Below are 57,671 nucleotides of genomic sequence, written 5' to 3'. Positions count from 1 at the left end.
ACCCAGCCTTCGTAGCGGTTGGTGAGTTGGTCAAAGCGCTGGTTGAACCAGCCGAAGAAACCACCCTTGGCATGGTGCTCGCCCTTGGCAATCGGCTTGAGCAAGGTGGCGCACAGGGCCGGGGTCAAGGTCAGGGCCAGGAACGCCGAGAACAGGATCGAGGTGGCCATCGACAGCGAGAACTGCTGGTAGATCACGCCCACGGAACCCGGCATGAAGGCCATCGGCAGGAACACCGCCACCAGCACCAGGGTGATACCGATGATGGCCCCGGTGATCTGGCCCATGGCTTTCTTCGTCGCGTCCTTGGGCGACAGGCCCTCGGTGGCCATGATCCGCTCGACGTTTTCCACCACCACGATGGCATCGTCCACCAGGATACCGATGGCCAATACCATGCCAAACATGGTCAGCACGTTGATCGAGAAACCCAGCAGCAACATGGTGGCGAAGGTGCCCATCAGCGCAATCGGCACTACCAGCGTAGGAATCAAGGTGTAGCGCACGTTCTGCAGGAACAGGAACATTACCGCAAACACCAGCGCCATCGCCTCCAGCAAGGTGTAGACCACCTTGGTGATCGAGACCTTGACGAAGGGCGAGGTGTCGTAGGGAATCTTGTATTCCACATTGGCCGGGAAGTAGCGCGACAACTCGTCCATTTTCGCCCGCACCAGCGTGGCGGTACTCAAGGCATTCGCGCCGGGAGACAGTTGCACGCTGACGGCGGTGGACGGCTTGCCGTTCAGGCGGGTGGAGAACTGGTACTCCTGGCTGCCGACTTCCACCCGCGCCACATCGCCGATGCGCACGGTGGAGCCGTCGGGGTTGGCTTTGAGCACGATGTCGGCGAATTCGGCCGGGGTGGAGAGTTGCCCCTTGACCAGCACCGCTGCGGTGATTTCCTGGGTGTGGGTACCCGGCAGGTCACCGATGCTGCCCGCAGAGACTTGGGCGTTCTGGGCGCTGATCGCGGCGTTGACGTCGGCCGGCGTGAGGTTGAAACCGATCAGCTTCTGCGGGTCAATCCAGATACGCATGGCGCGTTCGGCCCCGTACAACTGGGCCTTGCCGACGCCGTCCAGGCGCTTGAGCTCGTTCATCACGTTGCGCGCCAGGTAATCGCTGAGCGCTACGTCGTCGAGCTTGCCGTCGTTGGAGGTCAGGGTGACCAGCAGCAGGAAGCCGGCGGAGACTTTCTCCACCTGCAAGCCCTGCTGGGTCACCGCTTGCGGCAGGCGCGGCTCCACGGCCTTGAGGCGGTTTTGCACATCCACCTGGGCCATTTCCGGGTTGGTACCCGGCTGGAACGTGGCGGTAATGGTCGCTGAGCCCAGGCTGCTCTGGGATTCGAAATACAGCAGGTGATCGGCGCCGTTGAGCTCCTGCTCGATCAGGCTGACCACGCTCTCATCCAGGGTCTGGGCCGAGGCGCCAGGGTACACCGCGTAGATTTCCACCTTGGGCGGCGCGACGTTGGGGTACTGGGCCACCGGCAACTGCGGGATGGCCAGCGCACCGGCCAGCAAGATGAACAAAGCCACCACCCAGGCGAAGATCGGGCGGTCAATAAAGAACTGCGGCATGACGGGTTATTCCTTTACGAGCGGGCTGTCGTCCACTTCAACTTTTTCACCGGGGCGCGCATGTTGCAGGCCCTCGACGATGATGCGGTCGCCGGGCTTGAGGCCACTGGTGACGATCCAGCGATTGTCGACCACCGCGCCCAGTTCCACCGGTTGCTGGCTGACGGTCTGCTCGGCATCCAGCAGCAACACCATCGGGATACCGGCGCTGTCACGGGTAATGGCGCGTTGCGGCACGCTGAGGCCTTGCTTGTCGACGGCCTGTTCCACGCGCACCCGCACGAAGCTGCCCGGCAGCAGGTCGAGGTCCGGGTTGGGGAACTCGCTGCGCAGGATGATCTGCCCGGTGCCCGGGTCGACGCTGATGTCAGCGAAGAGCAATTTGCCTGGCAACGGGTACTGGCTGCCGTCGTCCTGGATCAAGGTAGCCTTGGCCTGGTCCTGGCCGACCTGCTTCAGGCTGCCGGCACGAAACGCACGGCGTAGGTCGTTCAGCTCACGGGTGGACTGGGTCAGGTCGGCGTGGATCGGGTCCAGTTGCTGAATAATCGCCAGCGGCGTGGCTTCGTTCTGGCCGACCAGTGCGCCTTCGGTCACCAGGGCGCGGCCGATGCGCCCCGAAATCGGCGCGGTTACGGTGGCATAGCCCAAATTCAGCTTGGCACGCTCGACGGCGGCCTTGTTGGCGGCGACTTCGGCGTTGGTTTGGCGCAAGGCGGCGCGGGCGTTGTCGTACTCCTGGCCGCTGATGGCATTGCCTTCCACCAGTTGGCTGTAGCGCTGTTCTTGCAGGCGCGCCTGGAACGCATTGGCCTCGGCCTTGCTCAGGTTGGCCTGGGCACTGTCCAGGTCGGCCTTGAACGGCGCCGGGTCAATACGGAACAACACGTCGCCTTGTTTTACATCGTGACCTTCGTTGAACACCCGCTGCATGACCACCCCGGCGACCCGCGCGCGGACTTCGGCGATACGCGGTGCGGCGATGCGCCCGCTCAGTTCGCTGGTAATAGAGAGGGGCTTGGCCTGCAGGGTTTCGATCCGCACTTTGGCCAGGGGCATTTGTGGCGCCTCGTCTGCCGACTGACCACACGCGCTCAGCGCCAGTGTGAGGGCCAACAGGCAAAACGGCGCAAATAGATTCTTCGACATGCTCTTATCCCAATATTGACTGGCGCATCCTAGGGGCACCTGCGCCGTGGTGCTGTGAAGCTGTGTAGCGGGTCTGTGAAGAAGTGTAAGGTACGGCGCGCAGGGCGCCGGGGGCGTATATCCTTGCACAATCCTGCAACACACCAACAAACCGCATTATTTGGAAACACCATGCCCAACATCCTCCTGGTGGAAGACGACGCCGCACTCTCCGAGCTGATTGCCAGCTACCTGGAACGCAACGGCTACCACGTCAGCGTGCTCAGCCGTGGCGATCATGTCCGTGAACGCGCACGCCTGAACCCACCGGTCCTGGTGATCCTCGACCTGATGCTGCCGGGCCTCGACGGCCTGCAGGTGTGCCGCTTGCTGCGCGCCGATTCGGCGGGCCTGCCGATCCTGATGCTGACCGCCCGCGATGACAGCCACGACCAGGTACTGGGCCTGGAGATGGGCGCCGACGACTACGTGACCAAACCCTGCGAGCCGCGCGTATTGCTGGCCCGGGTGCGCACATTGCTGCGGCGCAGCAGCCTGTCCGAACCCCAGGTGGCCAGCGACCAGATCGTCATGGGCAACCTCTGCATCGATTTGTCCGAGCGCACCGTGACCTGGCGCGAACAGGCGGTGGAGCTGTCCAGCGGTGAGTACAACCTGCTGGTGGTACTGGCCCGGCATGCCGGCGAAGTGCTCAGTCGCGATCAGATCCTGCAACGCCTGCGCGGTATCGAATTCAACGGCACCGACCGTTCGGTGGACGTGGCCATCTCCAAGCTGCGGCGCAAGTTCGACGACCATGCGGGCGAGGCGCGCAAGATCAAGACGGTGTGGGGCAAGGGGTATCTGTTCAGCCGTTCCGAGTGGGAATGCTGAAGCATGTTTCGCGTACTGCTGCGCCTCTACCTGATCACTATCGTCACTTACAGTGCGGCGATTTACCTGATTCCCAAGCTGGTGATCCAGCTGTTCGAACACCGCTACATGGACTACAACATCGAACAGTCCCGTGGCCTGCAAAAGCTCATGGTCAAGCAGTACCAGCGGGCGCCGGTGGAGCGCTGGTCCCAGGTGACCGACCAATTGAGCCACGATTTTGCACCGCTGAAGGTGCAATTGTTGCTGCGCCAGGATGCCCGCTATACCCCTGAGGAAGAACAGCTACTGGAGCAAGGCAAGCCAGTGATCCGCCTGGGCGAATGGGGCTGGATGGAAGAAATCAGCTCGCCGATCAACCAGCAGTTCGCAGTCAAGTTGACTGTGCCGCCAGACCCGCTGGACATGAACCTGCTGTACTGGTCGATGAACGTGCTGGTCGGCGCCGCCTTGCTGGCGTGTTTGCTGGTGTGGCTGCGTCCGCATTGGCGTGACCTGGAGCGTTTGAAAAGTACCGCCGCGCTATTGGGCAAGGGCCATCTGGAGGCGCGTACGGGGCTCGCACCCAGCTCCAGCATCGGCGGCCTGGCGGCGGTGTTCGACACCATGGCCGACGATATCGAACGTCTCTTGAACCAGCAGCGCGACTTGCTCAATGCGGTCTCTCATGAACTGCGCACACCGCTCACCCGCCTGGATTTCGGCCTGGCCCTGGCGCTTTCCGAAGACATGCCCGCAGCCAGCCGCGAGCGCTTGCAAAGCCTGGTGGCGCATATTCGGGAGCTGGATGAACTGGTGCTGGAATTGCTGTCTTACAGCCGCCTGCAAAACCCGGCGCAGTTGCCGGAGCGGGTAGAGGTGGCGCTCGATGAGTTTATCGACAGCGTGTTGGGCAGCGTCGACGATGAGCTGGAAAACCCCGACATCGTCATCGATGTGGTGCTCGATTGCGCCGTGGAGCGCTTCAGCCTTGACCCGCGCCTTACCGCCCGAGCCTTGCAGAACCTGCTGCGCAACGCGACGCGCTACTGCGACAAGCGCATCCAGGTGGGCGTGCGTGTATGCCCCAAAGGCTGTGAAATCTGGGTGGACGACGATGGCATCGGCATACCGGTGGACCAGCGCGAGCGCATCTTCGAGCCGTTCTACCGTCTGGACCGCAGCCGCGACCGCGCAACCGGCGGCTTTGGCCTGGGCCTGGCGATCAGCCGGCGCGCCCTGGAGGCCCAGGGCGGCACCTTGACGGCCCTGGCGTCGCCCCTGGGCGGGGCGCGGTTTCGTGTGTGGCTGCCTAACCTTTCGTGATCAAAGCACTTTGACTGCGCGGCCAATCCCGTGAATCGGCCCGGTGGGTTTGCCGGTAGGCGAGCCATTGGGCCCTTCCAGCGTCAGTTCAAACAACTGGTTCGGCGCCAGCGGCGGCAGCTTGTCCAGGGGTATCGACAAGGTCTGCCCCGGTTTTACCAGCCCCAATGAGACGGGGCCCTGCCAGCCATCGCCCTTGGTCCAGAACTCCAGGGCTTTGTCAGCGGGAATCTCCATCACCCCCAGTGGGATCAACTGGATCTGCTGATTATCACTGGCCTGTACCACCCAGCCCGGTGCCTGGCTTTGTGGCGCCATCAGCACCACCACGAAGCTGGGTGCGGGCAGGGGTGGGCGCGTCAGTAATAAAGCCGCCAACACCACGCTTGCCATCAGGCCAGCAGCGGAAAGCCCGCGCCAGAACGCCAGCAGGTTCCACCACGGCACGCTCGTTTCGGGGGCTTTGATGCGGCGTTCAATACGCCGCCACAGCTGTGCCGAAGGCGGCACCGGTTGTGCCAGCGCCACCAGAGGCAACAGACGCTGCTCCCAGGCATCCACCGCTGCGCGCAGCGGCGCATCATGGGCCAGGCGTTTTTGAACCTCAGCGCGCTGTTCGGCGGGCAGGGTCCCCAGCACGTATTCGCTGGCCAGTTCATCCAGGTTGTCGTTCATGCCATGCACTCGCGCAACGCGGCGAGGCTGCGTTTGATCCAGGCTTTGACCGTGCCCAGCGGGGTACTGAGTTTTTGCGCGATTTCGCTGTGGGAGTAACCGTCCACATAGGCGTGCAGGATGCAGGTGCGGCGCGTCGGGTCGAGGCGTTCCAGGCATTGGTGGATCTGCCCGGAGCGTGCGGCAAACTCGATGGCCTGGGCAGGCTCTGCCAGCGGTTCGTACTGATCGTCCAGCGGCACGTCACGCCCGGCGCTGCGTACAACGTCCAAGGCCAGGTGGCGAGTCACGCTGAACACCCAACCCCGTGCGGAGCCTCGCAGGGGGTCGAAACTGCGCGCGCCGTGCCAGATCTTGATAAAGGCGTCATGCACAATGTCCTCGGCCAGGGCCTTGTTGCGGGTAATGCGCAGGGCCACACCGAGCAAGCGGCTGCTGTCCTGCTCATAGAGCTGGTGCAGGGCGCGTTGATCGCCGCGGGCGCAGGCTAACAGGCACACTTCATAATCAAAGATGATTTCAGCCAAACCAGAATTCCTGCCACTGAGGAGACGTCTACGCGTGGTAGGCGCGAGGTTGCTCGCGCCTACCTGGCCAGCGTAGCTGAGTTTGCTCAGTTGGCGGCCCAGAAGAGGTAATCCGCCTGGTATTTCACCACTTCCTTGGCGCCTTTGTTCGCCGTGGTGCAGGGCGTAGCGGGAGCGACCCCGCCTTTGAGCGCAACCCGCTGGATATACGTCACGCCGCTCATCGCACCCTTGCCCTCGGCCGGGTTGGCCTTGACCAGTTGATAGGGCAGGTTACCCGGGCTCGACGGCGCCACGGCCAATTGCGTGCCGGTGATGGTCGAGCCGTCCTTGGCCTGCCAGGTGGCGGGTGGGCCGAAGTAGGTGCCGACCTGCTGGCCGTTACGGTCGTTCAACACGGCTTTGGGGCCGACGAAGGTCCACTCGGTCTGGCCGGCAGCGTTGGCCTTGTCGCGGCATTCATAGGTGATTTCGCCGACCCCGGTGGTTTGCATTGCCAGCTTGTGGCCATCCGGCACCTTGATGCTGTCTGGCAGGCCCGCCTGGGCAAACGCCGATGGCGCGGCGATGAGCAGGCCGGTCAAGCACAGCAGTGTTTTAGCGTTCATGGTGTTTCTCCATTGGGTAGAACAGCAGGGTTACGTTGATGACTACGGCCCAGCCCCGCCCATTGGATGCAGTGCTTTGCAAAAAAAGTGAAGATTTCCAAAAAAGCATAAACTCAGATCGCATCGGTATAAGTGGTTATAAGAAAAATCGCTATCCTGCGGCCAGAAATTTATAAGGCCGCGGGTAGCTGGAATGGATGTAGGTAATATTGGTTTCGTGGTTGCCGGCCTGATCGTGGGTTTTATCGTGGGCATGACGGGGGTGGGCGGCGGTTCGCTTATGACCCCGATCCTGCTGTGGTTTGGCATCAACCCAGCTACTGCGGTGGGCACCGACCTGCTGTACGCCGCGATTACCAAGTCCGGTGGTGTGCTGGTGCACAGCAAGAACAAGAATATCGACTGGACCATTACCGGCTGGCTTACCCTTGGCAGCGTGCCGGCGGTGTTGCTGACGTTATGGTTCCTGGCCAGCTTGCACACCGACCCCAGTGCGATGAATGCGGTGATCAAGCAGGCCCTGGGCGTGGTATTGCTGCTGACCGCCCTGGCGATCCTGTTCAAGAAAAGCTTGTTGGCTTTTGCCCAACGTCATGCTGGCGATTCCTATCATCTGCGCCCGCGCAATCTGAATATGCTCACTGTCGTGACAGGTGCGATCCTCGGCACCATGGTGGCGCTGACCTCGATCGGCGCTGGCGCTCTGGGCACGGTGGCGTTGTTTATTCTGTACCCGTTCCTGGCCACGCGGCGCCTGGTTGGCACTGAGATCGCCCATGCGGTGCCCCTGACCTTGGTGGCGGGCCTGGGCCATGCCAGCATGGGGAATATGGATTGGCATTTGCTGGGGTTTTTGCTGATGGGGTCGTTGCCGGGGATCTATGTTGGCAGCCATATGACGGGCAAGATTCCCGATGGGGTGTTGCGGCCGTGCCTGGCGGTGATGTTGATGGCGGTGGGGTACAAGTTGGCGTTCTGAGTGTTCGGCCTGACACCCCGCGCTCCAACTGTGGGAGCTGGCTTGCCTGCGATGACGGCCTCCCAGCCGACATCTATCTACCTGACACACCACGCTCTAACTGTGGGAGCTGGCTTGCCTGCGATGGCGGCCTGACAGTCAACACAGTTGGACCGGGTACATATCCGTTATTTAGGTAACGGCCGCTTAGGGTTCCGCCCTGACGGCGGCTCACTTTTGAACAGCGCAAAAGTAAGCAAAACGCTCTTGCCCCACCACTCGGCACCTCGCTTAGGCTCGGTGTGCCCGTAATCCGCCAGTGATTTGGGGGGCCGCCGCCACGCGCCATCCATGGCGCGGGGCGGCTAAACCGGCATCCCTGCCGGTTTACCCCCCAAATCCCTGTCGAATTCCGGCCAGCGTGGTTTGACGGGGCGCCTGAGATCAAAAGCAGATCAAGATCAAGAGCGGCTCGCTTCGCATCGTGGGTACGCTTGGCGCCGGTCGCCACTGTTGCTCCAGCAACAGCAGATCCACAAATCGCTGCGATCCCAGACATTGGCGAACCAACGCTTCAATCATCCTTTTTGCCCTGTAACCCCCAGGTTGTCGGCATTTGCCTGCCCCTGGCACGCTTGCTGCCTAAGCCCTTGTACATCCCTTGTGCGAGGTACCGTCCGATGAGTCAGCAAGCCGTGAAATTTGCCTATTGGGTACCCAACGTCAGCGGTGGGTTGGTCGTCAGTAAGATTGAACAGCGCACCCACTGGGGCATCGAGTACAACCGCAAGCTGGCGCAGTTGGCGGAGGCCGCGGGCTTTGAGTATGGCTTGACGCAGATTCGCTTTACCGCAGGCTATGGCGCCGAGAACCAGCATGAGTCCGTGGCGTTCAGCCATGCGTTGCTCGCGGCAACCACCACCCTCAAGGTCATCGCGGCGATTCTGCCCGGGCCGTGGCAACCGGCGTTGGCGGCCAAGCAATTGGCGACTATCGACCAACTCACCAATGGCCGTATTGCGGTGAATATCGTCAGTGGCTGGTTCAAGGGCGAGTTCCAGGCCATTGGCGAGCATTGGCTGGAGCATGATGAGCGCTATCGGCGTTCCGAAGAGTTTATTCGTGCCCTCAAAGGCATCTGGACCCAGGACGATTTTACCTTCAAGGGTGATTTCTATCGCTTCAACCATTACACCCTCAAGCCTAAGCCCCTGGGCCAGCCGGAGATTTTCCAGGGCGGCAGTTCGCGGGCGGCGCGGGATATGGCGGCGCGGGTGTCGGATTGGTATTTCACCAACGGCAACACGCCCGAAGGCGTCAAGGCCCAGGTCGATGATATCCGCGCCAAGGCCGCTGCCAACCACCATTCGGTGAAGGTGGGGGTGAACGCCTTTGTGATCGCCCGCGACACGGAGGAGGAGGCCCGGGCGGTGCTGGCGCAGATCATCGACCAAGCCGACCCGGAGGCGGTCAATGCCTTTGGTGACGCGGCCAGGCAAGCAGGCAAGGCGTCGCCGGAGGGCGAGGGCAACTGGGCCAAGTCCAGCTTTGAGGACCTGGTGCAATACAACGATGGCTTCAAGACCAACCTGATCGGCACACCGCAGCAGATCGCCGAGCGCATCGTCGCACTCAAGGCCGTGGGGGTGGACTTGGTGCTTGCAGGCTTTCTGCACTTTCAGGAAGAAGTGGAGTATTTCGGCCAGCGTGTATTGCCGCTGGTACGCGAGCTCGAAGCCAAGGCCACTGTAGGAGCGAGCTCGCTCGCGAAAAACGTCAACGAAAAAGTGGGGAGCCTGGTTTAACGCGTAGTCCTTGCGGCCTTCGCGAGCAAGCTCGCTCCTACAGGGTTTGAGGGGTGTGAAGGTTTTGAGGGGTTTGCAAGGTCAGCACTTCAAACCCATCCGCCGTCACCGCCACGGTATGTTCCCATTGCGCCGAGAGGCTGTTGTCCTTGGTGACCACCGTCCAGCCGTCTTTCAGGCTGCGAGTTTTGGCGCTGCCCTGGTTAAGCATCGGTTCGATGGTAAACACCATGCCTTGGCGCAGTTCCAGGCCGGTGCCAGGCCGGCCGAAGTGCAGGATTTGCGGCTCTTCGTGCATTTGCCGGCCGATGCCGTGGCCGCAGTATTCGCGCACCACGCTGTAGCCGTTGGCTTGCGCGTGGCTCTGGATCGCATGGCCGATATCGCCCAGGCGCGCGCCGGGCTTGACCTGGCGGATACCGGCCCACATCGCCTCAAAGGTCATGTCCACCAGACGCCTGGCCTTGGGCGTCACGTTGCCGATCATGTACATCTTGCTGGAGTCGGCGATGAAGCCGCCTTTTTCCAGGGTGATGTCGATGTTGATGATGTCGCCGTCCTTGAGAAACTGCTTGGCGCTGGGCATGCCGTGGCACACCACTTCGTTGATCGAGGTGTTGATGCAAAAGGGGTAGTCGTACTGCCCCAGGCTGGCAGGGCGGGCCTTGAGGTCATTGCGGATGAAGGCTTCGACGGTGCTGTCCAGCTCCAGGGTAGAGCGGCCGGCGGCGACGAAGCCGTCGAGCATGTCGAAGACTTGCGCCAACAGGCGCCCGGCTTCACGCATCACGGCCAGTTGTGCGGGAGTCTTGATCATCAGCTACGCCCCCGGATCAGGTCGGGTTTGTCCAGCAGCAGCTTGTTGATCAGCTCGTTGTAGGGCAGGTGCGGGTTGAGTTCGGCGAGCAGGCCGATCTTGATCCAGAACTCGGCCTGGGCGTTGATGGAGCGGTCCATGGCGGCGCTGGCCAGGCGCAGTTGTTCGTGCAGCTGATCGGTAATCTTGACGATGCCCATGAGGTTCACTGTGTTTAATTGATATACGAATCGTATATGTTTCGTATGTTTATCGCAAGCCTCCGTCGGCTGGACGATGGTGGGCTGATTGGTTGCGATATGTTGCCGAAAAACGGATTTCCACATAAACGCCTGTCCCCCACGCTGCGGGTTAAACGTTTAATCGATGTAGTTCGACGATGATGCCAAAAAGAGCGTTTTGTTTACTATGAGCAAGCGGCTTGCTTATGAGGAAAGGTTACAACCACAGCGGTTTTTGCCGAGTAGGCTTATTGATTGAAAGCGTCTTCCAAGGTTGGCAAGACGTGGCAGGCAAGTGCCTGTCGGTGACATATACATGTTGGCAGTCTCAAAAAAGGAGAGGTTAGCCATGCTTTCAGAACTAGAGCTTCGCAGCATTATTGAAGGAAGTTTCCTGCCTAAACGGTGCGAGTGCACCAAAGCCGAGGATGCGTCGTTGACCATCAGGGTCTACGACGAGCGCGACCGTGACCGGGTGGATTTGGAAGTCAAAGGTATAAACGCTGACAAACTCGACAGCAGTCGAGCCATTTGCAACCTGATCACCGGGTTGCGTGAGGACCTCAGGCACCACCACGCACCGGTCCTGCAACGAGCAGGCGGGCGCGGTTATCACTAGTTGATCGCTTGAGGGTCAATTGAGACCGTGGGCCTGGTATGTGCCAGGCCCAACGCTGACAAGACTTCAGCTTTACCAGCTCACTCTCACGCCGATACTACCGCTGGCGCCCTCAAAGTTATTGTCGTCCAGCCCGGTTCCATATTTGCCCTCCACATAGGCGCTGACCGCGGATGACAATTGGGCCACAGCACCGACGCCAATATCAGCCGTGGATGACTTGTGATCGCTTTTGATCCGGTCGACCTCGTCGTACGTCACCGTGTCGCTACCGCCGAAGGTGTGCCAGACATTGGCTCGCAGGTACGGCTCCACCGGTGTGTTGCTGACCAGATAGCGGCCCTTGAGGCGTGCGCCGAGGCGGCCGGTCCAGTACTCCTGAGAGTCAAACGAGACCTTGGAAATACCATCGTGCTGGCTATCCAGGTCGATCTTCTGGCCGATCACCTGCGCCTGTGGCTCCACGACCCAATGCTCGGACAGCGTGATCGGGTAGCCGGCCTCGGCGGATAACGCCAGGGCGTGGCCCTTGGTGCCCATCTTCACGCCTCGGTCAGACTTGTTGTCGCCGTCCAGGCGCGTGCCCATGGCAACCAGGTCGACGTACCAGCCGGTGGGATCAGTGAGGGTCCAGTAGGCGCCGACATTGTCGCCGTCGAGTTTGACTCGCCCGGAACGATGGTTTTGCCAGCCCAGCGCAAACCCTTTGACGTCGCCGCGCAGGCGACTCTGGCCGATAAACAGACCAAAGCGTTGCGTCTGCCCGCCACTGGTTTGGGCGGCGTAGAGATCATGACCCACTTGATAGCCCCTGGACGTGCCGTCGAAACTGGGCGCCACCGTGCCCGACCAGCTTTTGTTGAAGTCACTGCCGTAGGCGCGGCCCCAACCTGCTGGCACTGCACCGGTCTCGGTCAGTAGGCTTTGTTCGCCCTGGCGTTCATGAAAGGTGCCGAGGGCTTGCAGCGTCATGACCTGCGCTGCCGGGATGTCCACTGAATAGATCGGCACTTCCGGGCGATACAACGGAATCGGCTTGGCACCGGGGATAGCGGTCGGCAATGGCGGGTTGCTCGCCGCGGACTGCGGTGAGTGGGCCGCCGCAACCTGGTTGGGTGCTGGCGCAGGGGGCTCGACCGGTGCTACCGGTTGCGCGGTCGGGGGTTCGACAGGCGGCTCGTCCGGGTCGACTACTGGCGGATTTGCCGGAATGGGCGCTACGGGCACAGCGGGCGTCACCGGCGGCGTCGGCGTCACCACGGCTGGCGGTTGCACCGCGACCACCGAGGATCGCAGGTACCAGTTGTGTTCCTTGCCCGCGGTGGTGCCGCCGTGGAATAGGAAGTACTGATAGGCCCCCGCGGATACCGTGCCGTTCAAAGCGAACGCATCGTTGCTGCTGACCGCACCGTTAAGCGCCTGGACCACCTCGATTCCGTCATTGCGGGTAAGCCCACCGATACCGCCGAGGTTGCTGACGGCCAATTGCGTGTGACCGCTGATGCTGCCGTCGGTCACCACCAGTTTGTCGGTGGCAGAGTTTTCATCGCCGAGTACGGTTTGCAGATGCAACTGGCCGTTGTTGCCTACGTAGTTGCCATGCACCGTCAACACGCTGGTCGCGCTGTTGTCAGCGGTCATGTCGACCGTGCCGGCGTTATTGAACGTCACGCGTTGCCCGGCGGTATAGGGGCGGATGCTGCCTTGGGTCACGGCCAGGGTACTGCTGCCGTCGATGTTGAATATGCCGGTTTTACTGTCACTGTCACCGAAGAAAAAGTTCCCGACCAAGTCCAGGCGCGATTTGTTGGTGAGGTTGACGGTCTCCCAGCCAACGTAGCGGCTGGCGGTGCTGGACGTCGTAGTATCGAAGGTCAGTTGATCGTTGCCCAGGCCAGCATCGATAGAGGGTGTGTGGGTCAGTGTGCTTTCACTCAAGCCTTGCAGCAGGGCGGTGTCGTCGCCATCACCCATCAATACCGCTGAGTTGATCTGGCCGCCACCCAGCCATTGGAACGTATCGTTGCCGACGCTGGCGCGAATCTCGCCATTGATCACGCCGCCCCTGACGGTGATGCTGTCATCACCGCCGCTGGTGCTGATATTGCCACCGATGGTACCGCCGGAAATGTCGATCGTGTCGATATCAAAGCCGGTCACCAGGTTGTTCACGATGGTGCCACCGGACATGTAATAGAAATTCTTGTCCAGTTTCATATTGACGCGGCCAATGCTGCCACCGCTCTGGTAGGCCACATCGCCGTCTTCAAACGCGTCGACGATGGTGCCGCCGCTCATTTCGAAGGTGTCGAGGCCATCGCCCTGGAACAAAGCCTGGATCTGTCCGCCTTTCATCAGGAAATCATCGATACCGGGACCTTGCTGCACCACGCTGGTGACCACGCCGTCGAGGATTTGCGTCCTATCCATTCCAGCACCAAAGGTGACGTTGCCATCAATGGTGCCGCCCTTGGAGAGCGTCAGGCTGTTATCCCCGGAAAGATCGGTCAAGCCGGGACTGCTGCCGTTGTCGCACGTATAGGTATCGTTACCGGTTCCCGGGGTGAGAACGCAGGCGGCGTGGGAGGGTTGAGGGGTCATGTACTGCAATGAGATGAGGCCGACAGCTAAAACGGCCCGGGTCGAGAAACCACTGGGCTTTTGCATGGGTGTGTCCTAGGTTTGTTGTATTAACTGCTCCTGTTTTTGGGTTTAGCACAGTTTTTCAGTAGTGCAATTTTTTGGTACATGCCGCGCAGGCCACGGGATACGTGGCCTGCATGATGGCACTTTGAGTTTTTGGCCGCTCGGCTCAACCCAATTGGTGACGGTAGGGCAGGTCTGGGCCGGTCTTGCCGCAGGTCAGGGCGGCAGCCCGAATCGCGAAACCCAGCATGGCGTCGATCTGCTCGCGGCTGAGGTTTTGCAGCCCGTCAACCGAATCCAATTGCTGTTCCGTCAGCCATGCAATCAACGCCGCCTGGAAGGTATCGCCGGCACCCACCGTATCGGCCATCACCACCTTGACCGCAGGTTGCGACCAGGTGCCATGCTGACGGCTGAATACCGACGCGCCGTCGCCGCCACGGGTGAGGAACACCAATTGGCAACGGTGTTGCAGCCAACCTTGCAGCACGCTTTCCGGTGCCTGGTCGGGGTAGAGCAGGCGCAGGTCTTCGTCGCTGACCTTGATCAGGTCGGCGTGTTGCACCAGCTCTGCGACGCGTGCGCGCCACAGGTGGATATCGGGCTGCGGGTTAAGGCGCACGTTGGGGTCGAGGCTGATCAGGCGCTTGCCGCTTTCACGCTTGACCAGGCTCAGCAGCGTGTCACCAACGGGTTGTACCACCAACGAAAACGAGCCCACGTGCAGCCCGCGAATCTCATCGCCCAGAGGCGGCAGGTGCGTCAGTTGCAATTGCCGGTCGGCGCAGCCTTCGCCGCGAAAGCTGTACTGCGGCGAGCCGTTGGCACCTACGGCGACCATCGCCAGGGTGGTCGGTGCGTCGAACTCCACCAGAAAGCCTTCGCTGATGCCTTCGTCTTTCAGTACTTGCTGCAAGCGCCGTCCAAGGTAATCGGTGGACAGGCCGGCGAAAAACCCGGACTCGATCCCCAGGCGGCGCAAACCCACCGCCACGTTGAATGGCGAGCCACCGGCAATCGCCTTGTAATTGAGCTTGGCGGCCTGCCCGCTGGCATCCTCCTCGCTGAAGAAATCAAACAGCGCTTCACCACACACCAGATACATAGTTGCTCGCTCTTAAAGGGTTGCCACGTGCTGTTGATAACGCTCATACGCCTGTTGATAGGCGCTGACATTGGCCGCCACGGGTAAGGTACGGCTGGCAGGGTCAACGCTCACGCATTTGTCGCACAGGCTGGCCAGCGGTTCACCGCTCTGGCACCACGCCGCCTGGATCGCCGCGCCCAGGGCGGCGGCCTCGCTCTGTTCGGTACACACCACTTCGGTGTGCATGATATCGGCGACCATCTGCCGCCACAGCGGGCTTTTCGAGCCGCCACCGATCAGGCGGATGCTCTGGCTTTGCAGGCCGGTCTGGCGCAGCAGGTCAAGGCCATAACGCAGGCCGAAGGTGGTGCCTTCGACCACCGCGCGGCACAGGTTGGCGCGGGTCAGGTTGGTCATGGTCAGGCCCTGCAGGCTGCCGGTGGCGTGGGGCAGGGCGGGCACGCGTTCGCCGTTGAGAAACGGCAGCATGCTCACCCCATCGGCGCCGATGGGTGCCTGTTCTACCAAGGCGTTGAAGGCGTCGAGGTCCAGTTCGAACAGCTCGCGGATCACCCCGGTGGCGTTGGTCAGGTTCATGGTGCAGATCAGCGGCAGCCAACCGCCGCTGGAGGAGCAGAAGGTCGCCACCGAGGCTTGGGGGCTAACGTTCGGCTGGTCGGCAAAGGCATACACGGTGCCCGATGAACCCAGGCTCATGGTGATCACGCCGGGGGCGATATTGCCGGTACCAATGGCGCCCATCATATTGTCGCCGCCGCCACTGGACACCACCGCGTTGGGGTTGATGCCCAGGCGCTCGGCGATGGCCGGCAGGATCGTGCCCACCGCTTGGTCGGCTTCGATCAATGTCGGCAACGCGGCTTGCAGGCGGCCGCTGGGGTCGATGTGCTGGAGCAATGCCACATCCCATTCGCGACGGCGCACGTTGAAGTAACCGGTGCCCGACGCATCGCCGTACTCGGCGCAGGCGCGGCCGGTGAGCCAGTAGTTGAGGTAATCGTGGGGCAGCAGGATATGGGCAATGCGCGCGAAGACGTCCGGGTGCTGTTCAAGGGTCCAGAGCAGCTTGGACACGGTGTAGCCCGGTGCGATAGCCACACCCAGGCGCTCCAGGGAGCCGCGTTCGCCACCCAGATGCTGCAGCAGCCGGTCGTTCTCCGGCGTGGTTTCGGTGTCGCACCACAGCTTGGCCGGGCGCAACACTTCACCTTGTTCGTCCAGTAGCACCAAGCCATGTTGCTGGCCGGATACGCCGATGCCGAGGATATCCTGGCCATCCACGCCGGCCTGTTGCAGGGCGCGGTGGGTGGCGGCGGTGAAGGCGTCGAGCCACTCCTGGGTGTGTTGTTCACGACGGCCATTGGCGCCGCTGATCAAGCTGTGCGCGGCGGCGCCCAGGCCCAGCACCTTGCCGCTGGACGCATCGAGGACGATGGCTTTGGTGCCCTGGGTACCGCAATCGATGCCGAGGTAGAGGTTTTGCTGGGTCATGAGGTGGGTGCTCAGCATTATTATTGGGTTGGAAATACGGTCGATGTGGGAGCTGGCTTGCCTGCGATAGCGGTGGTCCAGTCAACCCTGCAGTGACTGCCGGACCGCTATCGCAGGCAAGCCAGCTCCCACATGTTTAATCCGGTTTGTTCAGGAGGTTTTGCAGCGTGGCTGTGACGCCCTTGTCGCGCAGGCTTGCATAGCAACGCTCGAACGCTGCCACAAACGCCGCCGATTTGGGAATAGCCGTGCCAAAAATCTCTTCCACCCCCAGCAACCGCTGGCTGATCAGCGTGTCATCGCTCACCAGGTCCTGGCAGAACGCTGCCCGTGGGTCCGGGATGCTGTAGCTCACGCCATTTTCATCCACGCCTTTCAAGTACAGCGCCCAGGCCGCCACCACCAGGGCGGCACGCTCAGTTTCGCGGCCGTCGGCAATCAGGCGGTTGATGGTCGGCACGGTGAACTTGGGAAACTTCGATGAACCGTCGGAGCACACGCGCTCCAACTGGTCGGCAATTGCCTGGTTGGAAAAACGCTCCACCAGGGTCTGCTTGTATTCGGTCAGGTCGATACCGGGCACCGGTGCCAGGTTCGGCGTGACGTCCAGGTCCATGTAGGCGCGCATATACGCCACGAACACGGGGTCGTTCATGGTCTCGTGAACGAACCGGTAGCCCTTGAGGAACCCCAGGTACGTGAGGGCCAGGTGGCTGCCGTTGAGCAGGCCGATTTTCATTTCTTCGTAAGGCGTGACGTCATCGGTGAACTGCACGCCGACCTTTTCCCAGGCCGGACGACCGTTGACGAATTTGTCTTCCAGCACCCACTGCACAAACGGTTCGCACACCACCGGCCAGGCATCGTCGATCCCGTGCTGGTCGTGCAGTTGCAGGCGGTGGGCGGTGCTGGTCATTGGCGTGATGCGGTCGACCATGGCATTCGGGAAGCTCACGTTGGCCTTGATCCAGTCATGCAGCCCGGCGTCGTGCAGGGCGGCGAAGGCCAGCAGGGCCTTGCGGGTGACGGCGCCGTTGTGGGGCAGGTTATCGCAGGACATCACCGTAAAGGCCGGGGTGCCGGCGGCGCGGCGCTGAGTCAGCGCGGCGCAGATAAAGCCGAACACGGTTTTCGGTGCCCTCGGGTGCGCCAGGTCATGCTGGATCTGCGGCAGGTGGGCCATGAATTCGCCGTTGCTGTCGTCGATGCAATAGCCGCCTTCGGTGATCGTCAGCGAGACGATGCGGATCTGCGGGCTGGCGAGCTTATCGATCAGCGCCTGGGCACCGTCTTCGGCCAGCAGCATGTCGCTGATCGAGCCGATCACGCGCACTTGCGTGTCGTCGGTGTCGCCCAGCTCATACAGGGTGAACAGGTAATCCTGGCCGGCCAGGTCGTCGCGGGCCTTGCGGTCTTCACTGCGCAGGCCGACGCCGCAGATGCCCCAGTCCAGGCCCTCGCCGGTGTTCATCAGTGCATCGGTGTAAAACGCCTGGTGCGCACGGTGGAAACCGCCGACGCCAATGTGCGCGATGCCCTGGCGGGTGTCGGCAAGCGCGTAGGTCGGTACCTGCACTTCGGGCGCCAGTTGGGTGAGGTTGGCTTTATTCAATTTCATCGGGAAATACTCACGAAATCAGGCGGCAGCGCGCAGTGGGCGGGCCACGGCGACGCCATCGGTGTCGAACAGATGGCAGTGCGCCGGGTCCAGGTGCAGCTGCAGCGTCTCGCCGTATTGGCTGGCCATGTCGCCACGGATACGCATGGTCAACGGTTCACCGTTGCGGGTGATGACGTGGCAGAAGGTGTCGCTGCCCAGGCGCTCGCCGACGTCGGCGGTGACGGTCAGGGTGGTTTGCCCTGGCGTGGCCATTTCCAGGTGCTCGGGACGAATGCCCAGGGTCACCGCGCTGCCCACGCTCAGGGTGGCGCCGCTCAACGGCAGGCTGATCAGGGTGCCAGCGTCCAGTTGCACCTCGCAGCCTTGGCTGTCGACGCGGGTGACCTGGCCCTTGAGGAAGCCCATCTTCGGCGTGCCGAGAAAGCCCGCCACGAACAGGTTGGCCGGCTGGTGGTACAGCTCCAGCGGCGAGCCGACCTGTTCGATGCGCCCGCTGTTGAGCACCACCACCTTGTCGGCCAGGGTCATGGCTTCGACCTGGTCGTGGGTTACGTAGATCATGGTCGCTTGCAGTTCTTTATGCAGGCGCGCCAGTTCCAGGCGCATCTGCACACGCAGCGCCGCGTCGAGGTTGGACAGCGGTTCGTCGAACAGGAAGATCTTCGGGTTGCGCACAATCGCACGGCCAATCGCCACGCGCTGGCGCTGGCCACCCGAGAGCTGCTTGGGCTTGCGCTCCAGCAAAGGCCCCAGCTCAAGGATGCGTGCGGCTTCGCTGACTTTGCTCTCGACCAGTTTCTTGTCGACGCCCGCCAGGTCCAGGGCAAACGACATGTTCTTGCGCACGCTCATGTGCGGGTACAGCGCGTAGGTCTGGAACACCATGGCCAGGTCACGCTTGGCCGGGGTGACTTCGGTGATGTCGCGGCCATCGAGTTCGATGGTGCCGTCGCTGACTTCTTCCAGGCCGGCGATCAGGCGCAGCAGGGTGGACTTGCCACAACCCGACGGGCCGACAAACACCACGAACTCCTTGTCGTTCACTTCCAGGTCAATGCCCTTGATGATGGAAAAACCTTCGAAGCCTTTTTGCAGATTCTTGATTTTCAGGTTGGCCATGATGGGCCTCCTTTTCGAATTATTATTTGACGGCGCCAAAGGACAAACCGCGTACCAACTGCTTCTGGCTGATCCAGCCAAAGATCAGGATCGGCGCGCAGGCCAGGGTCGAGACGGCGGATAACTTGGCCCAGAACAAACCTTCGGGGCTGGAGTAAGAGGCGATCAAGGCGGTCAACGGCGCGGCGCTGGAGGAGGTCAAGTTCAGCGACCAGAACGCCTCGTTCCAGCACAGGATCAACGACAGCAACACCGTGGACGCCAGGCCACCCTTGGCGATGGGCAGCAGCACGCGGACCATTTCCTGCCACAGGGTGGCGCCGTCCAGGCGGGCGGCTTCGAGGATGTCCTTGGGGATATCTTTGAAGTAGGTGTACACCATCCACACCACAATCGGCAGGTTGATCAGGGTGTAGATGATGATCAGCGCAATGCGCGTGTCCAACAGGCCAAAGCTCTTGGCCAGCAGGTAGATCGGCATCAGCACGCCCACCGGCGGCAGCATCTTGGTGGACAACATCCACAGCAGCGTGCCCTTGGTACGCTGGGTTTCGTAGAACGCCATGGAGTAGGCGGCCGGCACCGAAATCAGCAGGCACAGGGCGGTAGCGCTGAAGGAAATCACCACCGAGTTCCAGGCGTAGGCGAAGTAGTTGCTGCGTTCGTTGATGTGCAGGTAGTTCTCCAGCGTCGGCGTGAAGATGAACTGCGGCGGGGTGGCGAACGCGTCGATTTCAGTCTTGAAACTGGTCAGCACCATCCAGAAGATCGGAAAGAAAATCAGGATCGCGATGGCCCAGGCCAACGTGCCGAGCAACAGGCTTTGCAGGCGGCGGGATTGTTGAAGCGTCATGGCGCGGCCCTCAAGGCTTGTCAGTCAGGTTTTTGCCGATCATCCGCACCAGGATGATCGCGGCGATATTGGCGATGACCACGGCAATCAAGCCACCGGCCGAGGCCATGCCCACGTCGAACTGCACCAGCGCCTGGTTGTAGATCAGGTAGGCGAGGTTGGTGGAGGCGTAGCCGGGGCCACCGTTGGTGGTGGTGAAGATTTCGGCGAACACCGAGAGCAGGAAGATGGTTTCGATCATCACCACCACGGCAATCGGGCGGGCCAGGTGGGGCAAGGTCAGGTGCCAGAAGATCGCAATGGCGCCGGCACCGTCCAGGCGTGCGGCTTCTTTTTGCTCCTGGTCCAGGGACTGCATGGCGGTCATCAGCAGCAGGATCGCAAAGGGCAGCCATTGCCACGACACAATGATGATGATCGACAGCAGCGGGTAATGCGCCAGCCAGTCCACCGGCTCGGCGCCGAAGAACTTCCATACGGCAGCGAGAATCCCCGACACCGGGTGAAAAATCAGGTTCTTCCAGATCAGCGCGCCCACGGTGGGCATGATGAAGAACGGCGAAATCAGCATCACCCGCACGATGCCGCGCCCCAGGAACTCACTGGCCTCCAGCAGCGCACTGATCAACACGCCGAACACCACGCTGATCAGCAACACGCTGCCCACCAGCAACAGGGTATTGGTAGCGCCGGGCAGGAAGCCCGAATCGGTGATGAAGTAGCTGAAGTTTTCCAGCCCCACGAATTGGTTTTCGCCGGGGTAGAGCAGGTTGTAGCGGATCAGCGAAAAGTACAGGGTCATGCCCAGCGGCACGATCATCCACAGCAGCAGCAAGGCCACCGAGGGGCTGACGAGAAACCAGCCGGGGTTGGCCAGGCGGTTTTTGGCGGGTGTATTCATGATAATCAAGGCCAGATAGAGACAGGTGCGCAAAAGCCCTGTAGGAGCGAGCTTGCTCGCGAAAAAGGTACATCCGACACCGCGATGCGCTTGGAATACCTTCGCGAGCAAGCTCGCTCCTACAGGTTATGGGGTTACTTGGGATAACCAGCCCGCTTCATTTCCCGCTCGGTGGTGTTCTGCGCGGCGGTCAATGCAGCATCGACGGTTTGCTGACCGGTCAACGCCCCCGAGAAGAACTTGCCCACCTGGGTACCAATCGCCTGGAACTCAGGAATGGTCACCAACTGGATACCGATATACGGCACCGGTTTCTCGGTTGGCTTGGTCGGGTCGGCCACTTTCAGCGATTCCAGCGTCACCTTGGCGAACGGCGCGGCCTTCATGTACTCGTCGCTGTAGGTGGATTGGCGCGTACCGGGCGGCACGTTGGCGATGCCATCGGTCTTGGCCACGAGCTGGCCGTATTCCTTGGAGGTGGCCCAACTGGTGAACACCTTGGCGGCGTCCTTGGCCTTGGAACTGGTGGGGATTGCCAGGCTCCAGGAGTACAGCCACGAGGTGCCCTTATCGGTTTTCTCATGGGGCGCGAAGGTAAAGCCCACATTGTCTGCGACCTTACTCTGGCTCTTGTCGGTCACAAACGAGCCGGCCACGCTGGCATCTACCCAGATTGCGCACTTGCCGCTGTTGAACAGCGCCAGGTTTTCATTGAAGCCGTTGCTGGAAGCACCCGGCGGGCCGGATTTTTTCATGTTGTCGACGTAGAAGTTCAGCGCGTTCTTCCACTCGGGGCCGTTGAATTCTGGCTGCCACTTCTCATCGAACCAGCGCGCGCCGAAGCCGTTGGCCAGGGTGGTGATCAGCGCCATGTTCTCACCCCAACCGGCTTTGCCGCGCAGGCACAGGCCGTATTGCTCTTTGGATTTGTCGGTGAGTTTGGCGGCGAATTCGCCGATCTGGCTCCAGGTCGGATGCTCGGGCATGCTCAGCCCGGCGTCCTTGAACAGGTCGGTGCGGTAATAGGTGATCGAGCTTTCGGCGTAGAACGGCAGAGCGTACAACGAGCCCTTGACCGACAAGCCGTCACGCACCGAAGGGAACACATCGTCGAGGTCGTAGGACGCCGGCAAGTCCTTCATCGGCTCCAACCACCCCTTGGCGCCCCAGAGTGCGGCTTCGTACATGCCGATGGTCAACACATCGAACTGCCCGCCTTGTGTGGCGATGTCGGTGGTCAGGCGTTGGCGCAGCACGTTTTCTTCGAGCACCACCCAGTTCAACTTGATCTCCGGATGCTCGGCCTCGAAGGTTTTCGAGAGCTTCTGCATGCGGATCATGTCGCTGTTGTTGACGGTGGCAATGGTCAGGGTTTGCGCGCCAAGGCTGACGGCGCTGAGGGTCATGCAGGTGCAGGCAAGCAATGCTTTTGCTGTGAACTTCATCGCGCACTCCATTTCCGCGCCCAGAGGGCTACAGAAGGACGGTTATTGTTGTTGTGTCTTCCTACAAGGAGTCAGGAAGAGTGTGCGTTGATTACAGCCTTCAAAAGCGGCGGTGACAAATCCTTGGGAGCACGCTCACTGATACTTTTTTGCACTCGTCGACCACCTGATCGTTCCCACGCTCCGCGTGGTAACGCCGCTAGGGACGCTCTGCGTCCCCGGGTGACGCAGAGCGTCACGGTATGCATGCCCACGCAAAGCGCGGGAACGATCAGCGCAGTGTTTAACGCTCAATATCAGCCAGTACACGTTCAGCCAACAACCGAGACACCTCGATCAACTGTGCAATACCCAGCGCACCTTCTCGTCGCGAGCCGTCGAGTTCAAAGGCGAAATCGCAGGTGAGGGCGTGGGCAGAGGCGAGGGATTCACTGAGGTTGACCAGCAGGTCTTGGGTGCAGATGCCGTCTTTAACGGTGAATAGCACGCTGGGTGCTGGATCGAGCGAGGGATTTGAGGTCGGTTTGATCATGGTCAAGCTCCGCAGATGTATTAAAGAATCCGGAGAAATACAGGCCGCGACGCCCGACCGCTGAGTATGCAGCGGTGTACGGAGACTAGAGATCGAGTGTCCTAGGGGCAACCTCAAAGGCTTGTAAGACGTTTCTGTTTTTCCCAATACCTAGCCGAACGGACAGTTGTTTGGCTTAGCGCCGGCCAGCAACATCTTTCTTGCGCCAGTTCGGCGCTATTCCCTTTGCACACATCAACGCCATGACCGCGTTTGAGCACCCCTGCGCGCTAAAAAAGGACGAAACATGAAAGACATCGATACTGAAATCCAACCATCAACTCGCCCAATCAAAGCCATCTACGACTACGCGACACTTGGTTCGAGAACACGTATGGGAGGAGAAATTATCACTGCAAGCACCAGCCTCGAGATCCATGACTTGCGCATCGCTTGCGTCGGCGACCGAGTGCGCTACCCCGATGGCAAAGAGAGCGAAATTGTCTCGGGAGCAGGTTTCGCGGCCACCTACAAAGGTCTGCCCATCGCCATTGTCGGCAGCGCTACCGACAATGGCGACACCGTGACGAGCAGCCTGCAAAACCTGGCTCAGGTGGTGGAGTACGCGGACGGCGAGGGTATTCCTGGTCTTCTAAAGGCTGGTTATCGCGTGGAGAGTCAGATGTGAGGCGCTACAACATCACCACCGGTTCAACCACCACGGTGGGTGGCAAGGTAACCAGCGGTTGTGAGGGCACCAGTTTCAACGGCGAAATGATCTCGAGGGAGGGTGACCGGGTCGCTTGTCCGGCATGCGGCACTGAAGGCTTCATCGCGCTTACCGGCCCTCATTTGCACGAAGAGTGGAACGGCAAACAAGCGGCACTGGAGGGTGATCTGTGCATCTGCAAATGCGATCCGCCGCCGGAGTTGATTGCCAATCAGAGTTCCAAATCTCAGGAGTTCGGTCCCCAACCTCAACGTGTCACCCCGATTGTAATGAGGCCGACTGCATCCGCCTCGCCCCCTGCGAATTATGCCGCGCCCGCAGCGTCGAATCGTGCCGCTGATGCCTGCGTTTTTGCCAAATCCTGCGTTTCGGTGCCAGCCGGTTCTACGGCCGCGGGCACCGCCCCGGAAAACGCCAAAAACTTCGGCACCACCGCCCTCATGGCTTCAACCGGTAGCACGGGCGCCGTCGGCAGGGTAGCCGGCACACTCGGCAGCGACCTCGGTGCCTGGGCTGTACGAGGCTTGGCCGGCGCCAGTTCCGCCCTCAACCTCGTGCTGCTGGCATTCTGGCCACGGGATATCGGTGACTCAACGCTGTACACCCCGGAGCAGTTGGAGGGGATGCGTTTGGCCAGCACGCGAGTGCGTTTCCAGTTTCGCCAGGATGAGTCCGGTGAACTGCGTGTTTATGGCATACATACCAATCCTGGCAGTGGCGCTGACCGTGTGCCGGTTGCACAAGCCCGGTGGAATGTGGACAAAAGCGCGATGGTGGCGGTGCTGGATGGCATCAGCATCACATGGACGCCGAACCATGGCCCGGTTGTCAGCGTGCCGAGCCCGTATCCCGGAACACCGGAACGCTTGGATAACGTGTTTGTTCATCCGATTGCGGTGGGGCAAGATTCGGCGATCAGTCACTATCCAGGGCGGGATGCAGAAAACATCACCTGGCAGGATACGATCATTTCGTTTCCGGCTGATTCGGGTGTGCCGCCGTTGTATTTGGTGTTTGCCAAGCCGGCGGTCAGGCCGTTGGAGGTTGATATTTATGGTGCGTTCAGTGGACGGCCTCGTGAAGGAATGCACTTGGATCACATGCCTTCCCAAGCGGCGTTAGAGTATTACTTGGTAGAAAATTTTCCGCATCTTGATGAAGTTGATCGGAAGCAGGCAATGAAAAACGCTGTGAGCATCGCGATACCATCTCGTGTTCATCAGAAATACAGTGAGACCTTCGGAGGCAGAAACACAAAATTCAAACGACAGGTGGATGCAGCTGATTTACGAGGTGCAGTAGAGCGAAATTTTAATGCAATAAAGCCCTACATGCTTGAGGAAGGGTTCAAAGAAGCGGACCTTGAAGATGCGCGGACCAAGATGCATAAAATCAATAAAGAAATGGGGTGGTATTAATGGACGCGCCAACGATTAAGTTGTGGGTGGAGAGTTTAGGACTCGGTTTTACCGAACTTGTAGCAAGTGGGAAGGTTCCCAATCAACCGCTGATGAAGCCATTTGAGGACAGCGATTGGCCGACCATGCGTCCAGTAGAGGGAGTGGAGTTGCTCTTCAATGACAGGACCAAGTCCCTGAAGCAGATTCTGATCACACTCATCCCGACGGTCGGGCAACCGGTTTATGCTGGAGGGTTACCCGCTCCATTTTCCCTGTTGATTAATCAGCAAAGTGTGCGTAGTGCTTTGGGAGAACCTATGGATTCGAGAGGTCGTGCCAGGCTTCCAGGGGGGCTGGGTATACGGGGAGGGTGGGATGCATATAAGTTGTCCAACGAATGGCATCCGAATGCAAAAGTTATAATTGGTTATCTTGAAAGCTATGCTGTAAACAATATCAGTTTCTCGGTGATAAATTAGAAGCGTGTTGCCTCAAGCATGGAGCAGGTGAACTGCCAATATGATCGCCAGTTGCAAACTGGTGATCGCTTGCTCTGTGCTGTCCTTAATCCTCGATAGGAGACAATGTTCGCCTGTGGAGATTAGTCATTCGATCAAGCAAGTCGCCAAGGCATAGAGGTTGATCATTCTCGCCGGCACGATATCAATCAGAAACAAGGGTGGTATTAATGGATGCTGCAGCGATTAACAAGTTGATCAGTCGGCTGGGACGCACTTACGCCGAATTGATCAGTGAGGGCTTGATTTTCAGAGGCTCATTGATGCCGTTGTTGGATACCGCGGAAAACGAAGAGTGGGTCCAGTTTCCGGTCGAAGGCGTAGAGCTCTGGTTTGCAAAAAAAAATGTGATATTTGAGAAGGTATTATTAACGCTTATTCAACGCGACGAAAACGATTACGTTTACAAAGGGGGTCTACCGTCCCCCTTCGTTAGCCAGATGAATCAGTTCAGCGTTCGTAGCGAACTAGGTATGCCATATAAATCTATAGGTCCTAGCAAACTGCCCGGTAGTGGTAGCAAAAAAAGTGGTGGATGGGACGCATATCGACTGCATCAAGAAACCCATCCCGGCGTCCGTGTAGGTTTCAGCTACAATGCCGAAATGATGGTCGAAACGCTAACTTTTGCATTGTGCAGCGGAGAATAAGCCAGTTAGTTTGACTTGTTTCGAGCCGGTTTCTGCTCAGTTAGCCGCTGCAACGCCAAGCGCAGATAGTGCTTCTTTGATTTTAATCAAGTGCAGGTGATGAGTTCGGTATTGGAGCCTCTCGTCAGCAGTGATGACATTAACCAAACTCAGGAGGGTACTGGTGGGCGCCGGTGCGATCAGTCGTTTAGTTGGAGGGCTTGGTTTTCCTTATCAAAAATTGGTGAGCGAAGGGCTCATTCAGGATTTACTGCTCAAGCGGCTCTTTGATACGTCTGATAACGAGGAGCTGATTCAAAATCCAGAACCCGGCGTGAAATTATGGTTCTGGGCAGAAACAAAACGGCTGGAACAAGTAATGATCGTCCTGATTCAAACAGTCGGGCAGCCTGTCTATGCCGGGCAATTACCTCAACCGTTCAAGTTAGATATGGATCAACGATACGTACGTGAGGTTTTAGGTGTGCCCACTAAATCCAAGCCCTCCGTAAAACTGCCCGGTGGATTGGGCGTGCGGGGCGGAGCAGACATATATTACTTGGACCAAAAGGTACATCCCAACGTGATGGTAACTCTCAGCTATCTGGAAAATCTTAGCGTTAACAATATCAGTTTCTCCTTGATTGATTCCGGACACGATTGAGCTCTCACAGAGGCTTGCTATAGCTATGGAACGTCGAATTGCCAACATGATTGCCAGTGGCAATTAGCTATTCGATCATGCAAGCCTCCCATGATTTTTCATTTGACCAAGAACAGATATTGCTTTTTCTCAGACAGACGATATCAATCAAAAAAGGTGTGATCTTGATGGGCGTCGTGACAATTGAGCGTTGGATCAAACATCTAGGATGGCTCTATGAGGATTTAATTTCCCATGGGATTATTCCAGACCTGCCACTCACTGAGCTCTATAACGGGCGTGATTGGTTATCGCTGAAAAAGCCAGCTGACGGCCTGGAGTTAAGTTTCTGGGCTGAGACGAGGAGGTTCGAGCGACTCTTCATCACCCTGCGCTCTACTGTTGAAGGTACGACAGAGTACAAGGGTGAGCTTCCCAAGCCTTTTGCGTTATTAGCATCCAAGTCAGAGGTGCGAGCAGCTTTTGGCATGCCCATGGAATCACAAGGCCTGACGAAGCTGCCTTTGGATACCGTATTAGGTGGCTTTGATACTTATTCGCTGGATCAGATTAACTTCCCGAATTTGAAAGTATCCTTTCAGTACACATTATCAATGCAGATCAAAACATTGGTCTTTTCGTTAATCAACCGAGGGCATCCCTAAGACAGCAGAAAATTCATCTCTAACGTGGAAAAAAATCTTGGCACCATAGCCGGCACTTTTTCGATGATCGTTGCCCCGCGGAACGCGGGAACGACAAAGGTGAGGTACTGATGAACGCCTCAATGATCAATATTATTGATAAAGAATCTGGGACGCCCTTATGAATCGCTGATTTCAGAGGGTGTTATCCCTACTGCGCCGCTACGAGAGCTTTATGAGGGAAGGGGCTGGCTGGATATCGAACCTGAGGACGGGGTGGAGTTGGGCTTCGCGGCTGATTCCCGATGTTTGGAAACTCTATACATTACTCTTGCCAGAACCGTCGAGGGGCAGACAGTGTATCGAGATCAATTGCCATTGCCGCTAGCTCTGTCGATGACTCAGGCCGATGTAAAGGCGTCATTCGGCATGCCCCCAGAGTTGAAAGGTCCGACCTCACTTCCCCTTAATAGAAAAACAGGGATGGGATGCCTATTAGCATTTCTTAAGTAAGATCGTTCTCGCCCGCGAATGTGGGCGCGATGACGTTCAAGCCAAATTCTGCTCAGTCAACCGCTGCACCGCCAACCGCCGATAGTGAGACGGCGTCATCCCCTTAAGCTGCTGAAACCGCCGATTAAAGTTGGAAATATTATTAAACCCCGACTCAAAACACACATCCGTCACGGCCTTGTCCCCATCGGCCAGCAATTCACAGGACTTGCTGATACGCAGCCGATTGACGAATTCAATAAAAGTGCGCCCGGTCGCCTGTTTGAACACCCTGGAAAAATACGTTGGCTTCATCCCCAGGTACTCCGCCACTTCCTCCAGCGGCAGCTCGCGGGCGTAGTGGGCAAAGATGTAGTCCACCGCGCGGTTGGTGCGGTCGATGCTGTGTTCGTCGGCTTGCTGTGGCGTGGTCACGCCGGACAGTAACTGGTAGTCCTCACAGGCGCTCAACACTTCCAGCAAGATAAAGAAGTGCCCCAGGCGTGCCATGCCTTGGGCGTCTTCGATGCGTTGCATCAGGTTCATGGCGTGGGCGATGGTTTTCTTGCAGCGAAATTCGATGCCGTATTGCGCACGTTCAAGCAGCGGCGCCAGGCTTTTGAGTTCGGTGAAGATGTGGCTGCCGTGTTCGAACAATTCATCGGTGAAGTTCACCAGCATGTCGCGCTTGGGCACGACTTCGTCTTCTTCCACCTGGCTGATCCAGTTATGGGGCAGGTTGGGGCCGGTGAGGAACAGGCTTTCGGGGTAGAAGTTGCCGATGTAGTCGCCGATAAACACCTTGCCGGAGCTGGCGACGATCAGGTGCAGCTCGTATTCCTTGTGGAAATGCCAGCGCACCAGGGGGCAGGGGAAGCCGTGCTGGCGATAGATGATGGACAGGCCGTTGTGGTCGTCCATCAGCTCGTAGGAAGGGTCGGTGATGCGCGTTGCTCGGGTCATGCTGCCGTCGCTTTATTGTGGTTGCTGCGTAGGATAATGCCCCGTCGCGCGCGACCTCGCCAGCGCCAGTGTTTATAGGGTGCGGTTTTTGGCCTCGATCCACTGGGACATGTACTGGGTACTTTTATGCGCGTGGTGGCGCAGCATGCTGCCGGTGAAGTTGTCCCGGCGATGGGCGGCAAGGTTGCTGCGGCAACGTTCCAGGCATTTCACCAAGGCGGGCCCGTGCACGTCCTGGTCATAGCGTCGGGCCAGGAGTTGGCGCCCTTGTTCCTGGGCTTGAGTCCAGCGCTCGCGGTTTTGGTAAAGGGCCACGGCAGCGGCGGCCAGGGCCGGGGCGTCCTGTGCGATCACGCCGGGCCAGGGTTGGTCGTCGCCCATGGCCTCGGCGCCGATAGGGGTGGTGACAGCGGGCGTGCCGCACAGCATGGCGTCCACCAACTTGCCCTTGATGCCGGCGCCAAAGCGCAGCGGTGCCAGGCAGATACGCGCGGCGGTCATGACTTGCAGCGCATCTTCGGCCCAGTTCATCACATGAAAACCCTGCGCCGGGTTGTGCAGGGCGGTGGCCTTGGGCGGGGTATAGGCGCCGTAGATATGCAACTGCGCGCCCGGCAGTTGTTGGCGAATCAGCGGCCACAGGCTGTGCTTCATCCACAGCACCGCATCCCAGTTGGGCGCGTGGCGGAAGTTGCCGATGCTGAGGAAATGCGCACGGTCTTCAAAGGGCGCAAATGCGTCGGTGGGCGGTTGCAGCATCAACGGGCACCAGTGGAGCAGGGCGGCCGGCACTTTGAACTGTTCGGTGAGCAGGCGGATCTCCACGTCGGAGATCATCAGGCTGATGTCACAGCGGTAGATGGCGGCGATTTCGCGTTTGGCCAAGTCGGTATCGGCCATGCGCTGGAACTCGTCCTCCAGCGCCGGGGCGAACAGGGCGCTGAAGTCGTCGCTGTCGGGGTTGGCTTTTACTTGTTCTTTGAAACGCTGGTGACGGGCGTCGCGCAGGCTTTGCAGGTCGGAGGTCTCCAGCACCCGCAGGGCGTCGGGGCAGCATTGTTCCACGCGCCAGCCGAATTGCTCCTCCATCATGAAACGGTCGAACAGCACAATGTCCGGGGCCAGTTCGCGGACAAAGTCATCGAAACTGCTGTTATTCAGTTCGATGGCGCGTTCGGCGATCCCGAGTGCGGGCAAGTCGGCCTTGTGTTCGCCGATGGTGGCGGGGCTGCTGAAGGTAATGTCCCAACCTTGCGTAAGAAAGCTCTCAAGGATTTGCATCATATGCCCGCCCGCAGCCGAGGAACGGGGCTCGGGCCAGACGTAGCCAATGACCAGGACTTTGGTGGCGGGCTGATTCATCGACGAAGGTTTCCTTGAAGGGCAGGCGCAAAGCGCGCAATTAAACCACAACCTCAGGACATGACAATTTGTGTCTGGCGGTAGGTAGCTTCGGCACTTTGTGGTTAACTTCCGTCTCTCGAATTCGTTTAACCAAACCCAGCATAAGGATTCTGTTCATGGCTCAAGTCACTCTTAAAGGCAACCCGGTCCAGGTTGAAGGCGATTTGCCGAAAGTCGGCGCAAAAGCCGCAGACTTCACCCTGACCGCCGGCGATCTGTCCAACGCCACCCTGGCTACCTTTGCCGGCAAGCGCAAAGTGCTGAACATCTTCCCAAGCGTTGACACCCCAACCTGTGCCACTTCGGTGCGCAAGTTCAACGCCCAGGCCAACGACGTGGCCAACACCGTGGTGCTGTGCATCTCCACCGACCTGCCATTCGCCCAGGCACGTTTCTGCGGCTCCGAAGGCCTGGAAAACGTGAAGAACCTGTCGGACTTCCGTGATTCGGACTTCGCTGTTGATTACGGTGTGGCCATTGCCGACGGCCCGCTCAAAGGCCTGACCGCTCGCGCTGTCGTGGTACTGGACGAAAACGACAACGTGCTGCACAGCGAGTTGGTCAAGGAAATCGCTGAAGAGCCAAACTACGACGCCGCCCTGGCTGTGTTGAAGTAACTGTTTCTACGTATGACTGTCGTTTGGCAGTAACACGTATGATGCATGATTGCGGCCTGGCCTAGTCCAGGCCGTTTTTATTTGAGCGTCAGCGGCTTAGCGAAATAGCCGGTGGACTAAGATCAAAAGTTAAACGTTGTAAGCCTAAGGTAAATAGCCGGTAAAGGTGCTTTTCTAAACGCACCCCAGTGCTTATCTTTCAGCCTCCCGAAGAAGAAGCTCTCATCCCCAATGGTTGATCACTCCATGCAATCCTCCTCCCGCAACTCCCGCCGCTGGCTGTTTGGCCTGCTCGTGCTGCTGGTTATCGCCGGCCTGTGCTGGAAATTCTGGCCCAGTGGCGCGGCCCATAAAGATGCTCCGGCGGGGCACACGGGCAAGACCGGCATGGCGCGCCCGGGCTTCGGTGGTTCCACCGGGCCGGTACCGGTGCGTGTGGCACCGGCGGTGCTGGGGGAGTTCCCGGTGTACTACAAGGCCCTGGGGACGGTCACGGCGCTGAACACCATTAATGTGCGCAGCCGGGTGGGCGGTGAGCTGGTCAAGATCGCCTTTGAGGAAGGGCAGATGGTCAAGGCCGGCGACCTGCTGGCAGAAATCGACCCGCGTAGCTATCAGAACGCCTTGCTCCAGGCCCAGGGCACCTTGCTGCAGAACCAGGCCCAGTTGAAGAACGCCCAGGTCGATGTACAGCGTTATCGCGATCTGTACGCCCAGGACAGTATCGCCAAGCAAACCCTGGACACCGCCGAAGCGCTGGTTCTGCAATACCAGGGCACGGTCAAGACCAACCAGGGCGCGGTGGACGACGCCAAGCTCAACCTGGAATTCACCAAGATCCGCGCGCCCATCAGTGGCCGCGTCGGTTTGCGCCAGCTTGACGTCGGCAACCTCGTCGCCGCAAACGACACCACCGCCCTGGCGGTGATCACCCAGACCCAGCCGATCAGCGTGGCCTTCACCCTGCCGGAAAATACCCTGGAAACCGTGCTGGCCCGTTACCACGCCGGCAACAAATTGCCCGTGGAAGCCTGGGACCGTAGCGACGTGAAAAAACAGGCGGTCGGTGTACTGCAAAGCCTGGACAACCAGATTGATGTGACTACCGGCACGCTGAAATTCAAGGCGCGTTTCGATAACAAGGACCAGGCGCTGTTCCCCAACCAGTTCGTCAATGTGCATCTGCTGGCCGACACTTTGAAGAACGTGGTGCTGGCGCCCTCCGCGGCGATCCAGTTCGGCAACAATGGCACCTTTGTCTACAAGCTCGACGGCGACAAGAAGGTCAAGGTCCAGCCGCTGGTGGTAGGTGACACCGATGGCGAAAACACTGTGATCAAGGAAGGCCTGGCCGCTGGCGACCGCGTGGTACTGGAAGGTACTGACCGCCTTAAGGACGGCAGCGAGATCGAAGTGGTCAACGCCAGCAGCGAGGTGCCGACCACCCCGACCGAACACCTGCAAGGCAAGCCCGCAGCGAAAGGGGAGACCGGCGCTGACGCCGGCAAGGCGCAAAAGGTCGGTTCATGAACCTGTCGCGCCTGTTCATCCTTCGCCCGGTCGCCACCACGCTGAGCATGCTGGCCATTGTCCTGGCCGGCATCATCGCGTACCGCTTGCTGCCGGTATCGGCCTTGCCCCAGGTGGATTACCCGACCATCCGGGTGATGACCCTGTACCCCGGCGCCAGCCCCGACGTGATGACCAGCGCGGTCACCGCACCGCTGGAGCGCCAGTTCGGGCAGATGCCCGGGCTGACCCAGATGGCGTCCACCAGCTCCGGCGGTGCGTCGGTGCTGACCCTGCGTTTCAACCTCGACATCAATATGGATGTGGCCGAGCAACAGGTGCAGGCCGCGATCAACGCCGCCACCAACCTGCTGCCCAAGGATTTGCCGGCGCCGCCGGTGTACAACAAGGTCAACCCGGCAGATACCCCGGTGCTGACCCTGGCAATCACCTCCAAGACCATGTTGCTGCCCAAGCTCAATGACCTGGTCGACACGCGCATGGCGCAGAAAATCGCGCAGATCAGCGGTGTCGGCATGGTCAGCATCGCCGGTGGCCAGCGCCAGGCCGTGCGCATCAAGGTCAACCCCGAGGCCCTGGCGGCCAATGGCTTGAACCTCTCGGACGTGCGCGCCCTGATCGCCGCTTCCAACGTCAACCAGCCCAAGGGTAACTTTGACGGCCCCACCCGCGTGTCGATGCTCGACGCCAACGACCAGTTGGTTTCGCCTGAGCAATATGCCGAACTGATCCTGGCCTACAACAATGGCGCACCGCTGCGGCTCAAGGATGTGGCGCAGATCGTCGACGGCGCCGAAAACGAGCGCCTCGCCGCTTGGGCCAACGAGAACCAGGCTGTGCTGCTCAATATCCAGCGCCAGCCGGGTGCCAACGTGATCGAGGTGGTGGACCGCATCAAGGCCCTGCTGCCCAGCATCACCGACAACCTGCCGGCCGGCCTGGACGTGACGGTGCTTACCGACCGTACCCAGACCATCCGCGCCTCGGTCAAAGACGTACAACATGAGCTGCTGATCGCCATTGCCCTGGTGGTGATGGTGACGTTCCTGTTCCTGCGCCGCGTCAGCGCCACGATCATTCCGTCCATCGCCGTGCCGCTGTCCCTGGTGGGCACCTTTGGCGTGATGTACCTGGCCGGATTCTCCATCAATAACCTGACACTGATGGCCCTGACCATCGCCACCGGGTTTGTGGTGGACGACGCCATCGTGATGCTGGAGAACATCTCGCGCTATATCGAGGAAGGCGAGACGCCGATGGCGGCCGCGCTCAAGGGCGCCAAGCAGATCGGTTTCACCCTGATATCCCTGACCTTGTCGCTGATTGCGGTGTTGATCCCGCTGCTGTTCATGGCTGATGTGGTCGGGCGGCTGTTCCGTGAGTTCGCCATCACCCTGGCCGTGGCGATCCTGATTTCCCTGGTGGTGTCCCTGACTCTCACGCCGATGATGTGTGCGCGCCTGCTCAAGCGCGAACCCAAGGAAGAAGAGCAGGGCCGCTTCTACAAAGCCAGCGGCGCCTGGATTGATTGGCTGATCGAAGCCTACGGCCGCAAGCTGCAATGGGTGCTCAAGCACCAGCCGCTGACGTTGCTGGTGGCGATCGCCACCCTGGGCCTTACGGTGGTGCTGTACCTGGTGGTGCCCAAGGGCTTTTTCCCGGTGCAGGACACCGGGGTGATCCAGGGTATTTCCGAAGCGCCGCAGTCGATTTCCTTTGCGGCCATGAGCCAGCGCCAGCAGGAGTTGGCGAGGATCATTCTCGCCGACCCCGCAGTCGAGAGCCTGTCGTCCTACATTGGCGTGGACGGCGATAACGCCACCCTCAACAGCGGGCGCTTGCTGATCAACCTCAAGGCCCACGGCCAGCGCGATTTGAGCGCCGCCCAAGTAATCACCCGCCTGCAACCGCAAATCGACAAGCTGGTGGGCATCCGCTTGTTCATGCAACCGGTGCAGGACCTCACCATCGAGGACCGGGTCAGCCGTACCCAGTATCAGTTCAGCATGTCTTCGCCGGACGCCGAGCTGCTGGCGTTGTGGAGCGGCAAGCTGGTGCATGCCCTCAGCCAGTTGCCGGAACTCACCGACGTTGCCAGTGACCTGCAGGACAAAGGCTTGCAGGTGTACCTGGTGATTGATCGCGATGCGGCCTCGCGCCTGGGCGTGAGCGTCTCGACCATCACCGATGCGCTGTATGACGCTTTCGGCCAGCGGCAGATTTCCACGATTTATACGCAAGCCAGCCAGTACCGGGTGGTGTTGCAGGCCCAATCCGGCGAAACCCTTGGCCCGGCGGCCCTCAACCAGATCCATGTGAAAACCACCGACGGTGGCCAGGTACGCCTGTCGAGCCTGGCCCATGTGGAACAGCGCCAGGCGCAGTTGGCAATTGCCCATATCGGCCAGTTCCCGGCGGTGATGATGTCGTTCAACCTGGCGCCCGGCGTGGCGCTGGGCAAAGGCGTGGAGCTGATCAACCAGACCCAGAAGGACATCGGCATGCCGGTGGGCGTGCAAACCCAGTTCCAGGGCGCGGCCCAGGCGTTCGAAGCTTCGTTGTCGAGCACCTTGCTGTTGATCCTGGCGGCGGTGGTCACCATGTACATCGTGCTGGGTGTGCTCTATGAGAGCTATATCCACCCGATCACCATTCTCTCGACCTTGCCGTCGGCGGCGGTGGGGGCCTTGCTGGCGTTGCTGCTCAGTGGCAATGACCTGGGCATGATCGCGATCATCGGCATCATCCTGCTGATTGGTATCGTGAAAAAGAACGCGATCATGATGATCGACTTCGCCCTCGACGCCGAACGCAACCAGGGCCTGGACCCGCAGACGGCGATCTACCAGGCCGCGCTGTTGCGCTTCCGGCCGATCCTGATGACCACCCTGGCCGCCTTGTTCGGTGCGGTGCCGTTGATGCTCGCCAGTGGCTCCGGCGCCGAACTGCGCCAGCCCCTGGGCCTGGTGATGGTGGGCGGGTTGCTGGTGAGCCAGGTGTTGACGCTGTTCACCACGCCGGTGATCTACCTGTACTTCGATCGTCTTGGCCGGCGCTGGCGCAAAGAGCCACAACGCCTGGAGCCGGTTGAGCCATGAACCTGTCCGGACCTTTCATCCGCCGGCCGGTAGCCACCATGCTGCTGAGCCTGGCGATCATGTTGCTCGGTGGCGTCAGCTTCAACTTGCTGCCGGTGTCGCCATTGCCGCAGATCGACTTCCCGGTGATCGTGGTGTCGGCCAGCTTGCCCGGTGCCAGCCCCGAGGTGATGGCGTCTACGGTGGCTACGCCGCTGGAGCGCTCATTCGGCGCGATTGCCGGTATCACCACCATGAGCAGTTCCTCGAGCCAGGGCTCTACCCGGGTGATTCTGGCGTTCGATTCCGACCGCGACATCAACGGCGCGGCGCGGGAAGTACAGGCGGCCATCAACGCGTCGCGCAACCTGCTGCCCAGCGGCATGCGCAGCATGCCCACCTACAAGAAGATCAACCCGTCCCAGGCGCCGATCATGGTGCTGTCGCTGACCTCCGACGTGTTGCAGAAGGGCCAGTTGTACGACCTGGCCTCGACCATCTTGTCCCAGAGCCTGTCCCAGGTGCCGGGCGTGGGCGAAGTGCAGATCGGCGGCAGTTCGCTACCGGCGGTGCGCATCGAGCTGGAACCCAAGGCTCTCGATCAGTACGGCGTCGCCCTGGACGATGTGCGCAACACCATCGCCAACGCCAACCAGCGCCGGCCCAAAGGCTCCCTGGAAGACAGCGAGCGCAACTGGCAGATCCAGGCCAACGACCAGTTGGAAAAAGCCAAGGACTATGAGCCCCTGCTGATTCGCTACCAGGACGGCGCCGCCCTGCGCCTCAAGGACGTGGCGAAGATCACTGATGGGGTGGAAGACCGCTACAACAGCGGCTTCTTCAACAATGATTCGGCGGTGTTGCTGGTGATCAACCGCCAGTCCGGCGCCAACATCATCGAAACCGTGCGGCAGATCAAGGCGCAGTTGCCGGCGCTGCAGGCGGTGTTGCCGTCCAGCGTCAAGCTCAGCCTGGCCATGGACCGCTCGCCCGTGATCACCGCCACCCTGCATGAGGCGGAAATGACCCTGCTGATTGCCGTGGGGCTGGTGATCCTGGTGGTGTACCTGTTCCTGGGTAACTTCCGTGCTTCGCTGATCCCGACCCTGGCGGTGCCGGTGTCGTTGGTGGGCACCTTCGCGGTGATGTACCTGTACGGTTTTTCGCTGAACAATTTCTCGCTGATGGCGCTGATCCTCGCCACCGGGCTGGTGGTGGACGATGCCATCGTGGTGCTGGAGAACATTTCCCGGCACATCGACGAGGGCGTGCCACCGATGAAAGCCGCCTACCTGGGCGCCCAGGAGGTCGGCTTTACCTTGCTGTCGATGAACGTGTCGTTGGTGGCGGTGTTCCTGTCCATTCTGTTTATGGGCGGCATCGTCACCAACCTGTTCCGTGAGTTTTCCATCACCTTGTCGGCGGCGATCATCGTCTCACTGATTGTCTCGCTGACCCTGACGCCCATGCTCTGTGCCCGTTGGTTAAAGCCGCATGTGAAGGACCAGCAGACCGGATTGCAGCGCTGGAGTCAGAAGGTCAACGACCGCATGGTCGCCGGCTACGCCACCAGCCTGGATTGGGTGCTGCGCCATCGGCGCCTGACCTTGCTCAGCCTGTTGGTCACCGTGGGCGTGAATATCGCGCTGTACGTGGTGGTGCCCAAAACCTTCATGCCCCAGCAGGACACCGGCCAGTTGATCGGTTTTGTGCGCGGCGACGATGGCCTGTCGTTCAGCGTGATGCAGCCGAAGATGGAGATCTTTCGCCAGGCGGTGCTCAAGGACCCGGCGGTGCTCAGCGTGGCCGGCTTTATCGGTGGCAACCAAGGCACTAACAATGCGGTGATGCTGGTACGCCTCAAGCCGATCGGCGAACGCAAGATCTCCGCCCAGGCGGTGATCGAGCGCCTGCGCAAAGAGGTGCCACTGGTGCCGGGCGGGCGCTTGTTCCTGATGGCCGACCAGGACCTGCAATTTGGCGGCAGCCGCGACCAGACCAGCGCGCAGTATTCCTACATCCTGCAAAGCGGTGACTTGGCCGCGCTGCGCCTGTGGTACCCGAAAGTGGTGGCGGCCATGCGTGAATTGCCAGAGCTGACCGCCATCGACGCCCGTGAAGGCCGCGGCGCGGCCCAGGTCACGCTGATTGTCGACCGCGACCAGGCCAAGCGCCTGGGCATCGACATGAACATGGTCACGGCGGTGCTCAACAACGCCTACAGTCAGCGGCAGATTTCCACCATCTACGACAGCCTCAACCAGTACCAGGTGGTGATGGAGGTCAATCCCAAATACGCCCAGGACCCGATCACCCTCAACCAGATGCAGGTGATCACCGCCGACGGCGCACGGGTGCCGTTGTCGACCATTGCTCATTATGAAAACAGCCTGGCCGATGACCGCGTCAGCCATGAAGGCCAGTTCGCTTCGGAGAATATCGCCTTCGACATGGCGCCCGGCGTCACGGTGGAGCAGGGCACGGCGGCCATCGAGCGTGCGATTGCCAAGGTCGGGCTGCCCGAAGATGTGATCGCCAAGATGGCCGGCACCGCCGATGCCTTCGCCGCGACCCAGAAAGGCCAGCCGTTCATGATTCTCGGCGCGCTGGTGGCGGTGTATCTGGTGCTGGGTATTTTGTATGAAAGCTATATTCACCCGCTTACCATCCTGTCTACGCTGCCGTCGGCCGGTGTCGGTGCGTTGTTGGCGATCTACCTGCTGGGCGGCGAGTTCAGTCTGATTTCCTTGCTGGGTTTGTTCCTGTTGATCGGCGTGGTGAAGAAAAACGCGATCCTGATGATCGACCTCGCGCTGCAGTTGGAGCGCAACGACGGCATGAGCCCCCTGGAGTCGATCCGCAGTGCTTGCCTGTTGCGGCTGCGGCCGATCCTGATGACTACCCTGGCCGCGATCCTCGGTGCCTTGCCGTTGCTGCTCGGCAGCGGCGACGGCGCGGAAATGCGCCATCCGTTGGGCCTGACCATCATCGGTGGCCTGGTCTTCAGCCAGATCCTGACCCTTTACACCACCCCGGTGGTTTACCTTTACCTCGACCGCGCGCGCCACCGCTTCAACGCCTGGCGCGGCGTGCGTACCGATGCTGCCCTGGACACTGCGCTATGAACCCAACCAACGCCCCTGCAACCCCTGTAGGAGCGAGCTTGCTCGCGAAGAACGCCCATGCGCCGCGCTCATCCAGAATGAACGCGTTCTCGTTGACGGCTTTCGCGAGCAAGCTCGCTCCTACAGTGGGCCTGGCTATGTTGCTCAGCGCCTGCGCCATCGGCCCCGACTACAAGCGCCCGGAGGTCATCGAGCCGGTGCAGTTCAAGGAGGCCCAGGGCTGGCGCCAGGCCAACCCCAGCGACTCCCTGGCCCGCGGCGCCTGGTGGGAGCTTTACGGTGACCGTCAACTCAACGACCTGGTGGTACGCCTCAACGCCTCCAACCAGACCGTCGCCCAGGCCGAAGCGCGTTTTCGTCAGGCAAAGGCCCTGGTGCGCAGCTCACGCGGGGCGTTTTACCCCAGCGTTGACCTGAGTGTTGGCAAGACCCGCGCCAGCCAGGGCACCGGCAGCAGCAGTGCCAGCCTTAGCAGCTCCAGCAGCGGGATTCGCGACACCCTCAATGCGCAGTTGGGCGTGAGCTGGGAGGCGGATATCTGGGGCAAGTTACGCCGTGGCCTGGAGGCCAACGAAGCCAGCGCCGAGGCAAGCTCGGCCGACCTGGCCGCGATGCGCCTGAGCCAACAGTCGGAGTTGGTGCAAAGCTACCTGCAACTGCGGGTCATGGACGAGCAGACACGCCTGCTGCAAGCCACGTTGGACACCTACCAGCGTTCGTTGAAAATGACCGAAAACCAGTACCGCGCCGGTGTGGCCGGCAAGGACGCCATCGCCCAGGCGCAAACCCAGCTCAAGACCACCCAGGCCAGCCTGATTGACCTGATCTGGCAGCGCGCCCAGCTGGAAAACGCCATTGCGGTGTTGATCGGCGAGGCGCCGGCTAACTTCAATCTGGCTGTGAGCAACGACATCCCGGCCCTGCCGCAGATACCGGTGAGCCTGCCGTCCCAATTGCTGGAGCGCCGCCCCGATATCGCCTCGGCCGAACGCTCGGTCATCGCCGCCAACGCCAATATCGGCGTGGCCAAGGCGGCTTATTATCCGGACCTCAGCCTGAGCCTGCAGGGCGGCTATTCCAGCAGTACGTACGAGGACTGGATCAGCCTGCCGAACCGTTTCTGGTCGGTGGGGCCGAAACTGGCGATGACCCTGTTCGATGGCGGCCAGCGTTCGGCGGAAGTCGACCGCAGCGTGGCCAGCTACGACGAGACCGTGGCCAAGTACCGCCAGACCGTGCTGGACGGTTTCCGTGAGGTGGAAAACTACATGGTGCAGCTCAAGGTGCTCGCCGACGAGGCGGTGGTCAGCAATGAAGCGTTGGAAGCCGCGCGTGAATCGTTGCGTTTGACCGAAAACCAGTACAAGGCCGGGTTGATTGCCTACCTGGACGTGGTCACGGTGCAAGCAACGGCCCTGAGTAACGAGCGTACGGTGTTGACCTTGCTGCAGTCGCGGCTGGTGGCCAGTGTGCAGTTGATCGCCGCGTTGGGCGGAGGCTGGGACGGCCAGACCTCCCTGGCCGAAAAGCAGTGACCGACTGTAGGAGCGAGCTTGCTCGCGAAAAACGTCAACGATAACGCGTGCTTGCTGAATGAACGCGGCGTCTGTGAGTTTTTCGCGAGCAAGCTCGCTCCTACAGACAACCCCGCATTTTGATGTCCGTGGCGTCGTTGAAAACACCCTGATGAAGCCAGCCGATTGACGCCAGAAACGGCGTCATGGCCCACGGATCAATTAATCACCTGCCTCGGATTCATACTCGCTACAATCGCCCGATTTGCCACCCGGCACGGGCTTTTGCGCCGGTCGCCTGCGAGACGTGCCATGCTGATCGGTAGCTATTCAACCTCCCTTGTCGTGATTTCCCTGTGCGTGGCCATCCTGGCGTCCTACACCGCGTTGGACCTGGCCGGGCGTATCGCGACGGCCAAGGGGCGGGCTGTTTACCTGTGGATCACTGGCGGCGCAGTGGCGATGGGTGTCGGCATCTGGTCCATGCACTTTATCGGGATGTTGGCCCTGCGCCTGCCGTTTGCCCTGGGCTTTGACGTAGCCATTACCCTGTTCTCGCTGTTGATCGCCGTGCTATCCAGCGGGTTTGCGTTATGGTTGGTCAGCCAGCCACGCTTACCGGCCTGGCAACTGGCATTGGGCGCGCTGGTGATGGGCGCCGGTATCGCCAGCATGCATTACACCGGCATGGCCGCGATGCGTATGACGCCGGGCATTGATTACGACCCGGCCTTGTTCGGCGCTTCGTTGATGATCGCGGTGGTGGCTTCCGGCGCCGCGCTGTGGATTGCCTTCAACCTGCGGCGCAACACACCTTATGTACGGCTGGCACGGGGTGGCGCCGCCGTGGTGATGGGCGTGGCTATCGTGGGGATGCACTACACCGGGATGGCTGCGGCACGCTTTGCCGATGGCAGCTTCTGCGGCGCCGCATTGACCGGCCTGAGCGGCAAGGGCCTGGATAACCTGGTCTTGGTCACTTCGCTGGCGGTGCTGGTCATTGCGCTGTTGACCTCGGTGCTGGATGCGCGCCTGGAAGCGCGCACCGCCGTGCTCACCGACTCCCTGACCCTGGCCAACCAGGAACTCACCCACCTGGCCCTGCATGACATGCTCACCGGCCTGCCTAACCGCACGTTGCTGGCTGATCGCATTCAACAAGGCATCCAGGCGGTGAACGAGCGGGGCGGTTGCTTTGCCTTGATGTTTATCGACCTGGATGGTTTCAAGCCGGTCAACGATGCCTTTGGCCATCACCTGGGCGACCAGTTGCTGCGCGAGGTCGGCTTGCGCTTGCGCGAGGATTTGCGCAGCCAGGACACCCTGGCCCGCATCGGCGGTGATGAGTTTGTGTTGCTGGTGCAGCTCACCCAGCCCGACGATGCCATGGGCTTGGCCGAGCGCCAGGTGAGCCTGATCAACCGCCCGTTCACGGTGGCCGACCATGAGCTGCAAATCTCGGCCAGCATCGGTATCGCCATGTTCCCGGGCAACGGTAATAACCCCCAGGAACTGCTGATGAACGCCGACGCGGCGATGTATCACGCCAAGGGCATGGGCAAGAACGGCTACAGCTTCTTCGATGTGTCGATGAACACCAACGCGCGCAAACAACTGCAATTGCTGCAAGACCTGCGCAATGCCCTGGAGCAGGGGCAGTTTCGTTTGCATTACCAACCCAAGTTCGACGCTGTCAGTGGCCTTGCCGTGGGGGCCGAGGCGCTGTTGCGCTGGGAGCATCCGCAACAGGGCTTGCTGATGCCCGCTACGTTTATTGCACTGGCGGAGAAAACCGGGCTGATCATTCCCATCGGTGAGTGGGTACTCGATGAAGCCTGCCGCCAGATGCGCGTGTGGTACGCCCAGGGCTATGAGAGCTGGCGCATCGCCGTCAATCTGTCGGCGCTGCAGTTCTGCCATGCCGGGCTGGTCAACAGCGTAGCGGCGGCGCTGGAGCGTCACCACTTGCCGGCCAACAGCCTCACGCTGGAAATCACCGAGACCACCGCCATGAGCGATGCCGATGCGAGCATGACGGTGTTGCAGCAGCTCTCGGACATGGGCGTGGACCTGTCCATCGATGACTTCGGCACCGGTTACTCCAGCCTGATGTACCTCAAGCGCCTGCCGGCCAACGAGTTGAAGATCGACCGCGGTTTTGTGCGTGACCTGGAACACGACAGCGACGACGCGGCCATCGTCTCGGCCATCGTGGCCCTGGGCCAGGCCCTTGGCCTGCGAATAGTCGCTGAAGGCGTGGAGACCGATATGCAGCAGGACTTCCTCACCCGCCTGGGGTGTGACTCCTTGCAAGGTTACTTGTTAGGGCACCCGTTGCCGGCCGACAGCTTCATGGCCAATATCCGGCGCACCGAAGAGCCGGTAGCGCCTGACAAAAGCGTTAAGTGAAAGGTATTCTTGGATCCAACCCTAAACATCCGGTTGAATCAGGAGGCCGCAGCCATGGACAAAGTCGTCATCATCACGGGGGGCAGCCGTGGCATTGGCGCCCAGACAGCATTGCTCGCGGCTCGCCAGGGCTATCGCATCTGCATCAACTACCAGGCGGATGAAGACGCTGCCCACCATGTACTTGATCAGGTCCGCGCATTGGGCGCCCAGGCGATTGCCGTGCGGGCCGATGTCAGCATCGAGGATGAAGTGATCGGCCTGTTCAATCGCGTTGATGCGGAGCTGGGCCGGGTCACCGCGCTGGTCAATAACGCCGGCACCGTGGGGCACAAGTCGCGGGTCGATGAAATGTCCGAGTTTCGTATCCTCAAAATCCTCAAGACCAATGTGTTGGGCCCGATCCTGTGTGCCAAGCACGCGGTGCTGCGCATGTCGCCCCGCCATGGCGGGCAGGGCGGCAGTATCGTCAACGTGTCGTCGGTGGCGGCGCGGCTGGGCTCGCCGGGTGAGTATGTCGACTACGCCGCCTCCAAGGGCGCGCTGGATACCTTCACCATCGGCTTATCGAAAGAGGTCGCAGGTGAGGGTATCCGTGTCAACGCGGTACGCCCTGGCTATATCTTTACCGACTTCCATGCCCTGAGCGGCGACCCGGACCGGGTCAGCAAGCTGGAGTCGGGTATACCCATGGCGCGGGGCGGGCGCCCGGATGAAGTGGCGGAGGCGATTATTTGGTTACTGTCGGACAAGGCGTCGTATTCCACCGGAACATTCATTGACCTGGGCGGTGGCCGTTAAGGCGCTGGCCGATCAGGTCCGCAGCGTGCGCAGCACCTCGTAGCCGTACCAGGAGAACTGCCGGAGCAGGTCGGCTTCGGAGTGCTTCACCACGCCATAGCCGCAGTTGGAAAAACCCTCGATATGGCCATTGCGGCTATCGCTGCCATTGAGGGTTCGATCATCGACGTTATCGAGAAAACGCAGCACTTTATCCAGATCGTAGGCCGCATCAGCTCTGGCCTGCGGGTCTGGATTGGCTTGCGTCCAGTCGCCGACCTGTCGCTTGAGGTCATCGACGACCTGATAGAAATCGCAGCCCTTGAGGAAGTTTTTTGTCACGCTACTGTGTTCGATGATCGCCTCTGCCGAGCGATGAACACCGGCAGGGCGCCCGCTCGGGCCTTTCATCTGGCGCACCTGTTGTTGTTCCGCCCAGTGCATGTAGTGGTGAGGGACGGGAAAAGGCTTCAGGTTAAGGGGGGCACGTGTGGGCAGTGGGCAGTTTTTCCAGGTAATCACGCGGGTCTCTTTATTCGGTCTGTGGAGGCCTCTGAGTCGTTAAGACGCGACGGTAGGTTCCATTTAGAACGAGCGCACAATCCGCCCTAATGTCTCCATGGCCTTCTCCGAGGCTTCGTTCCACGGGCTGCCATAGTTCAAGCGTATGCAGTTTCTGAAGCGCTGGGTCGCGGAAAAGATCGGCCCCGGCGCAATGCTGATGCCCTGGGCCAGGGCCATCTGGAACAACTTCAGCGAGTCGGTCTGCTCCGGCAATTCCAACCACAGGAAATAGCCTCCCGCCGGTTGGCTGACCCGGGTTTGCGCGGGGAAGTAGCGGGCGATGGCCGCCAGCATGGCGCTTTGCTGTTCTTCCAGGGCGTAGCGCAGTTTGCGCAGGTGCCGGTCATAGCCGCCGTGTTGCAGGTAATCGGCAATCGCCGCCTGGGCCGGCATCGATGGGCACAGCGAGGTCATTAGTTTCAGCCGCTCGACCTTCTGTGCAAAGCGCCCGGCGGCGACCCAGCCCACGCGGTAACCCGGCGCCAGGCTCTTGGCAAAAGAGCCGCAGTGCATCACCAGCCCTTCGGTATCGAAGGCCTTGGCCGGTTTCGGCGCTTGTTGCCCGTAATACAGCTCGGCGTAGACGTCATCTTCGATCAACGGCACTTGATGGCTGCGCAGCAGTTGCACCAGCGCCTGTTTTTTCTCTTCAGGCAGCGTGGCGCCCATGGGGTTCTGGAAGCTGGTCATGGTCCAGCAGGCCTTGATCGGATAGCGCTCAAGGCTTTGGGCCAAGGCGTTCAGGTCGATACCGTCACGCGGATGCACCGGAATCTCCACGGCCTTGAGCTTCAGGCGTTCAAGCACTTGCAAGCAGGCGTAGAACGCCGGCGCTTCGATGGCGACCAGGTCGCCCGGTTCGGTCACGGCCTGCAGGCACAGGTTGAGCGCTTCGAGGGCGCCGTTGGTGATCAGCAGTTCCTCCATCGGCAGCATCAGGCCGCCGACCATATAGCGCAGGGCAATCTGACGGCGCAGTTGCGGGTTGCCTGGCGACATGTCGGTGACCACCAGGCGCGGGTCCATTTCGCGGCTGGCACTGGCCAGGGAGCGAGCCAGGCGCGGCAGCGGGAACAGCATGGGGCTGGGGAAGGCCGAGCCGAAGGGCACGGTGTTGGGGTCTTTGATCGAATCCAGTACCGAGAACACCAGCTCACTCACGCCTACATCGGTGGACTCATGCACCTGCTCACTCACCACCGGTTCGGAAAACGGGCTGGGCGCATGGGTGTTGACGAAGTAGCCAGAGCGGGGGCGTGCGCGAATCAGGCCACGACGCTCCAGCAAATAGTAGGCCTGGAACACGGTGGACGGGCTGACGCCGTAGGCCTGGCTGGCATAGCGCACCGATGGCACGCGCTGGCCGGGGCCGAGGACGCCGGAGCGGATCAGTTCTGCGATGTCGTCGGCGAATTTTTCGTAGCGTTTCATGGCGGCCTAATTAGCTTTTTGAATGTGTACGCAGGGCGAACTGTAGGAGCGAGCTTGCTCGCGAAAAACGTCAACGATAACGCGTGTTTCCTGAATGAACGCGGCGCTGGTAAGTTTTTCGCGAGCAAGCTCGCTCCTACAGTTGATTAGCGATTCAAGGGGGCAACGAAGCGGCTGTCGGCAGCGGTATAAATCCACGGCTCATCCACATCCGTCACTTTAAAACGGATAGTCTGAGAACTGCTGGCCGGTGTGTCCGCCAGCAACGCCACCGACACCGGTACATCGACAATTTCCCCGGGCGCCAGGCTGACCTGGGTCTTGCCTTGCAACTGGAAGCCCTCGGTGTCCACCAGTTCCAGGCGGTAGTCCTGGCGCTGCTGGGTCTTGTTGATCACCTTGAGGCTGTAGATGTTCTCGATCAAGCCCTGGCTGTTTTCGCGGAACATACCACGGTCCTTGGTGACATCCAGCGACACCATCGGCCGTTCAATCAGGGCCACCACCAACGCCGCAATCATCACCAGCAGCACGGCACTGTAGCCGATCAGGCGTGGCCGCAGCAGGTGAGTCTTGCCCCCCTGCAATTGATGCTCACTGGTGTAACTGACTAAACCACGGGCATAGCCCATTTTGTCCATGATCGAATCACAGGCGTCGATGCAGGCCGCGCAGCCGATGCATTCCATTTGCAGGCCGTCGCGGATGTCGATGCCGGTGGGGCATACCTGCACGCACAGTTGGCAGTCGATGCAATCGCCCAGGCCAACCTCGGCTGGCTGCACGTCACGTTTACGCGGGCCACGCTGCTCGCCACGGGCGGCGTCGTAGGAAATGGTCAGGGTGTCTTTATCAAACATCACACTCTGGAACCGTGCATAGGGGCACATGTGCATACACACCGCTTCGCGTAGCCAGCCGGCATTGATGTAGGTGGCGCCGGTGAAAAACAGTACCCAGAACAGGCTCACACCGCCCATCTGCCACGTCAGCAATTCAGCGGCCAAGGGGCGGATCGGGGTGAAATAGCCTACAAACGTCAGCCCGGTCAACACACTGATACCCAGCCACATCGTGTGTTTGGCCGAGCGCCGTGCCAGCTTGTTCAGGCTCCAGGGCGCGGCCTGCAGTTTGATGCGCTGGTTGCGTTCACCCTCGGTGACCTTTTCACACCACATGAACAGCCAGGTGAACGAGCTTTGCGGGCAGGTGTAGCCGCACCAGACGCGGCCGGCAAACACCTTGATTGCAAAGAGGCCGAAGGCACAGATGATCAACAGCGCCGAGAGCAGGATGAAGTCCTGAGGCCAGAACGTCGCACCAAAGATATGAAATTTGCTCTCGGCCAGGTCCCACAGTACGGCTTGGCGCCCACCCCAGTTCAGCCACACGGTGCCGAAAAAAGCCAGGAACAGCAGGCCGGCACCGGCCACGCGCAAGGTGCGAAACAGGCCGGTAAAACTGCGGGTATGGATCAGGTTGTCGCTGGATTTGGCCTTCACCTTCTTTGGGTGAATGGGCTCAAAGGTTTCCACGGTTGGGATTCGTTCGCTCATGGTCGTTCGCTCATCAGCCTCCATCAGGCCGATGAACTATGGGCGACGGGCTGTTTGCATAACAGACTCAGGTTGAGTGATAAAAAGCGGATCAGATAGGTTTGGCGCGTTCGTGTGCGTCAATGTGCTGCACCCCCAGGGCATAGGGGTGCAGGGATTCATTGGATTCGATGATACAGATCAATCAAATCACCGAACCAGGCTCTTGCGCCTTCACATGGTTACGGCCATCCGTGGCCCCTTCAACCGTCAGCGCGTCGGCTTCGGCTTCAGTGATATAGATCCGCTCGCCCGCCAGGTCCACATAGGACATGGCTTTGTCATTGTCGGTAAGGATCTTCACGCGGGTGGCTGGCAGGCTTTGCTCCTGGCCGTCCACGCCGAGCGTGAAGTAGCACAAATGGTTGTCGATGCGAAGGGTCATGGCGATCTCCTTTCTATGGGCTATATAGCCTTAGGCGGCACCTATGGAGGCAGGTTCCAGGCAACTGACTGGCGGTCTGCGCTGTCCACCCTTTATCTATCCATAATAAAAAGGAGCGCATCCATGGACGCCTGGTGGCATCTGGTATGGCAAACCCTGCAAGCCGAATTCGCCGACATCGGCGATGCCCGGCAACTCACCCAAGTGACCGTGCGCCTGCTGATCGCGGCGATCCTCGGCGGCATCCTGGGGTTTGAACGTGAGCACAAGGGCAAGGCGGCCGGGGTGCGCACCCATATGCTGGTGGCACTGGGCGCCGCGCTGTTTGTGCTGGTGCCGCAGATGTCCGGCAACCAGGCAGATGCCATGAGCCGTGTGGTTCAGGGGGTGATTGCGGGCATTGGCTTCCTCGGTGCTGGCACCATCCTCAAGGGCAAGGAAGACGAGGAGGGCCAGCATGTGAAGGGCCTGACCACGGCGGCCGGGTTGTGGATGACCGCCGCCATTGGCGTGGCGGCGGGCATGGGCCGTGAATCGACCGCGGTACTCAGTACCCTGCTGGCCCTGGCGGTGTTCAGCATCATGCCCAGAATCGTCAAAATGTTGGATAAATGATGCCGCATTATGGATCACTGGATGCTTGGCGAATGCCAGGCTTGGATCCCTATTACTGGCGGCATAGTCGTCGGCGGCTCCTCCACGGGCGGTGGGTCGTTTTCCGGCGGTTCTTTCTCCGGAACGGGCGCCGGTTCGCCGGGCGGCAGCGGCGGGTTGTCGATATTCGGATCTTCAGGTTCCGGGGGGATCGGGATATTCATCGGTGTGGCCTCCTTTGTGCTTTGCTCTAGCGGTGGACCGCGGCCTGGGGCAATTGATTCCCTGCCCAGTGGCGGCATATCCACCTGAACTTTTGCTGCGCGCCCAGGCTCGGACCTTAAACGGCCACGCTCGGGGAGAGCGCCGCCGCCTTTGAATTCGGATCAAGCCAAGAGCGTCCACAGGGCGTAAGGGGAAGATGCTCGATGACTGCTGAAACACTGGTTCCAGAAGACTCCGTGCTGCCGCTGTCCCAGGCGCTGCTGTTACCCAGGATCGCGATCGAAAGCACCATGCCGGTCATCGACAACGGTGAGTTTGCCGTCAAGGCAGTGGTGGGCCAGCGGGTCCATGTGACCAGCAAAGTATTCGCCGATGGCCACGATAAACTCGCGGTGTTGATCCGCTGGCGCGCGCTGGGAGATGAAAGCTGGCACAGCGTGGTCATGCTGGATATCGGCAACAATGGTTGGGAGGGCGCGTTTACTGTCGCCCGCCAAGGCCGCCATGAGTACTGTATCGAAGCCTGGATCGACACCTTTGCCAGCTTTTGTTACGAACTGTGCAAGAAGCATGAAGCTGGCGTGCCAGTCAGCCTCGAGCTGCAGGAGGGCCGCAGCCTGGTGTTGCAGGCCGCCCAGCGCAGTGACAATGAACTGCGTGACCGCTTGATGTTGTTGCACCATGAGCTCTCCGGCCTGCTGGAAACCGAGCAGGTGGCGTTGTTCCTGCACGAAGACAGTGCACACCTGATGACCCAGGCCGACCATCGTGCCTATTTGAGCGTCAGCCCCGCGTACCCGATTGACGTGGAGCGTGAGGCCGCACAATTTGCCAGCTGGTACGAGCTGTTTCCGCGCTCGATCACCGACGATCCGGCGCGCCACGGCACGTTTAACGACGTGCATGCGCGTTTGCCGATGATCCATGACATGGGTTTTGACGTGCTGTACTTTCCGCCGATTCACCCCATCGGCCGTAGCCATCGCAAGGGTAAGAACAACTCACTCACCGCCGGCCCCGATGATCCCGGCAGCCCTTATGCCATTGGCAGTGAGGAGGGCGGTCACGAGGCGATCCACCCGCAGTTGGGCACGCGCGATGATTTTCGCCGGCTGGTCCAGGCCGCTGCCGACCACGGCCTGGAAATCGCCCTGGACTTCGCGATCCAGTGCTCCCAGGACCACCCTTGGCTCAAGCAGCATCCGGGCTGGTTCAATTGGCGCCCGGACGGCACGATCAAGTACGCAGAAAACCCGCCGAAAAAGTATCAGGACATCGTCAACGTCGATTTCTACGCGGCCGATGCCATCCCGAGCCTGTGGACCGAACTGCGCGATATCGTGGTGGGTTGGGTGGAAGAGGGCGTGAAGACCTTTCGCGTCGACAACCCGCACACCAAGCCGCTGCCGTTCTGGCAATGGCTGATCAGCGACGTGCGCGCCAAGTACCCGGAGGTGATCTTCCTCGCCGAAGCCTTCACCACCCCGGCGATGATGGCGCGCCTGGGCAAGGTCGGCTATTCCCAGAGCTACACCTACTTCACCTGGCGCAACACCAAGGCTGAGCTGAGCGAGTACCTCACCCAACTGAACCAGTCGCCCTGGCGTGAGTGCTACCGCCCGAACTTCTTCGTCAATACGCCGGACATCAACCCCGGTTTCCTGCATGAATCCGGCCGAGCAGGCTTCCTGATCCGCGCCGCGCTGGCCACCATGGGCTCGGGGCTATGGGGGATGTATTCAGGCTTTGAGTTGTGCGAAGCCGCGCCGGTGCCGGGCAAAGAGGAATACCTGGACTCGGAGAAGTACGAGATACGCCCCCGCGACTTCACTGCGCCCGGCAACATCATCGCCGAGATCGCCCAGCTCAACCGCATCCGCCGCCAGAACCCGGCGTTGCACACGCACCTGGGGCTCAAGCTCTACAACGCCTGGAACGACAACATCCTGTATTTCGGCAAGCGCAGCGAAGACGGCAGCAATTTCATTCTGGTCGCCGTCAACCTCGACCCCCACAACGCCCAGGAAGCTCACTTCGAATTGCCACTGTGGGAGATGGGCTTGCCCGACGATGCCCAGACCCAGGGCGAAGACTTGATGAACGGCCACCGCTGGACCTGGTACGGCAAGACCCAATGGACCCGGCTGGAACCGCAGATGCCGTTCGGCATCTGGCGCATCAGCACATCCTGAGTGCTCGTTCCCACGCTCTGCGTGGGAACGTCTCACTTGACGCTCTGCGTCGCGCTTGGGACGCGGAGCGTCCGGGGCTGCGTTCCTACGCGGAGCGTGGGAACGATCCTCGAGAACTTTGTATTTTCAGGAGTTTGCAATGGCCAAGAAACCCAAGGCAGCCACCTTTATCAAAGACCCGCTCTGGTACAAAGACGCGGTGATCTACCAGGTTCACGTCAAATCCTACTTCGACTCCAACAACGACGGCATTGGTGACTTTGCCGGGCTGATCGCCAAACTCGACTACATCGCCGACCTGGGCGTGAACACCATCTGGCTGCTGCCGTTCTACCCCTCGCCGCGTCGTGATGACGGCTACGACATTGCCGAATACCGCGGCGTGCACAGCGACTACGGGACGATGGCCGACGCCAAGCGCTTTATTGCCCAAGCCCACCAACGCGGGCTGCGCGTGATCACTGAACTGGTGATCAACCACACCTCCGACCAGCACCCTTGGTTCCAGCGTGCGCGCAAGGCCAAGCCAGGCTCGGCCGCACGGGACTTCTACGTGTGGTCGGACGATGACCAGAAGTACGACGGCACGCGCATTATTTTCCTCGACACCGAAAAGTCCAACTGGACCTGGGACCCGGTGGCCGGCCAGTACTTCTGGCACCGCTTTTACTCGCACCAGCCCGACCTCAACTTCGATAACCCGCAGGTCATGAAAGCCGTGCTGTCGGTGATGCGCTATTGGCTCGACCTGGGCATCGACGGCCTGCGCCTGGACGCGATTCCCTACCTGATCGAACGGGATGGCACCAACAACGAAAACCTCGCCGAAACCCACGACGTCCTCAAGCAGATCCGCGCCGAGATCGACGCCCATTACCCCGACCGCATGCTGCTGGCCGAAGCCAACCAATGGCCGGAAGATACGCAACTGTACTTTGGCGACAGAAAGGGCGACGACGGCGATGAATGCCATATGGCATTCCACTTCCCACTGATGCCGCGCATGTACATGGCGTTGGCCCAGGAAGATCGCTTCCCCATCACCGACATTCTGCGCCAGACCCCGGAGATTCCTGCCAATTGCCAGTGGGCAATTTTCCTGCGCAACCATGATGAGCTGACCCTGGAAATGGTCACCGACAAAGAGCGCGACTACCTGTGGAACTACTACGCTGCAGATCGCCGGGCCCGCATCAACCTGGGCATTCGACGGCGCCTGGCGCCGCTGGTGGAGCGTGATCGTCGGCGGGTGGAACTGCTTAACAGCTTGTTGCTGTCGATGCCGGGCACGCCGACCTTGTACTACGGCGATGAAATCGGCATGGGCGACAACATCTACCTGGGCGACCGTGACGGCGTGCGCACGCCCATGCAATGGTCCATCGACCGCAATGGCGGTTTTTCCCGTGCCGACCCGGCCAGCCTGGTGCTGCCGCCGATCATGGACCCGCAATACGGCTACCAGTCGGTCAACGTCGAGACCCAGGCCCAGGACCCGCACTCATTGCTCAACTGGACCCGGCGCATGCTCGCAGTGCGCAAACAGTCCAAGGCGTTTGGCCGTGGCAGCCTGAAAATGCTCTCGCCGACCAACCGGCGCATCCTGGCCTATACCCGTGAATACACCGGTGAAGACGGCCACACCGAGATCATCCTGTGCGTGGCCAACGTGTCGCGCAGCGCCCAGGCGGCGGAGCTGGACCTGTCGGCCTTTGCCGGCATGGTGCCGGTGGAGATGCTCGGCGGTAATGCCTTCCCGCCGATCGGCCAGCTGAATTTCCTGCTGACCCTGGCGCCCTATGGTTTCTATTGGTTCGTGCTGGCCGCGGAAAACCAGATGCCCAGCTGGCATGTGGAACCGGCGCAAAGCATGCCTGACTTCACCACTTTGGTACTGAAAAAACGCATGGAAGAGTTACTGGAAGAACCTTGCCGCACCAGCCTGGAGCACACTTCACTGCCGGCCTGGCTGCCCAAGCGTCGCTGGTTTGCCGGCAAAGACACGGCAATCGACACGGTGCGCATCGCCTACGGCGTGCGTTTTGGCGACCCGCAGCAGCCGGTGTTGCTCAGTGAGATCGAAGTGACCAGTGCTGGCCAGGTCAACCGTTACCAACTGCCCTTGGGCTTCCTTGGCGAAGACCAGTTCACCAGCGCCTTGCCCCAGCAATTGGCGTTGGCCCGAGTGCGACGTACCCGGCAGGTAGGGTTAGTAACCGATGCCTTCAGCCTTGAGCATTTTATCCTTGAGGTGATCCAGGCCATGCAGGCCGGTACCGTGCTGAGTACCCCTGACGGCGATCTGCGGTTTGAGGCGACTGAACACTTGGCCGCGCTGCAACTGACCCGTGAATCGCCGGTGCGTTATCTGTCTGCCGAGCAGTCCAACAGCTCGGTGGTGGTCGGTGACAGCCTGGTGCTCAAGCTGATTCGTAAAGTCAGCGCCGGTGTGCACCCGGAGCTGGAAATGAGCGCCTACCTGACCGCCGCCGGCTACCCGAACATTTCGCCGCTGCTGGGCTCTATGAGCCGCCGCGACGGGCAGGGGCAGGACAACCTGCTGATGATCGCCCAGGGTTACCTGAGCAACCAGGGCGATGCCTGGAGCTGGACCCAGAACAACCTGGAGCGGGCGATCCGCGATGAGCTGGCCGACGCGATCTCTGAACAGGAACAGCACTACAACGCCCTCGGTGAGCTGGCGGATTTTGCCGGTTTGCTCGGTCAGCGCCTGGGTGAAATGCACGTGGTCTTGGGCGCGCCAACGAGCGATAAAGCCTTCAAGCCCGAAGTCACCACGGCCAAGGACGCCCAAGCCTGGGCCAAGGATGTCGGCGCTCAGATCGACCGTGCCCTGCAGTTGCTCAAGCTTCATCAAAGCCAGTTGAACCCCGCCGACCAGGCGTTGGTCAGTGAATTACTGGCGCAGAAAAAAGCCATCGCGGCGCATGTTCAGGCGTTGGCCAAAGCCACGGCGGGCGGGTTGCGCATTCGCGTCCACGGTGACTTGCACCTGGGCCAGGTATTGGTGGTCAAGGGCGATGCCTACTTGATCGACTTCGAAGGCGAGCCGGCGCGGCCGCTGCATGAGCGGCGCGGCAAGCACAGCCCTTATAAGGATGTGAGCGGTGTGCTGCGTTCCTTCGATTATGCGGCGGCCATGGCGCTGAATGTGCAAGGGGTGGATCACACGCCAGAAGCGAACGCGGCGCGCAAGCGAGTGACCGACCGCTACCTGAATGAAGCTCGCGTAGCATTTACCCAGGCTTATCAGGCCGCTGCGTCTACACTGGCGCATGACTGGCAGGATGCCAACGGCCACGACGCAGCGCTGACCTTGTTCAGCCTGGAAAAGGCCGCGTACGAAGTGGCCTACGAAGCAGAAAACCGCCCGACCTGGCTGCCGGTGCCCCTGCAAGGGCTGCACGGCTTGCTGAGCGGGCTGACACCTATATCTAAACCTGTACGCGGTGGGGAGACGTCATGAGTTTTACACAGAGAGAACCGCTGCAGCCCAAGTTGACTGCATTGCCGGCGTCCAAGGACGTCGATGCGCTGGTGCGCGCCGAGCACCCCGATCCTTTTTCGATCCTGGGGCCCCATGATGACGAGCAGGGCGGCCAGTTTATCCGTGCGTTCCTGCCGGAGGCCCTGAGTGTTCAGGTGCTGGCGCGTGACACGGGCGAGCCGTTTGGCAGCCTCGACGCCACCCAGGTGCCGGGCCTGTTTGTCGGGCACTTCAGCACTCGCCAGCCCTACCTGCTGAAAATCCAGTGGGCCGGCGGCGAACAGATCACCGAAGACCCTTACAGCTTCAGCCAATTGCTGTTGGGGGAAATGGACCTGTACCTGTTTGCCGAAGGCAATCACCGTGACCTGGGCAACTGCCTGGGGGCGCAGGTGGTCAGCGTCGACGGCGTGCAGGGCGTGCGCTTTGCCGTCTGGGCGCCGAACGCACGGCGGGTTTCGGTGGTGGGCGACTTCAATATCTGGGACGGGCGCCGTCATCCGATGCGCCTGCGCCATCCATCGGGCGTGTGGGAAATCTTCATTCCGCGCCTGCAGCCGGGCGCAGCTTATAAGTACGAAATTCTCGGCGCCCACGGCATTTTGCCGCTCAAGGCCGACCCCGTGGCGCTGGCCACCCAACTGCCGCCGGACACCGCTTCCAAGGTCGCCGCACCTTTGCAAGTGGATTGGCAGGACCATGAGTGGATGCAATCGCGGGGCGACAAGCAGAAATCCACCGCGCCGTTGTCGATCTACGAGCTGCATGTGGGGTCCTGGCAGTGCGAGTTGGACGAGGCCGGTGAAGTGGCCCGTCAATATGGTTGGCGCGAACTGGCCGAGCGGCTGATTCCTTACGTTCAACAATTGGGCTTCACCCATATCGAACTGATGCCGATCATGGAGCACCCCTTTGGTGGCTCCTGGGGCTATCAGGCATTATCCCAGTTTGCCCCCAGCGCACGCTTTGGCTCGCCGGAAGACTTTGCCTGGTTCGTCAATGCCTGCCATCAGGCCGATATCGGTGTGATCCTCGACTGGGTGCCGGCGCATTTCCCCACCGATACCCACGGTCTGGCGCAATTTGACGGTACCGCGCTGTATGAATACGCCAACCCCCTGGAAGGCTTTCACCAGGACTGGGACACGCTGATCTACAACCTGGGCCGCACCGAGGTCCACGGTTTCATGCTCGCGTCGGCTTTGCATTGGCTCAAGCATTTCCATGTGGACGGCCTGCGCGTGGACGCCGTGGCCTCCATGCTGTATCGCGATTATTCGCGCAAGGCCGGTGAATGGGTGCCCAACCGCCATGGCGGTCGCGAGAACCTGGAAGCCATCGACTTCTTGCGGCACCTGAACGACGTGGTCGCCCTTGAAGCGCCGGGCGCCTTGGTGATTGCCGAGGAGTCCACGGCCTGGCCGGGCGTCAGCCAGCCGACCCAACAGGGTGGCCTGGGCTTCAACTACAAATGGAACATGGGCTGGATGCACGACTCCTTGCATTACATCCAGCAAGACCCGGTGTACCGCGCCCATCATCACAACGAGCTGAGTTTCGGGCTGGTGTATGCCTGGTCCGAGCGCTTTATCCTGCCGATTTCCCATGATGAGGTGGTGCACGGCAAGCACTCGCTGATCGACAAGATGCCCGGCGACCGCTGGCAGAAATTTGCCAACCTGCGCGCCTACCTCAGTTTTATGTGGATGCATCCGGGCAAGAAGCTGCTGTTCATGGGTTGCGAGTTTGGCCAATGGCGCGAGTGGAACCACGACCAGCAACTGGATTGGTATTTGCTGCAATACCCCGAGCACCGTGGCGTGCAGAAGCTGGTGGGCGACCTGAACCGCCTGTACCGCGAAGAGCCTGCGTTGCACGAACAGGACGATGCGCCCCAGGGCTTCCAATGGCTGATCGGTGACGACGCGATCAACAGCGTCTACGCCTGGCTGCGCTGGAGCAAGGATGGCAAACCGGTGTTGGTGGTTGCCAACTTCACCCCGGTGCCCCGCGAAGGCTACGCGGTCGGTGTGCCGTTTGGCGGGCGCTGGAGTGAGGTGATCAACAGTGATGCCGACACCTACGCCGGCTCCAATTACGGTAACGGTGGCGCCGTGTTTACCCAGGATGAGCCGCGCCATGGGCAACCGGTGTCGCTGTCGCTGAACTTGCCGCCCTTGGGTGTGCTGATTTTGCGGCCCGAGGAGCCTGAAACGCTCTAGCGCGGCGGATGCTGCTGTTCGGCTTGCTGGCAAGGTGCCACAATGGCGCTTTGTCGTCGCCGTTCACACAGGCAAATCCCATGAATAGCCTCGGGCAAGATCAGGGTCACCAAATCGAAGAGCAGGTGCGAACCGACCGTTTGCACCAGCTGTTTCGTCAATCATTCTCCGCTATCTTCGGCAGCTACCTGGGCGCCGTCATGCTCTGCTGGCTGTGCTGGGACCGGTTCGATCATCAGGTCATCCTGGTGTGGCTGGTACTGCTGGCGGGCTCGTCATTGGTGCGCCTGCATTTGTTCGTGCAATGGTTTCGCTGCCCGGACGCGGGGCGTACACCCGCCCGTTGGGAACGCCGCTACTGGGTCACGCTGATGCTGTCGGCGGGGATCTGGGGCGGCGGGGCGCTGGCGGTGATGCCGGTCGATGACCGTTTATCCCAGGTGTTGGTGATGCTGTTTACCGTGGGCATGTCGGTCAGCGCGGTGTCCTGTTATTCGGCTTATCGTTACATGACGCTGGGTTCCATGGCGCTGGTGTTGCTTCCCTGTACGGTATGGATGCTGCTCCAGCCCTCACCGATGCAAGTCGGCGTGGCGCTGGCGGTGCTGGTGTTTGCCTCGTTTGTGGTCGGGGCGACGCACAAACTCTCCGATGCCCTGGAGAAAGCCTTTCGCCTGACGCGGCAGATGGAGCGCGCTCATCATATTTCCACCCGTGCCGCCCAGACCGATGAGCTGACCGGGCTGATGAATCGTCGGGCGTTTTACGAGCAGGCCCAGTTGCTGTACGCGCAGTGCCTGCGCGAGCAGCAGCCGTTGTGTGCGTTGATGATGGACATGGACCACTTCAAAGCCATCAATGACACCTATGGCCACCAAGTCGGTGACCAGGTGTTGCGCCAGATTGGCGCAGTGATCAGCGCATCCTTTCGCCAGACCGATATCTACGGTCGCCTGGGAGGCGAGGAGTTTGCGGTGTTGCTGCCCAATACCTCATTGGAGACCGCGCGCGGCATTGCCGAGCAGTTGATCCAGAAAATTGGTGACTTGCCCGCCGACCCGGTCCAGGGGGTGAGCGCCAGCCTGGGCGTGGCGTCCACCCACGCTCAGCATCTGGATTTGAACGGCTTGATGAACAGCGCCGACAAGGCCCTGTACCAGGCCAAGGCATCGGGCCGCAATCAGGTGGCGGTCGTCGACTGATCCTTGCACATCGCCTTTGCCAGCACCCGCGCAACCTGGTCGGCGGAGTAGGGCTTGGCGAGGAATTCAAAGCCTTCATAGCCGCTGTCCGCCAGTTCCTCACTGTAGCCGGAGACGAGTACCACGGGCAGGTCCGGGCGGCGCTGGCGCAGCAGCTTGGCCATGGCCACGCCGGTCATGCCGGGCATCACCACGTCGGAGAAAATCGCGTCAAACCCCTGAACGTCATTGCCGGCGAGATTGAGCGCCTGTTCGGCATTGGTCGCCCAGGTGGTCTGGTAACCCAGGTCCTTGAGGATCTGGCTGGCGAAGCGTCCCACCTCAAGGTTGTCCTCGACGATCAGCACATGCTGATGAGCCGCCTCTTGCGGCGCAGGCAGGTCTGCATGCGGGTCTTGATCCGGCGCCGCTTCGCCTTCGACTTGCGGCAGGTACAAGGT

The 57,671-nt window shown here is 60.6% G+C and carries 48 protein-coding genes (2 of these 48 only partly in view); 24 read left to right on the top strand and 24 right to left on the bottom strand.

Annotated features, from left to right (window positions below; translation table 11 throughout):
• Positions 1-1,586: the 5' portion of an efflux RND transporter permease subunit gene (locus PSH76_RS14550; RefSeq protein WP_305494382.1), read on the bottom strand. The gene continues 1,513 nt to the left of window position 1, outside the view; 1,586 of the gene's 3,099 nt are visible here — the first part of the coding sequence; it begins with the start codon at positions 1,584-1,586; the stop codon falls past the left edge of the window.
• 6 nt (positions 1,587-1,592) lie between these two features.
• Complete coding sequence (locus PSH76_RS14545; protein WP_032892065.1) at positions 1,593-2,735, bottom strand: efflux RND transporter periplasmic adaptor subunit; 1,143 nt, start codon at positions 2,733-2,735, stop codon at positions 1,593-1,595.
• 171 nt (positions 2,736-2,906) lie between these two features.
• On the opposite strand from PSH76_RS14545, the gene PSH76_RS14540 reads away from it, so the two are divergent.
• Both PSH76_RS14540 and PSH76_RS14535 read left to right on the top strand, forming a co-directional pair.
• A complete protein-coding gene (locus PSH76_RS14540) occupies positions 2,907-3,608 on the top strand; it encodes a response regulator transcription factor (protein ID WP_305494381.1) in 702 nt (233 codons plus the stop codon).
• 3 nt (positions 3,609-3,611) lie between these two features.
• Positions 3,612-4,913 (top strand): ATP-binding protein, encoded by a 1,302-nt coding sequence (locus PSH76_RS14535; RefSeq protein WP_305494380.1) that lies wholly within the window; start codon positions 3,612-3,614, stop codon positions 4,911-4,913.
• Here the strand turns inward: PSH76_RS14535 and PSH76_RS14530 are convergent, their stop codons facing one another.
• From PSH76_RS14530 to PSH76_RS14520, 3 genes are all read right to left on the bottom strand, one after another.
• Positions 4,914-5,588: an anti-sigma factor domain-containing protein gene (locus tag PSH76_RS14530; RefSeq protein ID WP_305494379.1), complete on the bottom strand. Its 675-nt coding sequence runs from the start codon at positions 5,586-5,588 to the stop codon at positions 4,914-4,916.
• Positions 5,585-6,115: a sigma-70 family RNA polymerase sigma factor gene (locus PSH76_RS14525; RefSeq protein WP_003190939.1), complete on the bottom strand. Its 531-nt coding sequence runs from the start codon at positions 6,113-6,115 to the stop codon at positions 5,585-5,587. The genes PSH76_RS14530 and PSH76_RS14525 overlap by 4 nt, the downstream gene beginning before the upstream one ends.
• Before the next feature lie 86 nt (positions 6,116-6,201).
• Positions 6,202-6,723 (bottom strand): DUF3455 domain-containing protein, encoded by a 522-nt coding sequence (locus PSH76_RS14520; RefSeq protein ID WP_003190941.1) that lies wholly within the window; start codon positions 6,721-6,723, stop codon positions 6,202-6,204.
• Positions 6,724-6,916: 193 nt separating this feature from the next.
• On the opposite strand from PSH76_RS14520, the gene PSH76_RS14515 reads away from it, so the two are divergent.
• Together PSH76_RS14515 and sfnG are read left to right on the top strand one after the other, a co-directional pair.
• Positions 6,917-7,702, top strand: a complete 786-nt coding sequence (locus tag PSH76_RS14515; RefSeq protein WP_138762603.1) for a sulfite exporter TauE/SafE family protein — start codon at positions 6,917-6,919, stop codon at positions 7,700-7,702.
• A 659-nt stretch (positions 7,703-8,361) separates the two neighbouring features.
• On the top strand, positions 8,362-9,486 hold the full coding sequence (gene sfnG, locus PSH76_RS14510) for a dimethylsulfone monooxygenase SfnG (RefSeq protein WP_278918220.1): 1,125 nt from the start codon (positions 8,362-8,364) through the stop codon (positions 9,484-9,486).
• A 37-nt stretch (positions 9,487-9,523) separates the two neighbouring features.
• Here the strand turns inward: sfnG and map are convergent, their stop codons facing one another.
• Positions 9,524-10,303, bottom strand: coding sequence for a type I methionyl aminopeptidase (gene map / locus PSH76_RS14505; RefSeq protein ID WP_032892059.1), 780 nt, complete (start codon positions 10,301-10,303; stop codon positions 9,524-9,526).
• Positions 10,303-10,503 carry a ParD-like family protein gene (locus PSH76_RS14500; protein WP_003190946.1) on the bottom strand — a complete coding sequence of 67 codons (201 nt, stop codon included), beginning with the start codon at positions 10,501-10,503 and terminating at the stop codon, positions 10,303-10,305. Before PSH76_RS14500 ends, map begins: the two co-directional genes overlap by 1 nt.
• Positions 10,504-10,873: 370 nt before the next feature.
• On the opposite strand from PSH76_RS14500, the gene PSH76_RS14495 reads away from it, so the two are divergent.
• A complete protein-coding gene (locus PSH76_RS14495; protein WP_044273505.1) occupies positions 10,874-11,143 on the top strand; it encodes a DUF1652 domain-containing protein in 270 nt (89 codons plus the stop codon).
• Between the two features lie 72 nt (positions 11,144-11,215).
• Here PSH76_RS14495 and PSH76_RS14490 read toward each other — a convergent pair whose 3' ends face one another.
• The 9 genes from PSH76_RS14490 to PSH76_RS14450 form a co-directional block, all read right to left on the bottom strand.
• Positions 11,216-13,810, bottom strand: coding sequence for an autotransporter outer membrane beta-barrel domain-containing protein (locus tag PSH76_RS14490; protein ID WP_305494378.1), 2,595 nt, complete (start codon positions 13,808-13,810; stop codon positions 11,216-11,218).
• Positions 13,811-13,955: 145 nt separating this feature from the next.
• Positions 13,956-14,894 (bottom strand): carbohydrate kinase, encoded by a 939-nt coding sequence (locus PSH76_RS14485; protein ID WP_305494377.1) that lies wholly within the window; start codon positions 14,892-14,894, stop codon positions 13,956-13,958.
• Between the two features lie 12 nt (positions 14,895-14,906).
• A complete protein-coding gene (xylB, locus tag PSH76_RS14480; protein WP_305494376.1) occupies positions 14,907-16,388 on the bottom strand; it encodes a xylulokinase in 1,482 nt (493 codons plus the stop codon).
• 136 nt (positions 16,389-16,524) lie between these two features.
• Positions 16,525-18,006 carry a mannitol dehydrogenase family protein gene (locus PSH76_RS14475; protein WP_278917581.1) on the bottom strand — a complete coding sequence of 494 codons (1,482 nt, stop codon included), beginning with the start codon at positions 18,004-18,006 and terminating at the stop codon, positions 16,525-16,527.
• Positions 18,007-18,024: 18 nt separating this feature from the next.
• Positions 18,025-19,128, bottom strand: coding sequence for an ABC transporter ATP-binding protein (locus PSH76_RS14470; protein WP_130175691.1), 1,104 nt, complete (start codon positions 19,126-19,128; stop codon positions 18,025-18,027).
• Positions 19,129-19,150: 22 nt separating this feature from the next.
• Positions 19,151-19,981: a carbohydrate ABC transporter permease gene (locus PSH76_RS14465; RefSeq protein WP_005788583.1), complete on the bottom strand. Its 831-nt coding sequence runs from the start codon at positions 19,979-19,981 to the stop codon at positions 19,151-19,153.
• 10 nt (positions 19,982-19,991) lie between these two features.
• Complete coding sequence (locus PSH76_RS14460; protein WP_305494375.1) at positions 19,992-20,882, bottom strand: carbohydrate ABC transporter permease; 891 nt, start codon at positions 20,880-20,882, stop codon at positions 19,992-19,994.
• A gap of 134 nt (positions 20,883-21,016) precedes the next feature.
• Positions 21,017-22,327, bottom strand: a complete 1,311-nt coding sequence (locus PSH76_RS14455; protein ID WP_305494374.1) for a sugar ABC transporter substrate-binding protein — start codon at positions 22,325-22,327, stop codon at positions 21,017-21,019.
• Positions 22,328-22,610: 283 nt separating this feature from the next.
• A complete protein-coding gene (locus PSH76_RS14450) occupies positions 22,611-22,859 on the bottom strand; it encodes a DUF6124 family protein (RefSeq protein WP_003190957.1) in 249 nt (82 codons plus the stop codon).
• Positions 22,860-23,145: 286 nt separating this feature from the next.
• Here PSH76_RS14450 and PSH76_RS14445 point away from each other — a divergent pair, with 286 nt between their 5' ends.
• The 7 genes from PSH76_RS14445 (at position 23,146) to PSH76_RS30760 (ending at position 27,915) form a co-directional block, all read left to right on the top strand.
• Positions 23,146-23,526, top strand: a complete 381-nt coding sequence (locus PSH76_RS14445) for a PAAR domain-containing protein (RefSeq protein ID WP_305494373.1) — start codon at positions 23,146-23,148, stop codon at positions 23,524-23,526.
• Entirely contained in the window at positions 23,523-24,986 is a 1,464-nt protein-coding gene (locus PSH76_RS14440) for an S-type pyocin domain-containing protein (RefSeq protein WP_305494372.1), read from the top strand. Before PSH76_RS14445 ends, PSH76_RS14440 begins: the two co-directional genes overlap by 4 nt.
• Positions 24,986-25,447 carry a DUF6392 family protein gene (locus PSH76_RS14435; protein WP_032900596.1) on the top strand — a complete coding sequence of 154 codons (462 nt, stop codon included), beginning with the start codon at positions 24,986-24,988 and terminating at the stop codon, positions 25,445-25,447. Before PSH76_RS14440 ends, PSH76_RS14435 begins: the two co-directional genes overlap by 1 nt.
• A 209-nt stretch (positions 25,448-25,656) precedes the next feature.
• On the top strand, positions 25,657-26,136 hold the full coding sequence (locus PSH76_RS14430) for a DUF6392 family protein (RefSeq protein ID WP_305494371.1): 480 nt from the start codon (positions 25,657-25,659) through the stop codon (positions 26,134-26,136).
• Between the two features lie 163 nt (positions 26,137-26,299).
• Complete coding sequence (locus PSH76_RS14425; protein WP_305494370.1) at positions 26,300-26,779, top strand: DUF6392 family protein; 480 nt, start codon at positions 26,300-26,302, stop codon at positions 26,777-26,779.
• Positions 26,780-26,835: 56 nt separating this feature from the next.
• Positions 26,836-27,423 carry a DUF6392 family protein gene (locus PSH76_RS14420; RefSeq protein ID WP_305494369.1) on the top strand — a complete coding sequence of 196 codons (588 nt, stop codon included), beginning with the start codon at positions 26,836-26,838 and terminating at the stop codon, positions 27,421-27,423.
• Between the two features lie 135 nt (positions 27,424-27,558).
• Positions 27,559-27,915 (top strand): DUF6392 family protein, encoded by a 357-nt coding sequence (locus tag PSH76_RS30760; protein ID WP_370874654.1) that lies wholly within the window; start codon positions 27,559-27,561, stop codon positions 27,913-27,915.
• Between the two features lie 36 nt (positions 27,916-27,951).
• Here the strand turns inward: PSH76_RS30760 and PSH76_RS14415 are convergent, their stop codons facing one another.
• Both PSH76_RS14415 and PSH76_RS14410 read right to left on the bottom strand, forming a co-directional pair.
• Positions 27,952-28,857, bottom strand: coding sequence for an AraC family transcriptional regulator (locus PSH76_RS14415; protein ID WP_032892048.1), 906 nt, complete (start codon positions 28,855-28,857; stop codon positions 27,952-27,954).
• 72 nt (positions 28,858-28,929) lie between these two features.
• Positions 28,930-30,219, bottom strand: a complete 1,290-nt coding sequence (locus tag PSH76_RS14410; RefSeq protein ID WP_305494368.1) for a glycosyltransferase — start codon at positions 30,217-30,219, stop codon at positions 28,930-28,932.
• A gap of 158 nt (positions 30,220-30,377) precedes the next feature.
• Between PSH76_RS14410 and tpx the strand changes: the two genes are divergently transcribed.
• The 7 genes from tpx to PSH76_RS14375 all read left to right on the top strand — a co-directional run bounded on the left by tpx (position 30,378) and on the right by PSH76_RS14375 (position 43,334).
• On the top strand, positions 30,378-30,878 hold the full coding sequence (gene tpx / locus PSH76_RS14405) for a thiol peroxidase (protein ID WP_032892046.1): 501 nt from the start codon (positions 30,378-30,380) through the stop codon (positions 30,876-30,878).
• A gap of 231 nt (positions 30,879-31,109) precedes the next feature.
• Entirely contained in the window at positions 31,110-32,408 is a 1,299-nt protein-coding gene (locus PSH76_RS14400; RefSeq protein ID WP_032892045.1) for an MdtA/MuxA family multidrug efflux RND transporter periplasmic adaptor subunit, read from the top strand.
• The gene (locus PSH76_RS14395) at positions 32,405-35,506 is read left to right on the top strand and encodes an MdtB/MuxB family multidrug efflux RND transporter permease subunit (protein ID WP_305494367.1); all 3,102 of its coding nucleotides are present in this window, start codon (positions 32,405-32,407) and stop codon (positions 35,504-35,506) included. Before PSH76_RS14400 ends, PSH76_RS14395 begins: the two co-directional genes overlap by 4 nt.
• Positions 35,503-38,610 (top strand): efflux RND transporter permease subunit, encoded by a 3,108-nt coding sequence (locus PSH76_RS14390; protein ID WP_098951647.1) that lies wholly within the window; start codon positions 35,503-35,505, stop codon positions 38,608-38,610. Before PSH76_RS14395 ends, PSH76_RS14390 begins: the two co-directional genes overlap by 4 nt.
• 77 nt (positions 38,611-38,687) lie before the next feature.
• On the top strand, positions 38,688-40,145 hold the full coding sequence (locus PSH76_RS14385) for an efflux transporter outer membrane subunit (RefSeq protein WP_370874662.1): 1,458 nt from the start codon (positions 38,688-38,690) through the stop codon (positions 40,143-40,145).
• Between the two features lie 291 nt (positions 40,146-40,436).
• Entirely contained in the window at positions 40,437-42,533 is a 2,097-nt protein-coding gene (locus PSH76_RS14380; protein WP_305494366.1) for a bifunctional diguanylate cyclase/phosphodiesterase, read from the top strand.
• A gap of 54 nt (positions 42,534-42,587) precedes the next feature.
• Positions 42,588-43,334 carry an SDR family oxidoreductase gene (locus PSH76_RS14375; protein WP_032892040.1) on the top strand — a complete coding sequence of 249 codons (747 nt, stop codon included), beginning with the start codon at positions 42,588-42,590 and terminating at the stop codon, positions 43,332-43,334.
• A gap of 12 nt (positions 43,335-43,346) precedes the next feature.
• Here PSH76_RS14375 and PSH76_RS14370 read toward each other — a convergent pair whose 3' ends face one another.
• The 4 genes from PSH76_RS14370 to PSH76_RS14355 form a co-directional block, all read right to left on the bottom strand.
• A complete protein-coding gene (locus tag PSH76_RS14370) occupies positions 43,347-43,724 on the bottom strand; it encodes a hypothetical protein (RefSeq protein WP_138762639.1) in 378 nt (125 codons plus the stop codon).
• 174 nt (positions 43,725-43,898) lie between these two features.
• A complete protein-coding gene (gene mapR / locus PSH76_RS14365) occupies positions 43,899-45,308 on the bottom strand; it encodes a GntR family transcriptional regulator MpaR (protein WP_032892039.1) in 1,410 nt (469 codons plus the stop codon).
• A 146-nt stretch (positions 45,309-45,454) separates the two neighbouring features.
• Positions 45,455-46,864, bottom strand: coding sequence for a cytochrome c oxidase accessory protein CcoG (gene ccoG / locus PSH76_RS14360; protein ID WP_305494365.1), 1,410 nt, complete (start codon positions 46,862-46,864; stop codon positions 45,455-45,457).
• Positions 46,865-47,048: 184 nt separating this feature from the next.
• Positions 47,049-47,288: a DUF3203 family protein gene (locus PSH76_RS14355; protein ID WP_032892037.1), complete on the bottom strand. Its 240-nt coding sequence runs from the start codon at positions 47,286-47,288 to the stop codon at positions 47,049-47,051.
• 123 nt (positions 47,289-47,411) lie between these two features.
• Here PSH76_RS14355 and PSH76_RS14350 point away from each other — a divergent pair, with 123 nt between their 5' ends.
• Positions 47,412-47,903, top strand: coding sequence for an MgtC/SapB family protein (locus tag PSH76_RS14350; protein WP_305494364.1), 492 nt, complete (start codon positions 47,412-47,414; stop codon positions 47,901-47,903).
• A 14-nt stretch (positions 47,904-47,917) separates the two neighbouring features.
• Here PSH76_RS14350 and PSH76_RS14345 read toward each other — a convergent pair whose 3' ends face one another.
• Positions 47,918-48,106 carry a hypothetical protein gene (locus tag PSH76_RS14345; protein ID WP_032892035.1) on the bottom strand — a complete coding sequence of 63 codons (189 nt, stop codon included), beginning with the start codon at positions 48,104-48,106 and terminating at the stop codon, positions 47,918-47,920.
• Between the two features lie 204 nt (positions 48,107-48,310).
• Here PSH76_RS14345 and PSH76_RS14340 point away from each other — a divergent pair, with 204 nt between their 5' ends.
• The 4 genes from PSH76_RS14340 (at position 48,311) to PSH76_RS14325 (ending at position 57,231) form a co-directional block, all read left to right on the top strand.
• On the top strand, positions 48,311-50,299 hold the full coding sequence (locus tag PSH76_RS14340) for an alpha-1,4-glucan--maltose-1-phosphate maltosyltransferase (protein WP_305494363.1): 1,989 nt from the start codon (positions 48,311-48,313) through the stop codon (positions 50,297-50,299).
• Between the two features lie 139 nt (positions 50,300-50,438).
• A complete protein-coding gene (treS, locus tag PSH76_RS14335; RefSeq protein WP_305494362.1) occupies positions 50,439-53,786 on the top strand; it encodes a maltose alpha-D-glucosyltransferase in 3,348 nt (1,115 codons plus the stop codon).
• Complete coding sequence (glgB, locus tag PSH76_RS14330) at positions 53,783-56,029, top strand: 1,4-alpha-glucan branching protein GlgB (RefSeq protein WP_056784830.1); 2,247 nt, start codon at positions 53,783-53,785, stop codon at positions 56,027-56,029. The genes treS and glgB overlap by 4 nt, the downstream gene beginning before the upstream one ends.
• A gap of 80 nt (positions 56,030-56,109) precedes the next feature.
• On the top strand, positions 56,110-57,231 hold the full coding sequence (locus PSH76_RS14325) for a diguanylate cyclase (protein ID WP_032897453.1): 1,122 nt from the start codon (positions 56,110-56,112) through the stop codon (positions 57,229-57,231).
• Here PSH76_RS14325 and PSH76_RS14320 read toward each other — a convergent pair.
• Positions 57,210-57,671, bottom strand: partial view of an ATP-binding protein gene (locus PSH76_RS14320; protein ID WP_032892031.1) — the end only. 1,743 nt of this gene lie beyond the right edge of the window; only the last 462 of its 2,205 coding nucleotides appear in the window; its start codon lies beyond the right edge, outside the window; the stop codon is at positions 57,210-57,212. The genes PSH76_RS14325 and PSH76_RS14320 overlap by 22 nt on opposite strands.

Origin of the sequence: Pseudomonas sp. FP215, assembly GCF_030687795.1 — a bacterium.
Lineage (GTDB): Bacteria > Pseudomonadota > Gammaproteobacteria > Pseudomonadales > Pseudomonadaceae > Aquipseudomonas > Aquipseudomonas salmasensis.
The sequence above is the reverse complement of the archived record's forward strand: the minus strand, read 5'-3'. Positions and strand labels throughout refer to the sequence as shown.

What these genes read in the sequence shown, in the direction of transcription:
- PSH76_RS14545 (WP_032892065.1), bottom strand. Translation starts at nt 2,735, where the DNA reads ATGTCGAAGAATCTATTTGCGCCGTTTTGCCTGTTGGCCCTCACACTG.
- PSH76_RS14540 (WP_305494381.1), top strand. Translation starts at nt 2,907, where the DNA reads ATGCCCAACATCCTCCTGGTGGAAGACGACGCCGCACTCTCCGAGCTG.
- PSH76_RS14535 (WP_305494380.1), top strand. Translation starts at nt 3,612, where the DNA reads ATGTTTCGCGTACTGCTGCGCCTCTACCTGATCACTATCGTCACTTAC.
- PSH76_RS14530 (WP_305494379.1), bottom strand. Translation starts at nt 5,588, where the DNA reads ATGAACGACAACCTGGATGAACTGGCCAGCGAATACGTGCTGGGGACC.
- PSH76_RS14520 (WP_003190941.1), bottom strand. Translation starts at nt 6,723, where the DNA reads ATGAACGCTAAAACACTGCTGTGCTTGACCGGCCTGCTCATCGCCGCG.
- PSH76_RS14515 (WP_138762603.1), top strand. Translation starts at nt 6,917, where the DNA reads ATGGATGTAGGTAATATTGGTTTCGTGGTTGCCGGCCTGATCGTGGGT.
- sfnG (WP_278918220.1), top strand. Translation starts at nt 8,362, where the DNA reads ATGAGTCAGCAAGCCGTGAAATTTGCCTATTGGGTACCCAACGTCAGC.
- map (WP_032892059.1), bottom strand. Translation starts at nt 10,303, where the DNA reads ATGATCAAGACTCCCGCACAACTGGCCGTGATGCGTGAAGCCGGGCGC.
- PSH76_RS14500 (WP_003190946.1), bottom strand. Translation starts at nt 10,503, where the DNA reads ATGGGCATCGTCAAGATTACCGATCAGCTGCACGAACAACTGCGCCTG.
- PSH76_RS14495 (WP_044273505.1), top strand. Translation starts at nt 10,874, where the DNA reads ATGCTTTCAGAACTAGAGCTTCGCAGCATTATTGAAGGAAGTTTCCTG.
- PSH76_RS14490 (WP_305494378.1), bottom strand. Translation starts at nt 13,810, where the DNA reads ATGCAAAAGCCCAGTGGTTTCTCGACCCGGGCCGTTTTAGCTGTCGGC.
- PSH76_RS14485 (WP_305494377.1), bottom strand. Translation starts at nt 14,894, where the DNA reads ATGTATCTGGTGTGTGGTGAAGCGCTGTTTGATTTCTTCAGCGAGGAG.
- xylB (WP_305494376.1), bottom strand. Translation starts at nt 16,388, where the DNA reads ATGACCCAGCAAAACCTCTACCTCGGCATCGATTGCGGTACCCAGGGC.
- PSH76_RS14475 (WP_278917581.1), bottom strand. Translation starts at nt 18,006, where the DNA reads ATGAAATTGAATAAAGCCAACCTCACCCAACTGGCGCCCGAAGTGCAG.
- PSH76_RS14470 (WP_130175691.1), bottom strand. Translation starts at nt 19,128, where the DNA reads ATGGCCAACCTGAAAATCAAGAATCTGCAAAAAGGCTTCGAAGGTTTT.
- PSH76_RS14465 (WP_005788583.1), bottom strand. Translation starts at nt 19,981, where the DNA reads ATGACGCTTCAACAATCCCGCCGCCTGCAAAGCCTGTTGCTCGGCACG.
- PSH76_RS14460 (WP_305494375.1), bottom strand. Translation starts at nt 20,882, where the DNA reads ATGAATACACCCGCCAAAAACCGCCTGGCCAACCCCGGCTGGTTTCTC.
- PSH76_RS14455 (WP_305494374.1), bottom strand. Translation starts at nt 22,327, where the DNA reads ATGAAGTTCACAGCAAAAGCATTGCTTGCCTGCACCTGCATGACCCTC.
- PSH76_RS14450 (WP_003190957.1), bottom strand. Translation starts at nt 22,859, where the DNA reads ATGATCAAACCGACCTCAAATCCCTCGCTCGATCCAGCACCCAGCGTG.
- PSH76_RS14445 (WP_305494373.1), top strand. Translation starts at nt 23,146, where the DNA reads ATGAAAGACATCGATACTGAAATCCAACCATCAACTCGCCCAATCAAA.
- PSH76_RS14435 (WP_032900596.1), top strand. Translation starts at nt 24,986, where the DNA reads ATGGACGCGCCAACGATTAAGTTGTGGGTGGAGAGTTTAGGACTCGGT.
- PSH76_RS14430 (WP_305494371.1), top strand. Translation starts at nt 25,657, where the DNA reads ATGGATGCTGCAGCGATTAACAAGTTGATCAGTCGGCTGGGACGCACT.
- PSH76_RS14415 (WP_032892048.1), bottom strand. Translation starts at nt 28,857, where the DNA reads ATGACCCGAGCAACGCGCATCACCGACCCTTCCTACGAGCTGATGGAC.
- PSH76_RS14410 (WP_305494368.1), bottom strand. Translation starts at nt 30,219, where the DNA reads ATGAATCAGCCCGCCACCAAAGTCCTGGTCATTGGCTACGTCTGGCCC.
- tpx (WP_032892046.1), top strand. Translation starts at nt 30,378, where the DNA reads ATGGCTCAAGTCACTCTTAAAGGCAACCCGGTCCAGGTTGAAGGCGAT.
- PSH76_RS14400 (WP_032892045.1), top strand. Translation starts at nt 31,110, where the DNA reads ATGGTTGATCACTCCATGCAATCCTCCTCCCGCAACTCCCGCCGCTGG.
- PSH76_RS14395 (WP_305494367.1), top strand. Translation starts at nt 32,405, where the DNA reads ATGAACCTGTCGCGCCTGTTCATCCTTCGCCCGGTCGCCACCACGCTG.
- PSH76_RS14390 (WP_098951647.1), top strand. Translation starts at nt 35,503, where the DNA reads ATGAACCTGTCCGGACCTTTCATCCGCCGGCCGGTAGCCACCATGCTG.
- PSH76_RS14385 (WP_370874662.1), top strand. Translation starts at nt 38,688, where the DNA reads ATGAACGCGTTCTCGTTGACGGCTTTCGCGAGCAAGCTCGCTCCTACA.
- PSH76_RS14380 (WP_305494366.1), top strand. Translation starts at nt 40,437, where the DNA reads ATGCTGATCGGTAGCTATTCAACCTCCCTTGTCGTGATTTCCCTGTGC.
- PSH76_RS14375 (WP_032892040.1), top strand. Translation starts at nt 42,588, where the DNA reads ATGGACAAAGTCGTCATCATCACGGGGGGCAGCCGTGGCATTGGCGCC.
- PSH76_RS14370 (WP_138762639.1), bottom strand. Translation starts at nt 43,724, where the DNA reads ATGAAAGGCCCGAGCGGGCGCCCTGCCGGTGTTCATCGCTCGGCAGAG.
- mapR (WP_032892039.1), bottom strand. Translation starts at nt 45,308, where the DNA reads ATGAAACGCTACGAAAAATTCGCCGACGACATCGCAGAACTGATCCGC.
- ccoG (WP_305494365.1), bottom strand. Translation starts at nt 46,864, where the DNA reads ATGAGCGAACGAATCCCAACCGTGGAAACCTTTGAGCCCATTCACCCA.
- PSH76_RS14355 (WP_032892037.1), bottom strand. Translation starts at nt 47,288, where the DNA reads ATGACCCTTCGCATCGACAACCATTTGTGCTACTTCACGCTCGGCGTG.
- PSH76_RS14350 (WP_305494364.1), top strand. Translation starts at nt 47,412, where the DNA reads ATGGACGCCTGGTGGCATCTGGTATGGCAAACCCTGCAAGCCGAATTC.
- PSH76_RS14345 (WP_032892035.1), bottom strand. Translation starts at nt 48,106, where the DNA reads ATGAATATCCCGATCCCCCCGGAACCTGAAGATCCGAATATCGACAAC.
- PSH76_RS14340 (WP_305494363.1), top strand. Translation starts at nt 48,311, where the DNA reads ATGACTGCTGAAACACTGGTTCCAGAAGACTCCGTGCTGCCGCTGTCC.
- treS (WP_305494362.1), top strand. Translation starts at nt 50,439, where the DNA reads ATGGCCAAGAAACCCAAGGCAGCCACCTTTATCAAAGACCCGCTCTGG.
- glgB (WP_056784830.1), top strand. Translation starts at nt 53,783, where the DNA reads ATGAGTTTTACACAGAGAGAACCGCTGCAGCCCAAGTTGACTGCATTG.
- PSH76_RS14325 (WP_032897453.1), top strand. Translation starts at nt 56,110, where the DNA reads ATGAATAGCCTCGGGCAAGATCAGGGTCACCAAATCGAAGAGCAGGTG.